Genomic DNA, 56,404 nt, shown 5'->3' with positions numbered 1-56,404 from the left:
AAAGCGGTTGTCCAACTTTCATCGGCTTCTGAAAATCGTTGAAGATGTACCAAAGCAAGTCCTTTGTACCATAAAAGAGCGGGCTCCCTCGGAAATTTAACCAAGGCCTTTTCCAAATGAGTCAGGGCATTCTCATAGCTAGGCAGCTGGCCGGTCTCAGCGGTTTCAATGAGAATGACTGCAACATTAAAATGGGCTTCATGATTTCTGGGATCCAATTCCACCACTTTTTCCCATGCCCTCTTTGCCTCCTCAACCCGGTTTAATGCCAGGTAGGAGCGCCCCGCCAAAATTTGTCCCTGGAGATCATTGGGGTTCTCTTTTAACCGCTCCTCTAAACGGGCAACCATTTCCAAAGGGTTGGGCATGCCTGGTATCGAAGCCTGGGCCATTGGTTGAGCCGCATTTCGGGTTTGCCCTTCCTTCCAATGTAAAAAAGAATAAATTCCCGCGGATCCCCCCATAACCAAAACACCTAAGGTAACCGCAAAGGCCCAACCCGTACCGGGTGCGGTATTGGGTGTTTTTGAACTTTTGGCAAATGGAGCCGTTTTAGAATGGGGTGTTAATTGATCCAGACGGTTGAGAACTTTTGCGAAGCGATATTCATCGATGGCTTTTAATTTTAAATAATCAGTTTCTGAAAATTTTCCCTGCACCCTCTCATCTTCTAATTCGGATAGGGAATGAAGAAGGGATTCTTTTTCGATTTCTAAATCAATTTTTTCTTGATCTTCAGAAAGATCATGAATAAAGTCCCCCTGCACCTCAATGGTCTTTAAAAAAGGGTAGGCTAAAAAAAGAACGGTACCGGCTAACAGAGAACCCACTACAATGACAAACATGAACCCTCCCCTCCTTATTCTCGGAATTTCCGTAGTTCCTGGTCGATCCGTTTGCGTGAGGATTCATCGATAGAGGGAACCCCTTCTGGCTTTTCTTTCTGGGTCTCCCTAACCCATTTCCCCAAGGTTCGGTAGAGAATCACCCCACCCACCAAAAGAAGGAGGAATGGACCACCCCATAATAGCCAATTGAGACCCTTTTTTTGAGGTTTCAAAAGGATGTAATCCCCATACCGGCTTAAAAAATAGGCACGAATGTCTTCGGTAGATTCCCCTTTCTCCAACCGCTCCCGAATAATCGCCCGCATCTGCTTGGCCAATTCTGCATTGGATTCCCAAATGGACTCATTCTGACAAACCGCGCAGCGAAGGGTTTTGGCTAAATCCCGGACTTGAAGATCAATTTTTCTTTCATCAATCACATTTCCCATCGATACGATCGGAAAGGTAAAAGAGGAAAAAATAATGAAAGGAAGGATCCAAATCATGAAACGGAAGGAGTTTCTTTTCTTAATAAGGGTTGAAGAACATTTTCAACAACGTGGGTATAGGTAGCACCCATAATGGGCCCCACAAACTTAAAACGAATGATTCCTTGTTGGTCAAACACAAACGTTTCGGGAACCCCATAAACCCCAAAATCGATGGAAATAGCCCCCTTCACATCCCGCACATGTCTGAAGTTGCTTCCGTGGATCCCAAGGTATTCCAGGGCATCTTTTTCTTTGTCCTGATAATTGATACCGAGCATGACAAAATCCGGGTTTCCTCCAAACCGGTCTTGAATAGCCAGAAGATTTTCATGCTCATAGCGACATTCTAAACACCAGGAGGCCCAAAAGTTGACCATGACAACTTTTCCCTGATAATCACTTAAAGAAATCGACGTTTCGGTTCCCACCTCCGGCCCTGAAAAATTTGGGGCTTGGGTCCCAACCAATATGGTTGGAATACTTCGAGGGTCCCCCCACAATCCTTTGTAAAAAAGGGTGATCAGACCAAAAAAACAAACCACCAAAACAATATGCCAAAAACGGATCACGTCGGCTCCCTTCTGGGCCGGAAAATATTCAATAAAACGCCTAAACCCATAATTCCCCCACCTATCCAAACCAAAAGAACCAGTGGGTTAACCAACGCCCTCACAATGACCCCTTCAGGAGATATTTCCGGCATGGTTAAAAAAAGGTGGCCCAGGCGTATGGTATAAATTGCAGATTCCGTAGTGGGAGTCTGGGAGTCCGGATAAATCCGCTTTTGAGGATGCAGGGTGGTAATAAAAGTCTCCCCCCGGTATACATCAAAAGCTCCCTCCTGGGCGGTCCAGTTTGGGCCTTGTACTTCCCGCAGATCCACCATGGTCAGGGTGTACTGCTTTAACTGAAGTTGATCACCTATTTTCATAGGAACCACTTTTTCGGTCTGATAGATAGTGGAGGCGATGATTCCCATAATTAAGACCAAGACGCCAAAGTGGGTCACTAAGCCTGCATACCGGCGCTGATTTTTAGAAAAAGCAGTGGTCAACCCCTTTAGAAAATGAACCTGATTACGCTTTGCCCAAAAGGAAGAGACTTTCCCAAAATCAATAAAAATAGTTGCCGCCACAAAGCTTACCACAGTGACCCCCGCTAATGCGTAGGCATTCCGTACCCCTACTCCCCAACCCACGATTAAACCCACCAAGGCCACAAGGGATGGAATCAAAAAGTTTTTCCGGATATTTTCCCCCGAAGCCTTTCGCCAAGAAATTGAAGGGGCAATCCCCATTAATAAAACCAATCCTAGTGCAATGGGCATAAAAACAGCATTATAGTAAGGAGGCCCCACCGAAACCTTGCTGGCCTGAAGGGTTTCAACCAAAAGCGGGTATAACGTTCCAAGAAAAACCGTAACCATGGCAATGAGAAAAAAAAGGTTATTAAAAAGAAACATCGATTCCCTGGAAACAACCGAATCTAACTCCACCTCGCTTTTTAATTTATGGGAACGCAGAATCAGTGTCCCAAAAGAAAAACCCAAAATCACCGTTAAAAAGGCAAGAATATAAAGACCCCGGCCTGGATCGGTGGCAAAGGTATGTACAGAAGAGAGAACCCCACTACGGACCAGGAAAGTTCCGATTAAGGAAAGAGAGAAGGTCACAATAATTAAAAAGATATTCCAAACTTTAAACATCTTTCGTTTTTCTTGAACCATGACCGAATGAAGAAAGGCCGTTCCCACCAGCCAGGGCATGAAGGATGCGTTCTCAACGGGATCCCAACCCCAATACCCCCCCCACCCCAACTCGTAATAGGCCCAATACCCCCCCATCATAATTCCGGCCGTTAACATAAACCAAGCAAAAAGAGTCCATCGTTGAGTTACCTTTAACCATTCTTCTCCTAAACGCCCTGAAAGAAGAGCCGCCATGGCAAAGGCAAAAGGAATGGAAAATCCAACGTATCCAAGATAAAGAAGTGGCGGATGAACCACCATGGCAGGATCCTGAAGGAGTGGATTTAAATCCTTTCCCTCTAGTGGAACCGGAAAGATTCGATCAAATGGGTTAGAAAGAAATACAATAAGCGAAAGGAACCCAAACATAACCAAAGACTGGATAGATAAAAGATAGGGTATGATCGCGGGTTGGGTTCTCCAGTGAAGCCATGCGGCCACCGTACAAAAAGTTGCCAAAATCCAAACCCAAAGTAATAAAGAGCCTTCATGCCCCCCCCAAAGTGCCGCAACGGTGTAAAACCAAGGAAGCCGGCTGTTGGAGGTGGCCATCACATATTTCACGGAAAAATCTCTTGTTACAAAGGCAAAAACAAGAGAAATCATTCCGATGGACAACAGAAAGAAAATGAGGGTAACCGCTTGTCGCCCGGCCTGGACCCAGGCAGGGTTTTTGGTTTTGAGGCCAATGATGGGTGTTACGATTCCCACCAAAGACAAAACCAGCGCTGTTACAACGGCAAAATTACCAATATCAACAAACATATATTTTTAAAAACCAACTCTCTTTATAAAGGCCAGACCCAAAGGGCAAATAAAACAACCCTTTTTTTTTTGAAAAAAAGCCCAAGGACTAAGGACTATTGAAGCGTTTTAATAAAATCCTTTTTGGGCAATTGAACCCCCGCTTGTTTTAATTCAATGGGCATATAGTCCTCGGAATGTTTGGCCATGATCATATGAGAGCGAAACGTTTTCTCCGTGTCCCAAAACCCTTCCACCACGGCCCCTTGGCCCTCCTTAAACAAATCAGGGGGAATTCCCTCAAAAGCCACCGGAATTTGATTTTCACCATCCGTTAATTCAAAAGTCATTTTGAGTGTATTGGGAACCACCTTTAGGCTGCCCTCCACTACCATTCCTCCGACTCTGACCTTTTTACCGTAATATTCTTTGGAGAGGGCAATCACTTCCGAGGGGGTAAAAAAGTAAACCAGGTTTTCTCCAAAATTCCCTAACGCCAAGTACCCTAATGCTACCCCAACGATCAACATGCTGATAATCAGGCCATATCGCTTATTCTTACTCAAATCACCTCTCCTCCGGTTTGTAGGCTTTGGCTTCTTTGATTTCAATATACAACAACCGGACCTTGCGTTCCATATGAAAGAGAAAAAGAATCATTGGAAAAAATGTAACTATATAAGCGGCTGAAATAAAACCATAATTTGGAACCAACCCTAAACTCTGTGATTTCAATTCCTGATCTGAAGGATTCCAACTTCCAATGACCACCAAGGTTTTTAGTTCCCTTAGACTATCGGAAGGCGGCCCTGAATAGCGAACGGGAAGCTCAACCCCCTCTCCCGAGAGCAAAAAGGTTGTTTCTTTGGGCGAAACATTCCGAAGAAGACTGCCCCCTTGGAGAGTCCCCATCACCCTCACGACCTTCCCGGATTCTTGCTGTAAAGCCTCTTTCGGAGTGATGGTGGTCACCTCATCAATATACCGCTGGACCCCAAAGCCAACAATGACAGCCCCAGCGAAAAAAATGATAAACCATCGCAGATAGAACAGGTTCACGCGCTTTTGATTACTTCCCCCCCTTTATTTAACAAACTTCCCTGTTTGGCCTCTAAAAGTTCTTCCAAATAAATCATTTGAGTCCGGACGCTTATTAAATAAATAAAGAGGAATAAAAAACCCACCGCCATGATCGTTAATGGAAAAAATATTTCCGCAGAAAGACTCAGTCCTCTCATTGAAACCGATGCGGGTTGATGAAGTGTTCTCCACCATTCCACTGAAAAATAGACGATGGGAAGGTCCACAAACCCCACGATGGCAAACACGGCAGCATACCGGGCTTCCTTTTCTTTATCATCCATAAACGCCCTTAACATCAAATAACCCATCAGAATGAGTAACAAAATCGAAAAAGAAATTAACCGGGCATCCCAGGTCCACCAGGTATTCCAGGTGGGTTTGGCCCAAATAGAGCCGGTAATGAGGGCTCCAGCGGTAAAAAGCACACCAATACCCGCAGCTGCCCGACACATATTATCAACCATTGGATCTCGTTTCCAAAGATACCAAAGGCTCCCAAAAAAAAGAGTAGTATAAGCCAATAATGAAGTTTTGGCCAAGGGAACATGAACATACATAATTCGAACCACCTCCCCTTGATAATAATCAGGGGGTGAACTGACCAATGCCAGATAAAGGCCGGTTAACACGCAGAGGGCTCCTGAGACCCCAAACCATCCCTCAAATCGACGAAAAAAACCAATGATCATGTTTCACCCCAAAATAAAACCGCTTTAGTAATCCATTATAAACTCAAAAACCCAAAAAGATACAATTGTAAAAACCACATCAAAAATAACCACCAATTCCATCCAATGCCTATAAAACGAAAAAGGGTCGGTACTGAGAACACCCCTTGTTGCCTCTACCGATCCAATAATTAAAGGAACCGCCAGGGGCAAAAGAAGAACGGGAAGTAAAACCTCCCTTGCCCGGATTTGAACCGTCATGGCGGAGAAAAGGGTTCCAAGAGCGGAAAGCCCAAAAGAACCCAGAACAAATATTATCATGAGAATCGGAATTTTATCAACCACATCCAAATTAAAAAAGATCACAAACAAAGGAAATAAAATGACCTCAACAATTAACATAAAAAAGAAATTGCTCACCAACTTTCCAACGTAGATTGCCGTTCTTGGGATAGGACTCATTTGAAGACATTCCAAACAATCATTTTCGGTCTCCGATAAAAAGGACTTTCCCAAACCGATAATGCCAGTGAAAACAAAGGCCACCCAAATGATCCCACCCATTAGGCTTTTTACCATTTGTTGGTCCATGGAAAAGCTAAAACTAAATATTAAAATAACAATTAGGGCAAAGAAAAACATGGATGAGATCATTTCTCGCCCCCGAATCTCACATATTAAATCCTTCCAGATGACCCATCGGACCACTCTAAAAAAGCTCATGGGCCTCCACCAGCTCCTGAACAGCAATTTCCTTCATTACCCCTTGCTGAAGACAGGCGGCCCGATGGGCTACCTCGGCTGTTTTCGTTCGATTATGGGTAGTCATTAAAATTGCAGTTCCCTGTTCTGTGATGTCCTTCATAAATTGATTCACAAGGCCCATCCCGGATTCATCCAAAGCAGAGTAAGGCTCATCCAACAGGAGAACCTTGGGGTGAACCAAAATGGTTTTGGCCATAGCCAACCGTTTTTTCATCCCCTCTGAAAATGCCCGCACTTTAAATCTGGCAAATGGACCGATATCCACCCGATCCAAAGCCTTTTTTACTTCTTGATCCGTTCGGGAAATCCCCCTGAGAGCCAAAGAAAAATTTATATTTTCAAGGGCATCCAATTCATTATAAAGGTAGGATCCATGCCCTACGAGTAAAAATAAATTTCGAACTTTATCCCGGTCTTTCACCCCATCCAACCCCATCATCTGAAAGGTCCCGGAGGTTGGACGTTGAAGCGTTGATAATATTTTTAAAAGGGTGGTTTTTCCGGCTCCGTTAGGGCCAAACAAAGCAAAACATTCCCCCTCTTCAACCTCAAAAGAAACCTCTCTCAGAACCTGAAAATGGTGGTAACCCTTTGAAATTTGAAACCCCTGAACCGCCTTCAAAAAAAACTCCTTTTTTAATTTCCTGGTTTATAGGGTATGGACCCTTAGCCCATCACCTGGTTCTTTTCTTCCTCTTGAACACTTCATGAACCACTTGGAACGCGGCTAAAATAGTTGGAAATCCGGTCAAACCCATGCCCTGAAGAATGGCCTGGTAGGTTTCAGCCGGGCTGGCACCAGCCTTCCTCGCTCTGGAGACATGGGCAACGAGCCCCCCTTCACGCCCCAAAGCCGCTGATATCCCCACCTTAATGAGTTCCACCGTCTTTTCATCCAAAGGTCCTGTGTCCGTGCAGGTATCCCGAAGATTGGCATAGGCTTTCCAGACCTCTGGAAACTGTTTCCTAAAACGTGTAAGTGTCTGAGGCATCATTTCCCCCTTCTTTAAAACCTTTTTTTTTAAAAAACATCAACCCCCATCCTTCACTGCAAAAAAAGCATCAACCTTTTTTGAAAGGTGAAGCCCGTTTAAAATGCAATCAGCAACTGAAACACCCTTCAGGAAATTTCCTCCAAGAAAAATTCCAGGAAAATCTTCTAAACGTTTTTCAATTTGAATTATTTTTTCAGTGTAACCCAACTGAAATTGTGGAATGGCATAAGGATACCGGATCACCTTCGAAAATTGAGGAGCTTTTTGAACTCCAATCAACTGGTTTAACTCCTTGATCACGATATCGATCAATTGTTCATCGGAAGCTTCCAAAATTTCGGGTTTTCTCGCACCCCCCAGAAAATTAGTGGTGGCAATGCAACCTTCGGGAGCACGGCCCGGGAATAAGGTCGAATTCCAAAGTGACCCCAAAAGGTCAAAGCCTTCCCGGGAGGGAATCAAACAACCAAACCCATCCAACGGATGTTGAATGGCAGTCCGATCAAACCCCAAGAAAACCATGGCTATGGGAGCATAGTGAATACCCTTCAGATGTTCTGAAAGTGAAACGCATAACGGATGGATCAAATGGGAGGTCCAATAAGCGGGGGTAGCCAAAACCACTGCATCCCCATCGCACGCCACCCCTCGATTTTGGGTTACCCCTTTCACCGTTATTTTGGGAGGATTATTTTGATAATCTAACTCCTTGACCTCCCAGCCCGATTGAACCGATTCTCCCAACCAATGAGATAAACCCTGGGTGAGTTCACCCATCCCGCTTTTAAAAGAAAAAAGACCTTTTTGGGTCTCTTTTCTTTTTTTCTTTCCCTTGAACAAAACCCCCTTCAGCAAGCTCCCATAATCCTGCTCCAAATTAAACAATCGAGGGAAAGTACTTCGAACAGACAACCGGCAAGGGTCTCCTGCATATATTCCTGAAACAAACGGATCGATACCATACTCAACCATTTCTCGGCCCAATCGTCTTTCAAAAAAGGATGCGACACTTTCGTCTTTTTCTTCCCCTTTTTTGACGAAGGGTTCTTTCAAAAGCCGGAGTTTTCCGCGCATACTCCAAAGGTCCGTCTTTAAAAAGGCCCCAAAACCCAAAGGAACAGCGATCAACTTTCCATTTTTGACCAGGTACCTTTTTTTGGAAACGGGGTTTCCCGGAATACGGCTTTCATCCAAACCTAAGTCTGAACATAGTGTTTGAACCTCTTCATGCTGATCGAGGGTACTGTTGGGGCCTGCTTCCACCAGGTACCCCTCATGAAAATAACTTTTCACAAACCCACCGGGCACTTTTTCTTTTTCCAAAAGACGAACAGAATGACCCAATTTTCTTAACCCATAAGCGATGGAAAGACCGGAAATCCCCCCTCCCACCACAATAACCGTTTTCTGGGAAACCTTCATAACCAACGGTTCGAGTGACAAGAATCGACCACAATGCCAGATAGCGCTTTTATAAATGCTGGAGAATCGTTAAGGGAAGGCATCCGATGAAACCCATGGATTCCCAGTTGGTGCGCCAAGTCCCGATACAAAATATCCATTTCATAGAGCGTTTCAGAATGGTCGGAGACAAAACTGATCGGAATCATCAGGAGGTTTTTAACCCCATGAGCCGCAAGGTCTTTCAGCATTTCATCCGTGGAAGGACCCGTCCATCTTAAAGGGCCCACGCGGCTTTGATAACACAGGTGGATCGGATAGGACCCGCCCAAAGATTGTCCAATCAACCTCACGTTTTCTTCAATCTGATTTTGATAGGGATCCCCTTTTTGGATTAAACGAAGCGGAACCCCGTGAGCGGAAAAAACAATATGAAGCGGTTGGTTTTCCAACACTGGAATATTTTGAAGGGCATTTTTAATTTGAAGCACCAATGAATCGATGACCAAAGGATGGTCGTACCAATGAGGAATTTTTAAAACCTCCCAATTCTCTCCCCCTTTTTCTTTCCGAACCCTCTCAAACTCTTTAAAACTAGACTCCGTGGTGGCCGTTGAAAATTGAGGATACAAGGGCAGCAAAACAACCCTTTTTAAATTCAACCTGCCCATTTGGTCAATTGCCTCTTCGGTGGTCGGGTGCCAATAACGCATGGCAATTAAAACTTTAAAATTACCCTGGGATTTTAACTCCTTCTCCAACCCTTCCGCTTGCTTTCGGGTCAAAGGGAAAATGGGAGAACCCCCTCCGATTTTTCGATAGTATTCTTTTACCTTTTCTGCCCGTCTTCGGGCAATGGTACGGGCTAAAAAGGACCGAGCAAAACGACCAAAAGGAAAGGGAAGGATATCCGGATCTAAAAAAAGGTTTACAAGAAAGGGTTCAACAGCATCCAGGGAATCAGGGCCCCCGAGGTTAAGCAACACCACACCAATCGGTTGCATATCAGTGTTGGACATGGGATTATGACACCTTAAACCGTGGGAAACACACTAATGAAAACACCGACTTTCTTCATGAACCGCTTCAACCAGAGCAATCGCATTTTCTACCGGAGTATCGGGAAGAATGCCATGACCTAAATTAAAAATATGGCCGTTTCCACGACCAAAACCTTCCAGAATTCTTTTCACTTCCCGCCGGATATTCGCAGGGTTACCGTATAAAAAACAGGGATCAAGGTTTCCCTGAAGACAAACTCGGCTGCCAATTCTTTCTTTGGCCTCCTTTATATCCACTCGCCAATCAATGCTCACCACATCCACCCCAGACCCGGCCATGAGTTCCAAAAGGCCCCCGCCACCATTGACATAAAGGATAATGGGAACGCCTTCGGGGCGAAGGCTCTCAACAATTTGTTGGGTATAGGGAAGGGCAAATTCCCGATAGGTCTCCGGAGAGAGGGTTCCCGCCCAGGTATCAAAAAGTTGTACAGCCTGAACACCGGCTCTAATTTGTAATTGGAGGTATCTCGTAACCGTTTCGGTCAGTTTTTTAAAAAGTGTATGAACAAGGTCTGGCCGGCTAAAAAGCAATTTTTTGATTTTGTAAAAGTTTGAGGACGTCCGACCCTCAACCATATAGGTTGCCAACGTATAAGGGGCTCCGGAAAACCCAAGAAGAGGAAGGCGACCTTCTAAGGTTTTTTGAATCAGGCGGATGGCATCGAAAACAAAAAACAGCTTCTCTTCCACCAAAGGAACGGTTAAAGATTCCACCTGCTCTTCATTTTGTATAGGATTCCCCAAAACAGGACCACTATCGGTGAAACTCAAATCCATCCCCATGGCCTCAACAGGAATTAAAATATCCGAAAAAAGGATAGCAGCATCAATTTTTAAAATCTCCACGGGTAACATGGAGGCTTCCAGGGCCAGCTCGGGGGTTTTGCAAAGGGTCAGGAAATCCACTTTTTTACGCAACTCTCTGTATTCCTTCATATACCGGCCCGCTTGCCGCATAATCCAAACAGGGGTTTGATCCACCCCCTCTCGGCGACAGGCTTTTAAAAACAGTTCATTTTTTAACATTCATTCCCCCCGATGACTCGGTTCATTAAACGTTAAACATCAAATCCTTCCCGAGCAAAAAAGTTTTCAACCGCCTTTTTCCCATTTCTTAAAACCGATTCTCCATCCCCCACCAACACCATTTCAAAATCAAACCTTAAAAAAACACGCAAACCGTCAATGGCCCTTTTCCGATCGGAGAACTTTTCAGCGGGAAGTAAATTCAATTCCCCTTTGGGTTTTCCAATAAGGGCATCGCCCAAGACCAAAACACCCCCACTCCCCGGAAACCATAAAGCGGACTCTCCGGGTGATTTTCCGTGATGAATAGAAATCACCTCAATTCCCCCTGGAAGACGGTCCCCATCTCGAAAGGTTTGGTCCACCTTGATATCTACAAAAGGGGCATCGGCCTCGGGCCCCATGACCGGAGCTTTAAAAAGGGTCCGGGAAAGTTCCGCCTCGCGGACATGGTCTCGATTCGTAATCAAAATTGCATGAAATTTCTTTTTTTGAAGGATTTCCTGCTCTTGGAGTGAAAAGGAAGGCGGATCGATTAAACACCCTTCTCCGTTTTCCATCAAAAGGTGACCATTAAAATCAATGGCTTTTTCTTGTGAAAACCAAGACCATTCCAATATTCCTTTGGAAATTTCTCTCACGAAACTGGCCTTTAAAAATTAAGAATTCGCATTCTAACCAATTTAGAAACAGACTGTCAAACCCCACCGGTTCTAAAACCTTTTGTTTGACCTGGGCTTTTTTCGCATGATATGATTTTTCTGTTTGAAAAACCTCTTTTTTGGGGGAGTCACTCCATGGAAATTGAACAGGCGAGTATTGAGGAAAAAGATACCCGTATTCGGGATCTCATTGAAAAGCTTCTTCTCATGGTTGGGGAAGACCCTTCCCGGAATGGATTATTAAAAACACCTGAACGGGTAGAAAAGGCCCTGAAGGCATTTACAAATGGGTACCATCAGAATGTGGATGAGATATTAAATGATGCCCTTTTTCCGATTGAATACGATGAAATGATTATTGTTAAAGATATCGATTTTTATAGCCTGTGTGAACACCATCTTCTTCCTTTCTTTGGGAAATGCCATGTCGCTTATACACCGAACCAAAAAGTGATCGGGCTGAGTAAACTTCCACGCCTGGTGGAAGTATTTAGTCGGAGATTGCAAGTTCAGGAACGACTCACTTGTCAAATTGCAGAAGTAATTAAAGAGAAAATCCTTCCCTCTGGGGTAGCGGTTGTCATGGAAGCCCAACACCTTTGCATGATGATGCGGGGAGTTGAAAAACAAAACACAAGGGCAGTCACCAGTTCCATGTTAGGAACCTTCAGAACGGATCACAAAGCGCGCCTGGAGTTCTTAGAGCTGATTAAAAGCAATAAATAAATTCCCCCAATATCAAAGAGGTGAGCGACTTTTTTACCACCATCCCTTTATTGACGCCACCCACCGTATCGGTTATATTTTAAACAATCTTTTTTATTTCCCTGAATGAGAAACTAAAACCCAAAATCACGAAGGCCTTCGGGGCTCCAGAGAGTTTTTTTAAACCAAAAATGTCCTAACAGGATGAAGGCAAACCTTTGAGAATCGTTTTAGAAGTTGAAAAATTTAACCCCGAAGCCGACACACATCCCTATTTTAAAGACTACAGAATCAATATTAACCGGGGAATGACGGTTCTGGACGCTCTGATCCGCCTTAAACAAGAGACCGATGGGACCCTGACTTTTCGTTGCTCCTGCCGGAGTGCCATTTGTGGGTCTTGCTCCATGGTGATCAATGGGCAAGAAAAATTGGCATGTAAAACACAAATTAATGAAGAATGGGAGCGGTACAATGCCTTGAAAGTTGGACCGATGAAAAACATGCCCGTACTGAAAGACCTGGCGGTGGATATGCAACCGTTTTGGGAAAAAGTCCGGGACATTACCCCCTGGTTAGAAAATCCCTCCACCTCCAGCACTGCCTATCCGGAAAAGGAACTGGCAATCCTCCCAAAAGAAATGAATCAATTCCACAATGTGGATTCTTGTATTCTGTGCGGGGCGTGTGTTTCCGCTTGTACATCTCTGGAGGTATCCGAAGGCTTTCTAGGCCCGGCCGCTTTGGCAAAGGCTTATCGTTTTATGGCTGATCCTCGCGAAGAGAAAAAGGAAGAGCGACTGGACCATTTAATGAACGACAATGGTATTTGGGACTGTGTCAGGTGCAACTTCTGTGTGGAAGTGTGCCCAAAGGATGTTCAGCCCATGGAGGCCATTATTCGAATGAGACGAATGGCCCTTTCCAAGGGAAAGAGTAATCATTTAGGCGCAAAACATATTACCGTTTTTTCAAACATCGTTCGACATGAGGGAAAATTAAATGAAACCCTCATGCCGCTTAAAATGCTATTCAACAAACCTGTACAATTGATCAAGGTGGTACCTTTGGCATTCAAAATGTTATTTAAGGGAAAATCCCCTTCTCCGTTTAAAAAACCGATCCGTGGCATTTTAAAAATTAAAGAAATTTTTAAAATGCGAGAGGAAAGACAGTGAAATTTGCTTATTATACCGGGTGTGCGGCAAAGGGAGCCTGCCCCGAACTCTACCAGGCTACGGCCGAAGTCGCTGAATGCTTAGGAATCGAACTAATCGAATTAACCGATGCAGCCTGCTGCGGTGCAGGGGTGATTAGTGAAGCAGACCCAGAGCTGGCCCAAACCATTAACGCCCGCACGTTTGCCCAGGCGGAACGACTAGGCCTGAACCTTTTAACGATTTGCAGTACGTGCCAAGGGGTCATGGCAAAAGCAAACAAGGAGCTTTGCCAAGATAAAGCTTTGATGACCCGGGTCAATTCTCGTTTAGGAAAAGAGGAAGGCTCCTACCAGGGGGATGTAAAAGTCAAACACCTTCTATGGGCTTTGATTGAGGAATTCGGCTTAGACAATTTGAAAAAGAAGGTAAAGACTCCTCTCACCCATATTCGAATCGCCCCCTTTTATGGTTGTTATTTACTTCGGCCATCTGGCACCCTGGGATATGATGACCCCACCAACCCGGTTTCTTTAGAGAAACTGATTATTGCGTTGGGGGGTGAACCCATTGAATATGATGGACGAACCCGTTGCTGTGGATTCCCTGTCATTCTTGAGCGGGAGGAAATCGCCACGGCCATGGCAGGAAAAAATCTTAAAGAAGCTAAAGAAAAAGGCGCACAATTATTGGTGACACCCTGCCCTTTGTGCCATATGAGCCTTGATATCTACCAGGACCGCGCTTCAAAATGCGTACAAACCCCCCTGGGGATTCCCATCCTACACCTTCCTCAACTTATTGGGTTAGCCCTGGGTATCCCTCCAAAAAAGCTGGGGCTCTCCCGGCACATGGTTCCTACCGATTCCGTTGTTGAACTAATCTATGTAAAATAATGGCGAGAAATAAAAAGGAAGGTTATTTTCCGCTTTTTCTTTTTAAAACCCGATCAATGGCCCGGTTGATATGGTTGGAGGTTAATCCATACCGTTCAAAGAGCTCATGAGGTTTTCCTGATTCCGCATAGGTTTCGTGAACGCCGATAAACTCCATGGGCACGGGATGGTTTCGAACCACGACTTCAGCCACTCGGCTTCCCAACCCACCCACCGTCAGGTGCTCTTCGGCGGTGACAATGGCCCCGGTCTCCCTGGCAGCGGCAATAATGGCCTCCTCATCAATGGGCTTCACCGTATGGACATCAATGACACGAATATGAATCCCCTTGGCCTCATAGATTTGGGCAACCTCCAAGGCCTCCCACACTAGCAATCCCGTACCGATGACGGTCACATCCCGTCCCTCCCGAAGAACCTTTGCTTGACCAATTATAAAGGATTCTCCACTGGAATAGATTAAAGGGGAACTGGACCGGCTGGTTCGAATATAAACCGGTCCATCATAGGTGGCCGCTTGATGGACCAACGCCTTTGCGGCCACTTCATCTGCCGGAACCAGTACCACGAATTTTGGAAGAGAACATATCAAGGAGATATCTTCTATGGCCATTTGAGAGGCACCATCCGGTCCCAAGCTAATTCCGCTATGAGATCCGCAAAGTTTAACATTTAAACAGGGGTTGGCAATCGACATTCGAAGCTGTTCAAAACTTTTATTCACCAAAAAAGCTGCAAAACTGGATGCAAAGGGGATCTTTCCGCAACTGGCCAACCCCGCAGCGGCAGAAACCATATTCGCCTCGGCAATTCCAAAATTAAAAAACCGTTTTGGAAACTCTTTTGCAAATGCCTTACTCTTGGTCGAACCTGAGACGTCCCCATCCAAAACTACAATGTTGGGGTTGTTCCTTCCAACCTCAACAAGGGCTTGACCATAAGCGTCACGGGTCGCAGCCCCCATTTTTTTTTCAACGCGAGAAGTCTTCATACCTGGGTTAACTCCAAAAGGGCCTTTTCCATCTGCTCTGGATTGAGAGGAACCCCATGGAAGCTCGTATTATTTTCAAGAAGAGAAACCCCCTTCCCTTTCACCGTTCTTGCAATTAAAATGGTGGGTTTTCCTTTTTTTCTTTTAGCCTCCCCTAAGGCATTCAAGACCTGTTGAATATCATGTCCGTCAATATCAAGAACATTCCATCCAAAGGCCTCCCATTTATCCACCAGGGGTTCCGTATTCATCACATCCTTGGACCAACCATCCTGTTGTTGCCCATTTCGATCCAGGATCCCGGTCAAATTATCTAACTGGTAATGAGAAGCAAACATGGCAGCCTCCCAAATTTGGCCCTCATCCATTTCCCCATCACCCATAACCACATAGGTATGGAAATCTTTCCCATCCAAACGGGCGGCTAGAGCCATTCCAATGCCGATGGAAAGACCTTGCCCCAATGAACCCGATGAAGCCTCAATTCCGGGCAAGCGTTGTCTCTCAGGATGCCCTTGGAGAGGGCTTTTAAATTGGCGAAGGGTCATTAATTGTTCCAGCGGGAAATACCCCGAACGCGCCATGGCAGAGTAAAGGGCTGGCGCCCCATGCCCTTTACTTAAAACGAAACGGTCCCGATCATCCCACAGGGGATTTTTGGGGTCGTGCCGCATCGTGTTAAAATATAGTGCCGTTAAAATTTCTACGACAGAGAGTGAAGTGCTGGGATGACCGGATCCAGCGGCAGTCGTCATTTTCACAATATCTTGCCTTAAGGTGAGTGCTATCTTTTTGAGTTCTCCAATCTCTGAAACTTGCATGGAAAAATCACCGTGAATTAAAAATTATTGTTTAAGGGGTGAACCTTCTATAAAAAAACGGTGAAAGAATAACAAAGAATCCCAACCCAGTCAATGAGAAAGCGAATAGTTGAAAATAAATCTTTTTTTTATAATTCATCAAATCAAAAAGGTTTTATCCACAAAAATAAATTCATTTCTTAATAAGAACAGAAAAACTCAAAAGTTTAACGGTTTAATAGGGAATTAAAAGGAGGGGAAATTTAAGCCATCCCACCCTTAGAACAAAGACTACAATTCATTCAAAGAGTTATAGCATTTTTGTTGGAAGGAACCCCTTGCCCTCATCTAGAATTATATGTTATAAATGAACGATATACAGGCCACCAGGGGTGAAGGAGAATTTCATTATGGCAAATTTAAAGATTGCAAAATTGGGCAACCCCATTCTTCGTAGGAAAGCGGACCCGGTCTCTCGAGAAGAACTGGAAAAGCCAGAAACACAAAAATTGATTGATGACATGATTGAAACCATGAAAATTGAGGATGGCGTGGGTCTGGCGGCCCCTCAGGTTTTCTGCTCCAAACAAATTGTAGTACTTGGTTTTGAGGAAAATAACCGCTATCCTGATGCGGATGTCATTCCGTTTATGGTCCTAGTTAATCCTGAATTTACCTATCTGTCGGAAGAAAAGGTAGAAGGATGGGAAGGCTGCCTAAGCCTGGATAACCTGCGGGGGATGGTCCCACGTTCTCAACACATCAAACTCAAGGCCCTAGACCGGATTGGAAAAGAGGTTCAATTGGAAGCCCATGATTTTCTAGCCCGGGTTCTTCAACATGAAATTGACCACCTTCATGCGACGGTTTTCATTGATCGAATGAGGGATTTTTCTACCTTAACACATCTTAATGAATTTGAGACCTTCTGGGTGAAGGAAGCCATTCCGGTTGCCTGAATGCTTCCGGTCTAGTTGTGTCAATCATTTAAATTTTCCCAAAAAATTAAAAAAATAATCGGGTCCCCAGTTTCAAAAAGGTGTGACCAAACGAAAGCGGTTCAAACCCTACAAAAGATAATGATTAGGATACCCTGTTGAAATCTCTTATCCGAGTCACACAATACCTCAAACCGTATAAGACATTGGCAGCTTTGATCCTCCTCTTTGCTGTGGGGGTTACCCTGGCGGACCTCCTTCCCCCGTGGCTTATAAAAATAACCATTGATGATGTCATCCAAGGGAAGAATCAATCACTTCTTCCGTGGATTTTGATGGCTCTCCTAGGAACGTTTTTAATTAAAAACCTATGTGCCATGATCCGGATCCGGCTCAATAATACACTGGAACAAAAAGTTATTTTTGATTTAAGGGACCATGTTTATCGGTGTCTACAAGGTCTTTCCCTTCGTTATTTTGAAAATCGGTCCACAGGAGAAATCATGTCTCGCGTCATCAACGATGTCAATAATGTGGAACGGGTTTTTATAGATGGCATTGAAAACTTGGTGATGGCCCTTCTCACACTGTGCGGGATTACCATCGCCCTATTTTTCATGAGCTGGAAATTGGCTTTAATTGCTTTAATGCCCATTCCCATTCTTGTTGTCTCAGCTTTCTTTTTTACAAAACGAATACACAAGCTCTACCAAATCATCCGGGAAAAATCCGCTCAACTCAATGCCCTCCTACAGGATAGCCTTTCTGGAATCCGTGAAACCATGAGTTTCCACCGAGGCCCTTATGAAATTCAGCGGTTCAATACTAAAAACCAATCCTATTGTCAGAGTAATTTAGAGGTGGCCAAATGGTGGTCCCTTTACTCCCCCGGAATGATTCTTTTAGGATCTTTAGGGACATTACTGGTTCTGTGGGTGGGGACCCACCAGGTCCTTGCTCAGGAATTAACAGTGGGGGGGTTGGTGGCTTTCCTTACCTATCTAACTCTTTTTTATACCCCAATAAACCAAATCCATACCATCAATCATATGCTACAACACGCGTTAGCAGCGGGAGAAAGAGTTTTTGAAATCATCGATTCACAACCGGAAATTAATGACCCACCCAACGCTATTTCTCCAAAAATGAAGGCCCAAGGACACATTCAATTCACCAGGGTTTCATTTCAATATCGCATAGATACCCCCACTATACAAAACATTGATTTTGAAGCTCAACCGGGGGAAAAACTCGCTTTTGTGGGGCCCAGTGGAGGAGGCAAAAGCACATTGATAAAATTGCTGATGCGTTTTTATGATATTGATCGCGGGCGGATCGCCATTGACGGGATGGATATTCGTCAATTCCGGTTAGGGTACCTCAGAGATCAAATGGCCCTGGTTTCCCAGGAACCCTTCCTTTTTAACGGAACCGTACTCGAAAATATCCTGTATGGTCATCTTTCTGCATCTGAAAAAGAGGTGCGTGAAGCGGCGGAAGCGGCACACGCCCACGATTTTATCCAAGAACTTCCGGAGGGCTATTCCACATGGATTGGTGAAAGAGGGGTAAAACTTTCAGTCGGCCAAAAACAACGGATTGCCATTGCCCGAGCGTTGCTTAAAGATCCACCCATTATCATTTTTGACGAAGCCACCTCAAATATTGACACTGAAACCGAGTCCAAAATTCAAGACGCCCTTTTTGCGCTGACCCAGAATCGGACCACCCTGATTATTGCACATCGATTGTCTACCCTAAAATATGTGGATAAAATTTTGGTGATCGATCAGGGAAAATTGGTTGAACAAGGAAATCACGAACAATTATTACTGGGAAACGGCCTTTATTCTCTCCTGTATGAAGCCCAATTCCAAATCTAAACCATGGCCCATTTAGACCATAAAGATAAAGCTCCCAAACAAATCAGTTGCGCTGTCATGACTGTCAGTGATACCCGGAACACGGAAACGGACGCCAGCGGGGCTTTAATTAAAAAATTGCTCAAGGAAAATGGGCACAAAGTCACCCAATATGCCATCGTTAAAGATCACCCCGTTTCAATCAAAGAAACCATTATCAAAATCCTGAAAGACCCCGAAACAGAAGGGGTTATTATCACAGGGGGAACGGGCATTTCCAAAAAAGATTCAACCTTTGAGGTGGTTCAGGAAATTTTAGAAAAAGAATTGGACGGTTTTGGGGAGCTTTTTCGTTTTCTAAGTTTTCAATCCATAGGATCCCCCGCCATGCTCAGCCGCGCCACAGCCGGGGTGTTCCAAGGGAAATTGATTTTCTCGCTTCCGGGATCGGAGAATGCGGTTCAATTAGCCATGGCTAGGTTGGTTCTTCCCGAGTTGCCCCATATGGTTTATTTGATCCGTTAGAGAGTCCATCCTAGAAAAAATGGGCCTTGGGCCGAAAATTTCTTGACATTTTTGAAAACAGGAATAAAATCAGGTGGATCGAGTCTACCTTTCAACCTCATCCCAGGAGTATGGAATGGTTCAAGACGATTTAGAGTGCCTGGAGGGAAGGGTTAAGAAAATTATTGAGGTCGTCAAACAATTAAAAGAGGAACGGGCTCAACTGCTGGGCCAGGTCAGAGAGTTGGATCATAAACTTTCTCGGCGTGAAAAAGAATTCCTAGAACTGGATGACGAAAGAAGAAAAGTCCGTTCAAAAGTGGAAAGATTGTTGGGAGAATTAAGCTTGATCAAATGAGGGATGCCATGAACGTTGGAAAAGAAAAAACCAATGGACAAATGGAAGTAAAAATCTATGGCCAGACCTATGCGATCAAGGGGGAGGCCGATGATCAGTATATGTCAGTCCTTGCGGACTTTGTAGATGAGAAGATGAAAATGGTCGCGGCCAACACCAAAGTTCCCACACCGTCCAAACTGGCCATTCTCGCCGCTATTAACATATCGCATGAACTCTTTCAAATGAAGGCGGAACAGCAGATGCGAGACATTAACCTCTGCAAGAAAACCAGGTCCATTATCGATAGTCTTGAAGAACAATTTGAGGACTTAAAATTAGAATAAATCCCTTGGAACCGTTATTCAAGAGAAATGGTTTAAGGACGGTCTCCTTCTTTTTTCCCAACGTGTAGATTAATTTTTTTTTCCACCCCCTCCCGCAACACTTTGATCTGAATTTCCTTCTGGGCCGGCGTATCCGCTACCAGGGGTGGCAGTTCATTCGCCTTGAAAATGGTTTTACCATCGAATTCCAGTATAATATCTCCGATTTGAATTCCCCCTCGGTCGGCTGGCCCCTCCTCCATGACATCCGTCACAAGGGCTCCCTTAGGGTCCCTGGCCCCCATGGACCGAAAATGATCCACCTCGACCTCATGGACGACAATTCCCAACCAACCCCTGGTGACCTTCCCGTTGGTTTGTAAATGAGAAAGGATTTTTGTCACCATGGTAATGGGGATGGCAAACCCGATTCCGTAACCGGAGGTATTAATGGCTGTGTTGATGCCAATGACTTCCCCCTGTTTATTAAAAAGGGGACCCCCACTATTTCCCGGATTTATGGAGGCGTCCGTTTGGATAAAATTATCATATGGGCCCGATCCCAAAACCCGGCCTTTTGCGCTCACAATCCCAACAGTCACCGTTTGGGCTAACCCAAAGGGATTGCCAATGGCGACGACCCATTCCCCTACCTCCAATTTATCGGAATCCCCCATACGTGCAGATGAAAGATCCATCCCATAATCAATTTTGATCAGGGCCACATCCGTGGTTTTATCCAGGCCCACCACACGGGCCTCGACCTCCTCCTCATTAAAAAGCCGGACCCAAATCTGATCGGCCCCTTCAATTACATGATAATTGGTTAAAATGAACCCTGATGGATCAATGATAAACCCGGAGCCCAGGCTTTGTTTTTCCTGTGGTAGAGGAATATTTTCTTTGAGATCTTGGAAAGGGGACTCCTGAAAGAAATCCCCATCGAGGGTCTCTCTGAGGGTATTAATATTGACCACGGAAGGACTTTCCTTTTTGACCAGCCCGACAAAGGAAAAAGAGGCAGGATCCGGTGATTTAATATTGGGAAATTTGGTGCTACACCCCGAAAAGAGAACCAGGAGCATCACCATAGCTGGAAACCAAATCGAGGTCATGGAAAAATTACGATGGATTGAAAAAAGTGAATTGGATTAAAGGGTTAAATCCCATCCAATGCCGTTTTTTTGTAAAAAAGCGGTAAAAAGAGCGAAGGAGTTGGTAAAAATCATTAACCCAATGACAATCAGAAAAACACCGCTTACAGCTGAAATGGTTCCCATATATTTGTTCAGTTGTTTGAAATAGTTGAGGAAGGAATGAATGCCGAAAGCAATGGCCAAAAGTGGAATACCCAAACCCAAAGAATAAGCCGCCAACAGTTGAACGCCAGTGCTGACTGATTCCGCATCACTCGCCATAAAGAGAATGGTCCCTAAAATCGGACCCACACAGGGGGTCCATCCAGCCGCAAAGGCGACCCCCACTAGAAGAGACCCAAAATACCCTGCAGGTTTTTCTTGAAAATGAAAGCGTTTTTCTTGCATTAAGAAACGAAACTTTAAAAAACCAATGGTATAAAGACCAAATAAAATGACAATGGCCCCCCCAACCTTTCTTAAAACGTCCTGATAGGTCAGGAACAGTTGGCCCACCACCGTGGCGGAGGCCCCAAAAAAAATAAAGACCATCGAAAATCCTAAAATAAACATGGTAGCGTTTTTCAAGGCTAACCACTTATGGTGATCCCTCTCTTCTCTTGAAACCAATTCTTCGATGGAAATCCCCGTTATATAGGAAATATAGGAAGGAACCAGGGGAAGGACGCATGGAGAAACAAAGGACAAAAACCCCGCCCAAAAGGCAACGAGATAAGATATGGATGGTGAATAATCCATTTTAACCCGATTGGATCAATTTGCGAATGATTTCTTTAGAGGCCTCATCATTCCATACCTTCGCCCCAAAATATCGATGAGTAATAACCCCTTCCTGATCAATAATATAAGTCGCGGGAATGGAACGGACCTGGTATAAATTACTCACCTCAAAATCATTATCAATCAGGGCCGGGAAGGTCAGTTGGTAGGACCTCATAAAAGGTTTGACCACCGCCGCTCCCTCAAAATCACTGGAGACACTCAGAATTTCAAATTCCTCCCGGCTAAACTGCCGGTAAAGGGTTTCCATGGAGGGCATCTCCACACGACAGGGTGTACACCAGGTGGCCCAAAAATTGACCAAAAGAACCCTTCCCCTATTGTCGGATAATGAGACTGATTTCCCATCCACATCCAACAAGGTAAAATCTGGAGCCGGGTACCCAATGGTGGCTTTGGCCACACTTGTTTGCACGCCTTCCCCATTTTCTTGGGCTTCATCAACCTGGCTGCACCCTAATAAAACAAGGATGGCAAAAGAACCAATGAGGAGACCCGTAGAGGGAAAAGCCGTTTTTAGATTCACCACAAACCGAAGAGGTTGAAACATTTCTCAAACATGTTCAGAGGGCCTTATATAGTAACTGGATTTCTCTTTAAAATTAAAAAGTTACGGCTTATTTTTTTAGAAATTAAGAGTACAGTCAAATATATCTCACCCGTCCCCACACTGTCAAGAAAACCAGTCCAGGGAGAAAAAGGCAAAATCCACTACCTGGAGGAACTCCTCGGAGCACGCGCTGTAGACTTCCAACCCGAAGCCATTTTTTTTCTAAAAGAATAACTTCCCCTTTTCCATTTGACCTAAAAATCAGCCTTTGAAAATTTGAATAAAATAAAAAGCCTCCCGTCTAATAGGGTTGGAAATCTTATCACGTTCCCAAAAAAAAATTAACATTCAGATAAGGAGGTTCTCGATGAAGCACCTTTTATCAAGCGGTTTGATAGTCGCCCTAACCCTTACCTTCGGGTTGAGTATTTCCACTGCAGAAGAATTTGACCTTTCCAAAACAAGAGTGCCAGTCGATCAACTGGTAGCGGCAAAAGCATTAAAAAACCCTTTCCAACCCACACCAGAAAATATTGCAAAGGGAAAGGAAATTTATCTTGGAAAAGGAACCTGTTTTACATGCCACGGAAATGAAGGAAAAGGAGATGGCCCCGCAGGGGCTGCTTTAAGTCCCTCCCCGCGAAATTTTACCAACCCTGAATTTCACACCATTCGGACCGAGGGAGAAATGTTTTGGGTGGTCAAAAATGGAAGCCCGGGTACCGGAATGATTTCCTACACCCCTGCCATTATTTCAGAGGATGAGGCATGGCTGGCCATCCTTTTTGAAGGAAGCCTCGGCGTTTCAAAATAAAACCTTAAAGAGGTCTCTTTGAGAATTTTAAAATAAAAGATCTTTGCCTTCTTTCCAGGCAAGTGAAAAAGAAAAAAGACCTTTTAAAAAGAGGTGAAAGCGACTTCCGGAGTTTGGATTCCCAACATCACAAAAACCATGGGTAAAGGGTTTACGGGGAATGATTTTTCGAAAAACCCCGGGGGCCGCTTCCCATTCCATTCAGTTTTGGTTGGGGTTTGAGAAGGGGTTTTTTTACAGGGAACGAAAGCCCGGGAAGAGTCAATTTTGGGTTGACAGGCATCCCACAGATCCGCTATCGTTTATTGCACTTCGTTGATAAACCATAGAATTTGGAAGAGGAAAGAGAAAGATGCCGAAACCTAAATATCATGTGATCGTTTGCACTAACTCCCGTCCTTCAGGTCATCCTCGCGGGTCCTGTGGAGAAAAAGGAGGTTCTGATGTCATGATGCAGTTTTACGAGGAAATGCAGAACCTTGAACTTTTTGATCAGGTTCTTATTACCGGATCAACCTGTACCGGCCCCTGTCAGCTAGGCCCCATAGTCATCGTCTATCCCGATGGGACTTGGTATCAAAAAGTAACCCAAGCTGATGTTAAAGAAATTATGGAAGAACACATTGGAAAAGGAAAACCGGTTGACCGGTTAAAAGTTCCTGACAATCTTTGGGGTTAGTGTCCTCTTCACTCCCATCTTTGGCACCCGATCAACCCATTTCTATCTGCGTAACATACTGTTTTTAAAATAGAACCCGTTTTTCTCCCCCACAATTGATTTTCCCCCAAATTCAAATTTCCTAACCATCTAAAGAAATAGACAATTTGAGAAAATTTGATACTTTTAAGTAAAAGAAAGAGCAACTAAAAACCATAGAGAATTCCTATGAGTATTCATCCCTCAAAAAACCCCACCCACTTTGTGAACCAAAGCCAAAAACCCAAAATTCCCCCTTACCATTCTGAAATACCCAGGATAAAAGAAATATTGCTGGAAAATCAGGCCCTCGCTCTATTGATGGTCGATGCAAGCCATCTGAATCGAATCGAAAAAGCGTTCGGAAAGAAAATTTATCAAGATATTATTGATCTTTTGAATCAAAAACTAATCGATTTACAGGGCAATGGTATCCGAAAAGATGACATTTTGACAGTCAACCACCCTGGTGGCGATCAATTCTTCATTTTTCTATCTAAAAAAAGGAATGAAAAGAAATTTTTTTCAACGGATTTAGAAGGATTAAGTGAGCGGGTAACGAAGGACCTCAACGAAAAGATTTTTAAAGATGTCTTCCAGTATTTAAAAGGACGACCCAATATCACGGTGGGTCACGCGATTGTCATCTATAACCCTTTGATTCAAGAAGAGCGGTTAATCGAACGGCTCATTGAAGATTCAAAAACAATGGCCAAATTTCAAAAATTTAAGGGGGAAATCCGAAACAAAGAGAAACTCCAGGAACTCATCATTAAAGAAGAAATCAAAATTGTTTTTCAACCGATTGTCGAATTAAATACCAACAAGGTCATGGGATACGAGGCATTAAGCCGAGGTCCTGAAGGAACAGAATATGAAAATCCCTATTTTCTATTCGATATCGCGAGGGAGGTTGGGCTTATTTTTGAACTCGATCGCATCTGCCGAAGAAAGGGGCTCATTCATGCGGCTCGACTGGATCAAAAGGCCAAGGTATTTATCAATTGTTTGCCGACAACCATTCATGACCCTGAATTTAAAGGGGCCTATTTGCGGGATTTCCTGGAAGACATCAAAAGGATACCCAACAACGTGGTCATGGAAATTTCCGAACGGGAAGCCATCAATAATTATCCCGTCTTCCGTGAAGCCATGGCCTATTATTCAGACCTTGGTTTTTCAATTGCGGTGGATGATACGGGGGCAGGGTATTCCAGTTTGGAGGCCATTGTAGAACTTCAACCTGACTTTTTGAAATTGGATATCTCAATGGTCCGTGGAATTGACCGTAACCTCCTAAAGCAGGAAATGACCAAAGCAATGATCTCTTTCGCGGGAAGCATGAACGCCATAATTATAGCCGAAGGAATTGAAACCAAAGAAGAGTTAGAAACTGTAAAAAAACTGGGGATTCCCCTGGGGCAGGGGTTTTTATTGGGCAGACCCAGTAGCCCCCCAGAGTGAAAGAAAGACCATTTCATTGACCTTTTTTTAAAATTTTCCAAAAGAGAAAAATCCTAAGGGTGTGAAACATCACTCCAAATTTGATGAGAGATAAAAATTAATTTGAATTTTGATTTAACAGGAAAGCCGTTTTTTTTAGGGGTTGTTTTTTGGAGTCCTTCGGAATAATGGGACCGATTCAAAAATTGGAAGGAATTCTAAATTTAAATTTCCAAGGATTCCCCAACACATTTTTCCTCGTTTTTATCTTGATTTTTTTCATTACTTTATTCATTGGGTTTTGGGCGGGATCCCGAAAAGGAAAAATCATATTAAATGAAAAAGAACGGGTAGATTCACGTCTGAGTGAAGAAAAAAATGCCCGCCGGTCCTTACAGGGGCAAATTGAACAACTCAGCGAGCAAAATAGACGTTATCTTCAACTCTTCATTACGCTTCCAGAAGCCGTAAAACGCCTCTCTTCCAATCTTACCGTGGGGGAGGTCACTTCCTCAATCGTCCGTTTGGCCCATGACCTCATTAACGCGGGGCAAATTTGCCTTTTTCTCTACAACCCTGATGAAAAACGCCTAACGCTCTCCTTGGCCTATGGGTTAAAAAAAGGGAAATTTAGCCATCTCTCTTTTGCCTTGGGGGAGGGACGAATAGGGGTAACCGGAGAGGTCAATATAGTATTGACCGAACAAGACTTTAAATTTAATCCTCAATTCATGGGAAAAATCGGTTCAAAGATTGAACCCCTAGCCATTGACCTTTGTGCGCCTATTCGATTCAAAGACCAGCTTCACGGGGTTTTAAGCGTTGGAAGAATTAAACAACCCGACCAAAACCACCGCACCTTTTTGGCCACCGTAGCCGATTTGGCGGCCATATCTCTTGAAAATGCCCAGCGCCTCGATAATGCGCAACTCACTGCCCGTATCGACCCCTTAACCAAATTATATAACCGGAGGTATTTTCAGGAACGGGTCATGGATGAATCCTTGAAATGTATCAATTACAATTTTGAATGCTCCATATTCTTATTCGACATCGATCATTTTAAAAAATACAATGACCAAAATGGTCACCAGGCAGGGGATGAATTGCTTAAAAAAATGGCATCATTGATTCAGGTGAATACACGCGGGACATCGATTGTTGCCCGATACGGTGGAGAAGAATTTATTGTTTTGCTCCCCAACACCCATAAGGATCAAGCTTTGAGTTATGCAGAAAATATTCGAAGAATCGTTTCAACCGAAGATTTTCTATATAAAGAAAAACAGCCCTTGGGATGCATTTCCATCAGTGGGGGTGTTGCTTCATTCCCTTCAGACGCCAGATCCATGGACGAGATCATCCATATGGCAGATAAAGCCCTGTATGAAGCAAAGGATTCAGGAAGGAATAGGGTTATTCCTTTCACCCCAAAGGGATAAAACCTCCGTCTTTTCCTCGCCCATTTCTTTCATTTCTTTCCTTTACTTAGTTTCTTGAATACCCTATAATATCTTTCTCTCCTTGGAAGGATTATTTCATCATTTTTTTTTATTGGGTTTTCGATGCCAGGTCTATACATCGGGTCAACGGTCCCATATTCTGGAAAAACAATTTTATGTTTAGGTTTAGGCAACCACTTCCGCGAAGAGGGCGTCCGGATTGGATATTTTAAACCGGTGGGTCGAACCCCCACTTTGGTAAAAGGCATTCTTACGGATGGAGATGCCCTTTATTTAAAGGAAGCTTTAGGTCTGGAGGAACCCCTGGACTCTATTTGCCCTGTGGTCCTCACCCCGGATTTGATTTCTCAAGGTTTAAAGGGAAAAGAGCTGGGTTTATTGAAAAAAATTCAGGAAGCTTATACACGGGTAGGAGAAGAGAAAGATTTAGTACTCGTGGGCGGGAATGGGCGTTTTCACTTCGGGGCCTTTCTGGGAATATCTGGAATTCAAATCATTCAGCAGTTGGACTTAAAAGTCATTTTGGTCAATCCCTATAAGGAGGAGGAAACCTTTGATGACATCCTCTCGATGAAGGAAATTCTTAAAGATCGATTAGTGGGTGTGGTTTTAAATCGTGTCTCCTCCCACAGGATCGAGGAGGTACTGGAAACCGCCACCACCTTTTTAAAAAGGCATCAAATTCATCTTTTAGGAATTTGTCCTTTTGATCGGCTCCTCAGTTCAATGACCATTAAACAACTTCATGAAATCCTAGGAGGCTCGGTGCTTTGTTGTGAAGAAAAGATGGAAGATACCATCGAAACCTTTACTATCGGGGCAATGAGTGTAGAAAATGCTTTAAATTACTTTCGAAAAATTCATCATAAAGCAGTCATTACAGGTGGATCCAGGGCAGACATTCAACTGGCCGCTCTGGACACGTCCACACGTTGCTTGGTTTTAACCGGAGACCAAATGCCTCCCGATATGATTTTAGACAAGGCCCGAAGCGTTGGGGTTCCAATTCTGTTAGTCAAGGAAGATACATTAACCGTTGTTGAGAAATTTGAAAATATGTTGGGAAAAGTTCGGATTCGGACAACCAGTAAGGTGGAACGGGCAAAAAGGCTCGTTCGGGAAAGAGTGGATTTTGCTCATCTAAAAACCGAACTGGGAATCCGTTCCTAGGACGGAGTCCATGATCCATAGGAAAAACCACCCCAAACACTTTTATACCCTTGGATAATGGAAAAAGGGAACAGAACAATCCTTGACAAGGGAATTCAAGGCCCTTTAGTATAATCCGAGTGAAATCTACTAGGTAAGGATGACAAATGACACAAGGTGTTTTACCAAGACGGGATCTAAATACGGAATACACCCATCTTCCCCCGGAAGAAATGGCCCAGCGCCTTTCACAGGCCAAACACCGCTTGGGAAATCAAGTTCTTATTTTGGGACATCATTACCAACGCGATGAGGTTATTCGATACTCAGATGTGAGAGGGGATTCATTAAAACTTGCTCGCATCGGGGCAGAGCAAAAAGAAACAGAGTATATTGTTTTCTGCGGGGTTCATTTTATGGCTGAAACTGCAGATATCTTAAGTCAATCTCATCAAAAGGTGATTCTTCCCGACCTTTCCGCAGGCTGTTCCATGGCAGATATGGCCGATGTGATGAGAGTTCAGGTGGCATGGGAGGACCTATCGGATCTATTAGGCCCCTCCCCAGTTACGCCAATCACCTATATTAATTCTTCAGCGGACTTAAAAGCGTTTTGTGGCCAAGAAGGGGGGATTGTCTGTACTTCGTCGAATTCGGAAAAAGTGTTGCAATGGGGTTTAAACCAAAGAGGGAAGGTTCTATTTTTTCCGGATCAACACTTAGGCCGAAATACAGCCAAAAAAATTGGTTTTAAAGATGAGGAAATCATACTTTGGAATCCGGATGAGGATCTGGGAGGAAACTCAGAGGATGCTATTTTAAAGGCAAAGATTATTCTTTGGTACGGATTCTGCAGCGTTCATCAGGTCTTTCTTCCCCAACATGTCCTTCAATTCCGTGAGAAATATCCCAACATCAAAATCATTTCCCATCCCGAATGCCGCCAGGAGGTAGTTGACCTATCGGACCTGTCCGGTTCCACCGAAGTAATCATCCAAACCGTTCAAAAAGCCCCATCCGGTTCAAAATGGGCCATTGGAACAGAGCTTAACCTGGTCAACCGTTTGAAAGAAGAATGCCCTGACAAGGAAATTTTCTTCCTTTCTCCAACGGTGTGCATGTGTTCCACCATGTACCGCATTGACCCTCCTCACCTTTTGTGGGCGTTGGAGAATTTATTGGAAGGTCAAGTGGTGAACCAAATTCGGGTTCCTGAACCCACCAAAAGTTTTGCAAAAAAAGCCCTAGACCGGATGCTCCTCAACTCTTAATCCCTTAATGGGTATGTCCATGGCCCTTTCCTTCCTGGAAATGACTGTTTGGGGACATAAAGACAATTAAAACCAACCTACTTTTTCCCTCGTTTCGGACTCCGTGCTCAATTCCGGAAGGGGCTAATGTGACCATGTTTTGAGAAAGGTTTTTTACCTCACCTCCGATTCGGAATGTTCCTTCTCCTTCAAGAACGCAATAGACTTTATCTTCCCCATCATGGACATGTGGCTTTTGTTCCTGGCCAGGTTCAAAACAATAAAGATCGCAAAAAAACCGGGGAGTGCTAAAAAGCCCAACCTTTTTCATTTTTTCTTTTGAAAAAGCCATCATTTCAATGATATTCCGAATTTCCATGTTTTCTCCTTTTATAAAAAAAAATTATCACCTCAATTGAAAAAGACCGGTATCTCATCCAACTAATTTGGTGCTAATATACTTCCTGACATTTTTTTTACGCTTTATTTTTTTAAGTTTTTTCCCAGCGTTTTTTCAACACTCTCCATTTTGGAAATGAGACGCCCCTTCGCTCCTTTACGATAATCCACCTTGATCACGGTAGAAATCCGGTCACAGTCTTGACTCATCCGTTCAAAACACGCTTGAACCACCGCAAACACCTCCTCCCATTCCCCTTCAATGACTGTACCCATGGGATTTAACCGGTAATCCAAACCGCTTTGATCTATGATTTCCAACGACCGAGAAACATAGGAACTGACACTTTCCCCCTTTGTTAACGGGGACATACTAAACTCTAAAAGTACCACAAAACACCTCCCCTCAATGATTGGGCCCCTTCAATAAATTGGGCAGGACCTTTTTTTCCCACCCTTTGGGATACTGAATTTTCCCTGATACTTTAAAACCCTGAATAAGCTCCTGAATACCGGGATACCGGTTTCTCTTAAAAGAATGGTTCTTAATAATCTTCAATCTACTGCTAGCAACCCATTGGAAAAATTGGTCAAACTCATGATCAAACATCTTTTCCAAATCCTCCTTTAAGCGCTTCGAAAGTGACGGACTCATGCCGCTGGATGAAATCCCAATTTGAAGGCTCCCTCTTTGTATAAGAGCAGGCATGATAAAGGTTGAGAATTGGGGTTGGTCATGGGAATTCAGTAAAAAACCCCTCCTCAATGCCAAATTGAAAAGGGCTCGGGAAAATTTGGGTTTTGAATTGAAGGTATTCATCACCAAAATCATTCCCCGGGTATCCCCCGATCTAAAAGAGCGGGGATAAAACCGGATTAACCCATTTTGAATGGGAACCTTCAAGGCCGCGGGCCTCCGTGGATGGACTAAAGAGATTCTTGCTCCTGCGGTTAGGAGCTGGCGGGCCCGGCGAACCGCGATTGCCCCTCCTCCAATAATCAGGCATTGCCGATTCTGGAGATTGATATGAATTGGAAATGTGGTCAACATGATTTTCTAACGAAATTTTCCATCATGCTAGCATATTTTTAGGGGAATGGGGAAGGGTTGCCTGGGCAAACAAGACTATTGTATAGTGTTTTTTCTGAGCCCCCTTTCCGCGAGTTAAAGTATCCATGGCCAAAATCTTGAAAGCCACTTTTGATCATATTTCAGAATTGACCCCCTCCGTAAGAAATTTTTTCCTTAAAATTTCAGAAGAAAAAAACTTTACCTTTCAGGCAGGGCAGTTTATGAATCTTTACATTCCCAATGGAGATGGGGAAATTCGGGTACCCCTTTCGATCGCATCCTCTCCTGTCAATACCGGTTATGTGGAGTTCTGCATGAAACGGACCCATGGGGGAAGGGTTTCAGAATTTTTTCATGAGATTTCGGGAGGGGAAACAATAAAATTAGAAGGGCCGTATGGCCGTTTTACATTAAAAAACCCTGGATCATCTGACCTCCTTTTTGCTGCAACCGGAACAGGAATTGCCCCGATTCGAAGTATGATTTTCTCTCTTTTTCAAAAAAGCTTTAAAAAGGAGGTATGGCTATTTTTTGGTGTCAGGCATGAAAATGAAATCCTCTATCATCATGAGTTTGAAGAACTTCAAAAACATCATCCCAATTTTCATTTCATCCCAGTGGTGAGCAAGCCCAAAAATTGGCAAGGAGAGGTAGGGTATGTTCAGGAAAAACTAATGGAGTGTATCAAGCTTCCAGAAGACAAAGAAGCCTATATTTGCGGCCTACCCAAAATGGTAAAAGAGGTGAGAACCATACTAACCGATTTGGGCCTCTCGGTAGACCATATTCATTTTGAACAATCAGTTTAAAATAATTTCTAAAATTTATTTCTAAAGCCCAAAAACCTCCACAAAACTCATAGGGGTATAGAAAAAAGGCTTTCACTACCCAACAATATTGGGAAAAAGTGGGGTACTTCCTGAAGGCGAGATTTCTGAGTCTAGCCTTTCAATAAAACATATTTTCTGGTAACCGATTACCTTTTAACAAACATAAACCTAATCTTTTCATCCAATGGATTGACTCTTTCTGGGATCTACACTTAGTATTTTCGGGGCCCTATTGGATAACAGGGTTTATCAAACCAGAAATGTCACCAATAGGAGATATCAGTAAAAACGGTGTCACCGCAGACTTCTTGACAAAATTGTAGCAATGGAGATATTTTAACCGCTTCTCATTGGGAGTTTTTTTTAGAAAAATTAAACTCGAACCCTGTTTATCGGTTCTATTCGGGTTTTTCAAACTAAAAACTTAGAGATTACTTTCAAATAGGAGGATGGTCATGAAACGGTATACAATTTCCCTTTGTTTCGCAGTATCAGCCTTAAGTATTGCTCTTTTGTCATTCGCAGGAACGAAGAACGAAAACCGCATCAAGAGCATGTCCAAGGAAGAACTGATAAAGCTTGCCCTGAGTGCTGCCCCTGTCCAGATTTCAAAGGATGCAACCATTATGGTCTCCGGAGAAGATGGGAAACTCATGGAAGTCAAGAAGGGGACCAACGGATTTACGTGCCTACCGGACCTTTCTGGCCTGCCAGAGCCTGACCCGATCTGTGCCGACCCGGCATCTTGGCAGTGGGTCAGTGATTTGTCCAGCGGTGCTCCGAAACCGACCAACTCGATCCCGGGAATTTCTTATATGGCTAAGGGAGGGTGGCATTTTGAAAAAGATGGAAAGATTCTTAATAAGAAGGAACCAGGAGCGAAAGCAGTGGAGGAGCCACCCCATTGGATGGTTTTTTGGCCCTTTGACAAAAAAACAGTTAAGCTTCCAACGCTTCCAAACAATGGGGGTACCTATATCATGTGGGAAGATACTCCGTATGCACATCTTATGATTTATCAAGATCCCAATAAGATGTTCTGAAACCTAGGGAAGCACCGATTTTAAATCCTATGACATAAGGTTTTTTTTTGGAGCACAGGGGCGAGACTGAAGGGATTGGGTTGCAGGGTAGATCACCCTCGATAATCTTTTATTTAGAGCTTTGCCTCCCTGGGTTTTTCTAGGTGGAGTCTTCAACTCTCCCTTCCTGAAAGCTGCATTTATCGGGTAAGTGAAAAAAGTGCATATTTCAAATGTAAATACGCACCTCGTAACATGATTACGAAATGGATTCCACCTCCAAGTAAAAGGCTTCAGACCATGAATTATTGGAAAATACCTTGACAGACCACTTGGTAAGATGACATAATTCTCCCGCTTTGTTAGGGAAAATCTGTAAGGAATGAGTGAGAGTCATGCCGCAGTTGCTTTGGAGAAACAAGGCCCTGCGGTTTTTTTATGCCTTAAATAGTTCCACAGTCCAACAGGAGATGAAAGGAGGTGAACAACTAGATGGCAAAAGGTAATGTCAAGTGGTTTAACGCTAGTAAGGGATATGGTTTTATTTCCCAGGAGAGTGGTAATGACGTATTTGTGCACTTTTCAGAAATCCAGGGTGATGGCTTCAAGTCTCTCGATGAGGGACAGGGAGTCGAATTTGAGGTCACAGATGGTCCGAAAGGTCCACAGGCGGTAAAGGTTTCTAAATTATAATTAAAGTTTTATAATTTAGTAAGATTGAGCCTCAATCTGGATATCCAAATTGGGGCTTTTTTTCTTCCTGTGGTTCTCATTTGACAATCTATACGAAAATGCATAGATTCCTATTGTAAATTAAAAATGCTGGGTTTTCTGGATACCCGTACAATAATGGTGTTATCCAGAAACCGTATAATAAATGATTTAAGCGAGCCTGAATTAAGCGAAAATTTTAGTACGAAGTTAGTGAGCCCGCAGTAAATAAGCTTTTCAGGGCTTGTGATCGACTTTTTGTCCCTCAAACTTCTAACCTCAAAATATTTCATAAAAGATTGCATCCTGTACTATATATTATTCCCTCAAATATTCACCAAAGGATTCAGCTTTGTCGATGTTCGAAATTGCTCTCCATGAGCCATGTATTGCTCCTAATACCGGAAATATAATTCGATTGACCGCTAATATCGGTTGCCGTTTACACTTGATAGAGCCCCTAGGCTTTGATCTGGAGGATAAACAGCTTCATCGGGCAGGCTTAGATTACCACGATTTAACGAATGTTGTCAGGCATGCCGATTACGAGCAATTTGTACAGAGTATACCTGGGTGTAGGATTCTTGCGTGTACTACAAAAGGAAACCGTCACTTTAATCAAGTAGAGTATAAGCACGGTGATGTGTTGCTCTTTGGTTCTGAAACCTCGGGATTGCCACCCCCTGTGCTTCAGAGCCTAGATCCAAGTAATTGCATAAGAATTCCGATGCAGCCTGCTAGTCGCACCTTAAATCTATCCAATGCGGTTGCTATTATAAGCTATGAAGCATGGCGTCAGCATGGATTTACAGGAGGGCAGTAAGAGAGTAGATTTATAGATTTTTCCACTAATTGGTGGCGGACCCGCTAGTTTCTTTCCGTAATAATCAATTCTGATGTCATATTTTTTTCAGGACTCGTAGGTGAAAGTTGAAAAAAAAATATACCGGCTTTTATCTTCCATAGTCAGTCAACCGAAGTCCTGCCAAAAAAGAAACCCATGGGCACCCAAGTACACCCCTTTAGAAGGGTCTCAAACCTTGTTTTTAGCCCTTTATATGGTATACTCAAGATTGCCAAAAAAGCCATAAATGACTGAAACAATTCTTTATTTCTAAACCTGTAAATCGCCATTAATTTTCTACCCGAGTCCTTTCAGGTTTTTTTTAAAACCTCTTGATTCCCGCTTGCGCGGGAATGACGGTCTTAGGTTTTTCAAGGTTTTTCCGGGAAAAACGCTGAGTCCTTCCAAGGCTAATTTTATAAAGAGTCAAATTTCGAGCTAAAAATGCAAAAACCTTTCAATGAATTCCAAACACCCACCTATAGGATGGCTGTTGCCCAATTTGAAGAGGCAGCTGAACACTTAAAACTAGACCCCAATCTCAGAGAACGTTTTAAAACCCCCCAACGCTCCTTAGTGGTCAGTGTCCCGGTCAGAATGGACCACGGAGGCGTTCATGTTTTTCAGGGTTACCGAGTTCAACATGACAGCTCCTTAGGTCCTTCGAAGGGAGGAATCCGTTTTCATCCGGAGGTTAACTTAGGTGAAATCGCTGCCTTGGCCATGTGGATGACTTGGAAATGTGCCCTTGTGGGCCTTCCCTATGGAGGGGCAAAAGGGGGAGTGAATTGTAATCCAAAGGAATTATCCCAAAACGAACTTCAACGTTTAACACGGCGTTATACTTCTGAAATCGTTTTATGGATAGGACCGGACCGTGATATTCCTGCCCCCGACGTAGGAACCAATGAACAAATCATGGGTTGGATGATGGATACCTACAGCCAGCAAAAGGGATTTGCTGTTCCGGGCGTAGTGACCGGGAAACCCATTGTCATTGGGGGATCTAAGGGAAGGGAAGAAGCCACCGGACGGGGCGTTGTTTACACGGTTTTAGAAGCTTTAGAGCATCTCAACATTTCTCCCGCTCAATCCACTGCGGTGATTCAGGGCTTTGGAAATGTAGGGACCAATGCCGCCCGGCTCCTTCAAAAACGGGAAGTAAAAGTCATTTCGGTGAGTGATTCTAAAGGAGGAATTTATAACCCTAAGGGTTTGAACATTGAACAAGTAATACAATACAAGGCCTTGCACCAAACGCTTGAAGGATTTCCTAATTCCGAGAGAATCAAAAACGAAGAATTGCTAACCTTAGATTGCACTGTTCTGATCCCCTCTGCCCTTTCCGAGCAAATCACCGGCCTTAATGCAAAAAATATCCGCTGCAAGGTTCTCGCAGAAGGTGCAAACGGCCCCACCACTTTAGAAGCGGATCATATTCTAACGGACAAAGGAGTCTTTATTATTCCGGATATTCTGGCCAATGCCGGAGGCGTCACGGTTTCTTATTTTGAATGGATACAAGATTTGCAAAATTATTTCTGGAATGAAAAAGAGATTAACAAAAAACTCCACGAAATAATTTCAACAGCCTTTCACCAGGTTCTTGCCTGTGCAACGGCCAATAAAGTGAGTATACGAATGGGAGCTTTGATGCAAGGTATTGATAAAATTGCTAAGGCTCACATCGCCAGGGGGCTTTATCCCTAAACACCATGATATGGTAATGGACACCTTTCATCCCCATCAACACCACTGCGATGCTGATTTAGGGCATCCCCACGAACATGACACCTTTCCCTTAACCTACCTTCATCCCTCCAGACAGGGAGAACAAAAGAGATTACTCCTGGCCTGTATCTTAACCGGCGTCACCATGGTCGTTGAGTTTGTAGGAGGTTTTCTGACCAACAGTCTGGCCCTTTTGAGTGATGCGGGCCATATGTTGACCCACTTTTTGGCGTTGGGAGTGAGCCTGATGGCATTGGTGTATACCAATCGTCCTCCTACGGAACAAAAAACCTTCGGTTTTTATCGTCTTGAAATTCTAGCGGCCCTTTTCAATGGGATAACCCTTTTTCTAATCACCGGCTGGATTTCCTATCATGCTTACTATCGGTTTCTCAACCCCCAAACCATCGAAAGCCTCCCCATGTTTTTCATTGCTCTTTTGGGCCTGATGGTTAATATTTTGACCGCAGTAATTCTAAGTGGTTCATTTAATGGAAGTCTCAATGTCCGATCGGCCTTTCTACATATTATTGGTGATACCTTTTCTTCTGTCGCCGTGGTGATAGGCGCCATCATTATATATTACAAAGGGTGGGTTCAGGTAGACCCCCTATTGAGTATTATGATCTGTGTGATCATTTTGGTTTGGTCCATTCGGCTAATGAATGATTCTGTTCACATTCTTTTAGAAGCCACCCCAAAAGAACTGAACATTAAAGGGTTAATTGACAGCGTGCAAGAAATAGAGGGTGTTTATGATGTCCATGACGTTCATGTGTGGACCCTTACCTCGGGTATGTATGCTCTAAGCGCTCATGTGGCCACACAGGATGTTCATCTCAGTGAGACGAGGAATCTACTAAAAAAAATCAATCTTCTCCTCTGTCAGGAATTTAAAATTGGCCATACCGCCATTCAGTTTGAAATCAATGAACCCCAAACCCAGTAAGAAAATTTTGCATAAGCGACTTGAATCCCCATCGGGTCCTACCGCAAAATTAAAGGCTTCTCCTGGACAATTTTGGGAGAAGGTGTAATGTTAAAAACAGGGACCCAAAACTCATATCTTTCTGTGGGTCTGGCCCTCGGCGGGGGAGCCGCTCGGTGCCTGGCTCAAATCGGCGTGCTGGAAGTTCTGGAACAAGAAGGGATTAGAGTAGGAGCCATTGCAGGAACCAGCGCCGGAAGTATTATTGCCGCCCTTTTTGCCTCTGGCGTAGTGGATTTGCAGGAAATGAAAAAGATGGCCACGACCATGAAATGGAGGGATATGGTCAAAGCCACTATCCCACGGCGTGGGTTAATTTCAAGTGAAAAAATATACCGGTTTGTTCGCAATATGATTAACGACATGGTTTTTGAACAATCCAAAATCCCCTTGGCCGTGGTAGCCAGCAATTTAAGAAATGGTGAGAAAGTGGTTTTAACCAAAGGATCGGTCGCCAAGGCCGTTCAAGCCAGTTGTAGTCTTCCTGTCATCTTTACTCCAACAGAAATCAATGGACACCTTCTGGTGGATGGAGGAGCAACCAGCCAATTACCCGTTCTCACCGTAAAGGAAACTCTGAAGGCTCCTTTCGTGGTTGCGGTGGACGTCAATTGTAATGCAATGGAAACCGCCCGTTTGGACAATATGCTTCAAATTGCCATTCATTTTGTCGCACTCATGGCAAGGAGAAATGCTTTAATGGAAAAACAGTTCGCAAATGTGGTCATTGAGGTGGACGCAAAAGGAATTTCGCTAATCGATTTACACAAAGGCCGTTTGCTAATTGACCGGGGACGGAAGGCGGCGGAACAAAAAATAGACGAAATTAAGGAAAAAATAAAATCATCTCAATAAAAACAGGAATGAAGGGAATGGGTTCTTCAAAAAAAGACACTGTGTTCAGGAAAACGTCAAGGGTAATGCTGCATGGATCAAAGGGAAAAATTTTGGGCAGGCCTTAACCGCCAAGAAAAAAAAGGCAACCCCCATATCCATATTCTTGGAATTCCATATGACCATTCTGTCTGCTATCGGAAAGGGGCCTCCCTGGGCCCCGATCGGATTCGGGAAATCTCTCAATATATTCCGCCTACCCTGGAAACAGGTGAGAACCTAAAAAGCCTAATCATTCACGATTTAGGAAACGTAACGGTCTCACTTGATCCGGAAACCACCTTTTCCAATGCTGAAAAAGTCCTTTCAGACTTATTTTCTCAATCCTTTGTTTTGACACTTGGGGGAGACCACTCTATTTCCATTCCTATTTTTAAAACCCTTGACCGTTTATCCCAAGGCCGGATCGGAATCCTCTTTTTTGATGCCCATACCGACCTTTCGGATGTTTTTGAAGGATCCCGCTATTCCCATGCCTGTCCTCTTCGTAGAGCCCTCGAACTACCCAAAGTGGATCCCAAAGATGTGGTCCTGGTTGGAACACGCTGCTTTGAACCCGAGGGATTACGGTTTATCGATACGCATCAATTGAAATATTTTTCAACCGAAGAAATCTTGGAAAGAGGAAGCCGCGAAATTGGCAAAGAAATAATGGAACATCTCCATGGGGTTGACCATTTGTACCTATCTATTGATATCGATGTTTTAGACCCGGCCTTTGCCCCAGGGACCGGGATTCCCGAGGCCGGGGGCTTATCCACTCGGGATGTCATTCGCCTCATTCGACAACTGGACGCCCTGCCCATCGTGGGGGCTGATCTGGTGGAGGTTTCCCCCCCTTTAGATAACAGCGATATTACCAGTTTTGCCGCATTAAAAATCATTATGGAAATTTTTGGGGTGGTTTATAAAAAAATTCAACGCCAGGAAAGAATCTTCCTGGAGGGAAAATAGTAGCAGGACTTTTTTATTGTTATGAGAGACTCTACCAACCTATTGAGGAAGGAGTCCCATGAGTCCACGGAAAAAAAATAAAACAGGGCAGTCCCCACCGGGTCCAAAGGCCCGGCATTGGATAAAGCGAGATGAAAAAAGCGTCTCCCCCTCTTATACCCGCTCTTATCCATTGGTGGTAAAAGAAGCCACGGGGATGACGTTGACCGATATAGATGGAAACCGCTATTTGGATTTCACAGCAGGAATTGCAGTTAACGCCACCGGACATTGTCACCCAAAAATTGTAGAAGCCATCATCCAACAGGCTAAACAATTAATACACATGTCGGGCACTGATTTTTATTACCCCTCCCAAATTAAACTGGCTGAAAAACTCAAAGAAATTACACCAGGAAATCAGGACAAAAGAGTTTTTTTTACAAACTCAGGAACGGAGGCCAACGAAGCGGCTATGAAATTGGCCCGGTATCATACCCAACGTCCGCTTTTTTTATCCTTTATCGGAGGTTTTCATGGGAGGACCTTTGGCTCTCTTTCCATTTCGGGAAGCAAACAAATACACCGAAAGGGGTTCTCCCCCCTTTTGCCTGGGGTGACCCAAGTTCCCTACGCCTACTGTTATCGATGCGTTTATGGACTGACGCCGGACAGTTGCAATTTCTATTGTGTCCAATGGATAGAGGAAGAACTCTTTCCAAAAGCCGTTCCCCCCGAGGAAGTGGCCGCCATTTTTGTGGAACCCATCCAAGGCGAAGGGGGATACATTGTTCCCCCCCCGGGATATTTGAAACGGCTTCAGGAATTAGCCCATCGTTACGGGATTTTGTTAGTCGTCGATGAAATTCAGACCGGAATGGGGCGGACCGGGCGAATGTTTGCCACGGATTATGAAAAAGGAGTGATTCCCGATATCATCACCCTGGCAAAGGGCATTGCCTCGGGCCTCCCCTTAGGCGCCATGATCGCCAAAGCGAAAATTAGTAATTGGGTTTCCGGATCTCACGCCAACACCTTCGGGGGAAATCCCATCTCCTGTGAGGCTTCTCTAGCCACCATCCAATTGCTTGAGGAAGAGTTGGTTCAAAATGCGGAACGGGTGGGAAGCATTCTTTTAGAGGATTTAAAGAAATTAATGGAAAATCATCCCCTCATCGGAGATGTGCGAGGCAGAGGGTTAATGATCGGGGTTGAATTGGTTAAAGATCGGCAAACCAAAGAACCCGCCGTCGCAGAAAGAAACCAAGTGGTCCAAACTTGCTTTGAGAAGGGTTTATTGACTTTGGGATGTGGATCCAACACCTTGAGACTCTCCCCCTCTCTCATTGTGAAAGAACAAGATTGCCATTCCGTCCTTACGATCCTTGATGAAACCATCAGGGAAATAGAAGGGTAACCCCTTCCATCTCCCCCCCAAAATTCCTTACCTGACGATTCTTAAGAAATTGTCTTGGAAACCTTTTCCGTTTCATTTATAATGAAAAATCTAGTGGGATCCGAAACGCCGCTGGTGTTTTTTCGTATGACCACGGTCCTTCCTATCAAAATGGCGGTCATGCCCCCCGGGGTGTTGCTGCCAATGGGCTCTGCGGTGATGGCCTCCATTGTGAAGCTGAGGACGTTGATGGCGCCCGTGGTGTCCTCTGTGAAGATGTTGCCGTGAATAATCTCCGTATTGAAATTGAATACCAAGGCCTGGTAAAACATAGAAAGGGTAAACCCCATAGACCTGCCCAGAGGCGTAGAATGGGGATTCACTTCCAATAATAATGGACCCGTGAACCTGGCCCCTCGGTCGGTCCTCATCATAAGCGGAGCCTGTGGCCGGCAAACCAACAAGAAAAAGAAATCCTAATACAGCTAACAGAGAAATCGGTTTCATGAGTTGCCTCCTTTCAAAAATACCTTTTTGTGAGTCTCGCCCAATTGGACGAACTTTTCATCCATTTATTCAGTTTCTTTTAAAGAAAAATCTACTCGGTCGGGTCCAAATACAAATTTTACTTTTAATTACAATAGTTTTTATCCCCCCAGGGGTTGAAATTTCCCTTGGGGCCCCTACCGCCCGGTTCCAGGTCTCCGATACCATAATTCCCGCCAACCAAAATACCAGAATTCAGGTACACCTCTTTGGAGAGAAAATCCCCTTTATTACAAGGCCCGTCAGTGGTGAAAGGATCCGCTTTTTGTTAAATGGAGAAGCCCTAGGGTTAACATTGACCGGCGGGAATGGATTAGCCAATTTAACCATTAAACCCCTTTCCCGGGGCCTCCATACCATTCAGGTACAGTTGGTGGATTCCAGATACCGGGCCCTTCCAGCGGAATTTTTGGTAGAGGCTTTCAATCTTACCGACCCCATTGTTTTGGTTTTGACATCCTCCCTCATGTTGGAGCAACCCACTTCTCCGATCCCCATTCCCGGATTGGGGAACACCCTTTTACCGCCGGCAAGACCCCACGCGGCCGAAGTTCTAACTGAACTCGAAAAAAAGATTTCTTTTGTATATTTCACCCAAGGAGTGCCTTTGGTTTTTGAACAACAGAAAAAATGGTTTGAGACCTTTGCATTTCCGGATGCGCCTTTAATTCATGTAAAGGGGGGAACCACAGGGGTCCTTCAAAAGGTAAAAAAATGGAAACAGGAAGGTTGGAAAAGGCTTGATGTGTTGGTTACGGATTCATGGGAAGAGGCGCAAAAACTTTCTGATGAAGGAATCTCTTCCATTCATATCGGAAAGAGAGAAGAAAATGAAAGAGATTCCAAAATAAAAACCACCGGACCGATCTCTGCTTCGGATTGGAAAGAGGTGGGTCAAATCCTCCAAAAGAAAAAAACACGTTAAACACCTCTTTTTCTTTTTTTAAAAAATAAAAAACATTATCCGTCTCCTACCGGATCAATCTGAGCCCGTTGGAGTTTTCCACTAAAATCCCTATAAATGACTTTCCATTTGGTAAAATGATCAAGGGCCCCGCCACGTCCTCCGGCCTCTCGAGGCCCAATTCCCGTTCTTTTTGTTCCCCCAAACGGAAGTTGAATTTCGGCCCCAATGGTCGACGCGTTAATATAAATTAAGCCGGTATCCAAATCCCTTTCGGCTACCGCTGTCCGGTTCACATTCTGGGAAAAGATGGCGGATGAAAGACCATATTCGACCTGGTTCGCAATTCTAATGCCATCTACCAGATTTCGGGCTTTTAACACCGAAACCACTGGACCGAAAATCTCTTCTTGGGCTATCCTCATTTTTGGATGGACATCGCCGAAAATCGTCGGTTCAATAAAAAACCCACGGGCTAAAGCGCCTCTTGCCTTGAATGGTTTTCCTCCTAAGACCACCTGAGCCCCTTCTTTTTTCCCTATCTCGATATAAGAAAGGACCTTTTCAAACTGGGCTTCATTGACCACCGGACCCACATGGGTTGATTTTTGAAGCCCGTCGCCCAATTTAAGACCCTTGGCAGCTTCCTTAAATTTTTTTAAAAACCTGGAATAAACGGGGGCATGAACCACCACACGACTGGCCGCCGTGCACCGCTGACCGGTGGTTCCAAACCCTCCCCATATGGCCCCTTCAACAGCGAGGTCCAGATCGGCATCATCCATCACAATAATGACATTCTTCCCCCCGGTTTCGGTTGAAAGGGGCTTATGCTGGTTGGCACAAAGCACCTCTATGCTCTCCCCCGTATTAGAAGACCCCGTAAAAGAGATCCCATCCACTTTGGGATGTTTTACTAAATTTTCACCAACCTGCCGTCCGGTCCCCTGAACCAAATTCAAAACCCCCTTGGGTAAACCGGCTTCATTGAGGATTTCAACAAATCGGGCGGCACAAACAGGGGTTTCACTGGAGGGTTTAAAAACCACGGTATTTCCGCATACCAGGGCAGGACATATTTTCCAAGAAGGGATGGCAATGGGAAAATTCCAGGGGGTAATCAGCCCGAAAACCCCAATTGAAACCCGAACGGACTTTGCATCTTTGTTGTGATTCTCCGAAGGAACCGTTTCCCCGGAAAGCCGGCGTCCCTCACCCGCCATAAAATAGGTCATATCAATGGCTTCCTGAACATCCCCCATGGCCTCCATCAATACTTTTCCCATTTCACGGGTCATGAGCTTCGCTAACTCTTCTTTGTGACGGATCAAAAGCTCACCTGCCCGATAGAGGATTTCTCCTCTTTTCGGAGCTGGAAAAAGATGCCACTTTTGAAAAGCTTCTCTTGCGGCGGAAACCGCTTGATCCACATCGGCTGGACCCGATCGAGGCACAACCCCCACCACTTCACGCGTGGCTGGGTTAACACTTTCAAAAACTTCACCCGATGATGCCTGCACCCATTTCCCATTGATAAAATTTTTAAATTTGAGACCCATTGCCTTCCTCCTTTTACCCCGTAACAACCCTATTCATTATAGCCTATTGAATCAAAATCACAAGGACCCCTCTCCCTTTTTGCCCCCCGATTCATCTTTATGTTATGATCTCTCTTATTCCTAGAGAGAAACCACCAAAGATGCCCATTCAAAAAAACTCCTCTCCTGAAGAACGGATCGCCGATTATCTCAAGCGTATTGCCACAGGGCCCGAACTCAGCAAAGATTTGACCCTGGAGGAAGCCCTAGATGGCATGACGTTAATATTGGAAGGGCTTGTTTCTAACGTACAAGCAGCGGTTTTTCTCATCGCTTTGAGGATGAAGAGAGAAACGGATGAGGAAAATCGAGGGATTTTAAAAGCTTTACGGCAGGCCACTCGGGCCTCCACTGCACCCATTCCGGAACTGGTTGAGCTAGCCGATCCCTATGACGGTTTTAACCGCCATATGCCCGCTTCCCCGTTCCTTCCGCCCATCCTTGCGGCTTGCGGAGTTCCTACCGTCTCCCACGGGTGTCATCAGATGGGACCTAAATTTGGAATCACCCATCACCAAATTTTATCTGCGGCGGGGGCAAAAATTGATCTCACATCGCGCCAAGCGGCCTCCCGCATTGCCGACCCTCAAATTGGATGGGCTTATATCGATCAAAAAATGTTTTGTCCCCCCCTGCACCGTCTGGTCGAACTTCGCCGATTAATTGTTAAGCGTCCTTGTCTATCTACTTTAGAAAAGCTATGCGGCCCGATCCGGGCACAACAAACCAACCACCTGGTGATTGGATACGTCCACCAGGACTACAAACGCCTCTTACCCCTAATGGCCCGCTTTGCAGGATACGATTCCGCCCTGGTGATCCGGGGAGTGGAGGGAGGAATTGTTCCACCATTAAATTCTCCGGCAGTGGGAACATTTTACAACAAGGAAGAAGAGACGCAGGAATTCAAATGGGATCCCAAGGAAGTTGAGATTGATTCGAATATTCGATCTGTTCCCTTTTCCCAACACCAAGGTTCTGTTTCTGAGAATGAAGATGAGAGGACGACCCGTTCAGAGAACTGGAGTGAAGCCTGCGCCATACAGGGGTTAGAAGCATTGGACGGAAAAGCGGGCCCCACCCGGGACAGTTGGGTATATACCGGAGCCATTTTGCTTCACAGCCTACAGCGGGTAAATAACTTAAAAGAAGCAGGGAATGCCGTCCGAAAAGCCATTGATTCCATGGAAGCCAAAAAACGATTTGAAAAAGGGTGTACTTAACCCAAATGGTTTATTGGATAATTGAAACCCCTTCCCAACCCTCCTCAGAGTGATTACTTCTTTTGGGCAATAAACCCACCTGAAAAGAAATAGATTGAAAATTTCCCCCCAAGGCTGATCGGGCAGGGGGCGGATTTAAGATAAGAGAATCAACTTTATTACTTCTAAATACTAAAGGTCACTGTTTCCACAGATTTTTCAATCTTAGAAGGGATCAAACCCTGATTTCGCACCCTAGGCACCCTCCGGTAAATCTCGCTACATTTTTTCTCCCATCAATCCGGTAAAAACTAAAACCAGTTTTTCATCTTAAAGAACAAAAATTGACCCAAAATAATGATGAATACGCCCAGTAAGACAATGCTAAAACCCAAGGGATTATCTGCCCATGGAATGCCTCCCACATTGATTCCGAGCAGCCCGGTTAAAAAACCCAAAGGTAGAAATAAACCGCCCACAACCGAAAGAATATACATCCTATTGTTTAAAATCTCCGAGAGACGGCTGGCCAATTCTTCATGTGCGACAGAAGCTCGGTCCTTGATCGAATCCAAATCTTCAACATACCGGGTTACTTTATCCGTAATTTCTCTTAATTGAATTTTGTCTAAATCAGTTAGCCAATCCACACGTTCTATTTGTAAACGGGCCATGGCCTCCCTTTGGGGGGCCAAATACCGTCATAACAGTATGGTTTCCCGCCGAATGTCAGCAAGCTGGGAGCGTAATTTGTGACTCTCAGAAATCAAAATCGTTTCCTCCAATTGATCCACCCTCTCCTCGATTTCTTCCACCACCTGGTGCATTCGATCCACCAAGCGGTCGGATATGAAAAACAGAAACTCACCCGGGGTACGGGGTCCGTCCCCTCGATCCAGGCTTTCTGACAAATCCTGAATGGAAAGTAAGCGCCTTTTTCGGGAAGTAATAATCCGAATAGGATCAATCCAAATTCGGATAGACACCATATCTTCTGGCTCCGCCCCTGGGTTATTATTAACCCCTCTCAAGCAAATTAAAAGACCATTTTGAAAAGCCACTGTTCTGGGTCTTGTCTCCTCTGCCAACAAAGTTTCCATCACCAATTCGGAAACCCCGCTGTGCGGAGTCCCCCATTGTCGGGAATCCTCTTGTGAATAATCCAAATGAACCCAAAGAATCCCATCAGCGGATTTCCACTGGTTAATCTCCTCCCATCCAATTTTTCTCCCCCCCCCTTTCCCATCTAAAACATAGGCTAAGATAAGACCGGTTTTTAGCATCATGACCCCCGCTGTCTGAATGGAAAGACCCCCATCCAGAAAGTTAATTATTCCAAAAGGTGGGAAACCATTCCATCCGCCAGTTTAGGCTCAAACCAAGTTGATTTGGGAGGCATGACCTCCCCCGCATCCGCCACGGCCATGAGATCTGACAGGGTAGTAGGAAACAGTGAAAACGCCACAGCCATTTCACCGCTGTCTACACGGCGCTGCAATTCTTGAAGGCCTCTAATTCCTCCCACAAAATCAATCCGTTTATCCCTTCGGGGATCCGATACCCTTAAAATGGGAGAAATTAAATGGTCGGCCAGCACACTCACATCCAACCGTTTGACAGGATCACCCATTTTAATTTTTCCGGGTTTAATCACCAAGCGATACCATTGCCCAGGAAGATACATCCCAAATTCCTTGGACTGTGCGGGTTTAACCGGAACGGTTTCCGGTTGAATAGAAAAACCCTCTCTTATTTTTTTTAAAAAAACATTTGGGGTCAAACCATATAAATCTTTCACCACCCGATTATAATCCAGAATCTTCATTTGATTGTCCGGAAAAATAACGGAAAGAAAAAAATTATAGGCCTCCTCACCTGTGTGATTTGGATTTCTTTTTCGCCGCAGGGAGGCCACCCGGCCCGCCGCTGCGGAACGGTGATGCCCATCGGCTATATACAAAAAGGCCACATGATCGAAAGCCCGATTCAAATTCTCAATGGTAGACCGATCCTTCACGATCCACAAGAGATGGCGAACCCCATTCTCCCCCGTAACATCCACCATGGGGATTCCCTGGGTCTCCATCTCGATTAAACCATCAATGGCATGGGAATGTTTATAGGTTAAAAACACCGGGCCTGTCTGTGCATTGAGGCTATCGATCTGTCGAACGCGGTCATCTTCCTTATCGGGACGGGTAAATTCATGTTTACGAATCAAGTTTTTTTCATAGGCTGCAACCGAGGAAACCGCAACCAGTCCGGTTTGAGAATGGGATCCCATGATCAGCCGATAAAGGTAATAATAGGCCCCTGCATCTTTTTGAAGTATCCCCTGATCTATTTGCCTTTGAAAATTTTCTTTGGCTTTCGCATATACCTCAGGAGAATAAGGATCCGTTGTTGGGGGAAGATCGATTTCCGGCCGTGAAATATGAAGAAAACTCCACGGCTTACTGGAAGCAAGAAAACGGGCTTCTTTGGAGGTCACCACATCATAGGGAGGTGCAATCACTTGGCTTGTATACTCTGGTTTAGGTCGTAAACCCGGGAAGGGTCGAATGACAGGCATTTAAAAATTCCTCCTATAGATTCAAAAAAAAATCTTCTTCAAAAAATGAAAAATGGATCAAACCCATTCCGTCGAACAACGGATGAATTTCTATAATCGGGGTTAAAGTATAGCGTTGAATTTTAAAATATGTCAAATTTTTGGAATTTAGAGTTGAATTTCAGGAACGGGAGGCTCACACCCCTTTTTGAAACAAGGCAACTGATTTTCTGGGAAATTCCACGTTCCATCCAAACCGATGGGCAATCCAAACCATTGTTTCTCGACTCCAAAAGCAAATGTGGGTGGGGTCCAAGCGGTACCACCATGAATGAAAAGGTTGATCGGGGGTTAAAAATTCGGTCATTATTCCCAGCCAACCCCCTTTTCGCAGAAGCTGGTTCAAACGGCCCAATTCATCTCCAGGCCGGAAGAAATGCTCCACTGTCTCCGTGCAGGTAATAAAATTATAGATCCCAGTCAATACATCGGTCTGGGGGAAAAAATAGGGGTCATAAATTTTCATTTGGAATCCCTTTTCTTCCAACATAACCGAAAGGGTAGGCCCTGGCCCACAACCATAATCAAGCCCTACCCACCCGGGTAACAGCTTGGGAATCAAGAAATCAGTCATTCGACTGAGAAACTCCCGGTATCGAGAATCGAAAGGACTGTTTTGATGGGTTTCATAACGGGATCTCTGTGCTTCCGGGGTCAGATAAAACTCTGGAGATAAAAAGGTAAGTCCACAGACCTCACATCGAAAGTAGATTTTTAAATCAATGGGGGAAAGGGGAAAGATCTGCTCACAAAAACAGAGGGGACAAAACGGCCTAACCGGTTCAATCATTTCTAAACGATCACTTCTATAAAATTTTTATTTTTTGGGATGGTCCCAAATAAGTGGAGTTACTTTTGAAGGAGCTTTTTTTTGACCAGGTCCGCACCTTTTCGGCCGGAAAGAAGCATGGATCCGAATGCAGGACCCATCCGGGGGGTTCCATAAACGGCAGCCACCGCAAGGCCTATCACAAAAAGATTGGGGAATACTTCACCGGTTTTTTGCATCACCTGTTCTTCTGATTCCGCCACCCACATGGCTCCGTTTCCAGGGACCTCTTGAAACAGTCCACGCTTTGATAAATACTGAAGGGCAACGGCATCATGACCGGTGGCATCAACCACTATCTTTGTCTCTAAAGCAATCGGATCCACATGAACCGTATCATGCCCAGCCGCTTCCACCGGCCACCAATTGACCACCGCCCCCTGAACCGATGGGGTTTTTCCCCGAACCACTAAATCAACCACCTTGGTAAGGTTCATCACCCGAACCCCGGCATCATAAGCCGCCCCGATTAATTTTGCACAGGCATGGGGTGCCTCTACAATATACAGGTCTTTCGCCTTTTCCTGACAATCCACCCCTAACTTTAAAAGGATTTCTTGTGCGGGGGCGGCAATGGCTGCTTTGGTCATTAGATACCCTCCGGACCAAAAGCCACCGCCCAGGTGAGCCATTTGTTCAATCAGAACCACATGGAATCCGGAAAGGGCCAGATCCCGGGCACAAATCAACCCTGAGGGACCCCCTCCAATAACAATCACATCACTCTCGATCAAACGGTCGAACTGTTCAAAATAGCTTTTGGCGATTTGACGTGTGACATCAGTTTCCCGCAAACCCGCTATCTCTCTTCTTTTATTTTTTTCAGCCATGTTGCTACCCGATCGTTTATTGATATATTTGCAGACCGACCTTTTTAAACTCTTCGGCTTTTTCCTTCATCCCTTCTTGGATGGCCGCTTTATCATCTAGGTTCTTTTTTTCAGCATATTCCCGAACATCCTCAGTGATCTTCATCGAACAGAAATGGGGCCCGCACATGGAACAGAAATGGGCCACCTTCGCACCTTGCGCGGGAAGGGTCTCATCGTGGAAAGACTTGGCCCGCTCAGGATCCAATGAAAGATTAAATTGGTCCTCCCATCGGAATTCAAATCGTGCTTTAGAAAGGGCATTATCCCGGGCTTGGGCGCCGGGATGGCCTTTTGCCAAATCCGCAGCATGAGCTGCAATTTTATAAGTAATGGCCCCTTCTCGTACATCTTCTCGCGTGGGCAACCCCAAATGTTCTTTTGGGGTCACATAACACAACATGGCACACCCGAACCAACCAATCATGGCCGCGCCGATTCCCGATGTAATGTGGTCATAGCCAGGAGCAATATCCGTGGTTAATGGTCCCAACGTATAAAAAGGGGCCTCATGGCATTCCTTAAGCTGCTTTTCCATATTGACTTGAACCAGATGCATCGGAACATGCCCGGGCCCTTCAATCATCGTTTGAACCTCATGCTTCCAAGCTACCTGGGTCAATTCACCCAGGGTTTCCAGTTCTCCAAACTGCGCCTCGTCATTTGCATCTGCAATGGATCCAGGCCGGAGCCCGTCACCAAGGCTAAATGAAACATCATAAGCCTTCATAATTTCACAAATCTCATCAAAATGGGTATACAAAAAATTTTCCTGGTGGTGGACCAGGCACCACTTAGCTAAAATGGATCCACCCCTGGACACAATCCCTGTTAGCCGTTTGGCCGTGAGGGGAATATATCGAAGCAAGACCCCAGCGTGGATGGTAAAATAATCCACTCCCTGTTCTGCTTGTTCAATCAGTGTGTCCCTAAAAATCTCCCAAGACAGCGCCTCTACATCTCCATTCACTTTTTCAAGGGCCTGGTAGATGGGTACCGTTCCAATCGGAACAGGAGAATTGCGTAAAATCCATTCCCGGGTTTCATGGATATTTTTACCGGTGGATAAATCCATCACCGTATCCGAACCCCAACGGGTAGCCCAAATCATCTTTTCCACTTCTTCCTCAATGGAAGAGGTCACGGCAGAATTCCCTATATTGGCATTAATTTTCACCAAAAAATTACGCCCAATGATCATGGGCTCACTTTCCGGATGATTGATATTTACGGGAATAATGGCTCTGCCTCGAGCAACCTCATCCCTAACAAATTCTGGGGTGATGACCGAAGGAATTTGAGCCCCCCAAGATTTCCCAGGATGTTGGGCAACCCCTTTTCCATTACTTCGGTAGGCATCCCGGATCATCTCACGGGTTTGATTCTCCCGAATGGCAACAAACTCCATTTCCGGGGTGATCATTCTCTTTCGGGCGTAATGCATCTGGGTTACGTTTCCCCCCTTTTTTGCGCGAAGGGGCTTACGGATTTTTTGGAAACGAATGCTATCCAAAGAGGGATCTTTTGCCCGTTGGCGCCCAAATTCTGACGAAATGTCTGAAAGCACCTCAACATCACCCTTCCCTTGGATCCACTCCATCCGAATGGGTTCTAAACCTTTCCGAATATCGATGTTGGCCTGAGGGTCGGTATATGGACCCGAGGTATCATAGGTTAAAACAGGAGGATTTTCTTCTAAAGCCCCTCCTTGTGAGGAACGGGTTGGAGTCAGTTGGATTTCTCTCATGGGGACTCGAACATTGGGTTTTTGGCCCTGAATATAGACTTTTTTTGACGCTGGAAAAGGGGTAATGGTTAATTCCGATTTTGGCAATCCGTTTTCTCCATTGCCTTTTTTGGTTAAATGAATTTCAACCTTTTTATCTGGAAAGGTTTTCATAGCGGGCCTCCTTTCTTGTCTATGCTTGAGAATATCTCATTCGGGTTGACCCCAAGGGATAAAACCTTCTATTGCATCTTTCTTCAAAAAAAAACCGCACCCTCCTGGTGGTGCGGTTTTTTTGGGACTCCTTTATTCATTCATCCCTCCGCTGGCATTATCCAGGTCAGGTTCGATGGGTTGCCCCTTTGTCTCTTAGGGCTCTCAGCCGGTTGGCACCCCTGTAAACGTAAGACTCAGTATAGTAAAGCTATTTCCCTCTTGTCAATAGGGATTTACCCTCTCAAAATTTATATTTTAACCCTCAAGCTTATTCACATTATACTTCTCAAGCAATCCATCAATGCTGTCACGGTTCCCTTTTTTTAGCACTTCGGAATCAACAAAAATGGGTGAATGGGTTCGCAAGGCAAGGGCAATGGCATCACTGGGCCTCGAATCAATGACTAATTCTCCTCCTACTTTATTGGTCAAGTAAATACGAGCAAAGTAAGTGGCATTCTTCATATCGTGGATAACCACCTTTGAGACCTTAATTGAAAACTGATCTAATAAATTGCCAAGCAGGTCATGACTCATCGGACGGGAAGGGTTTACACGGTCCAACACAAAGCGGATGGCATCTCCTTCCGCGGGCCCCACCCAAAAGGTAAACGTTTCCTGATTTTTCTCATCCTTTAAAACAACAATTTGCTCTTCAGCTTTGTCAGAAAGGACCCCTGAAACCTTAAATTTAATTTCCATTATTTCCTCTCTCATTCTCAAAAATTTCTTTCTGAATAAGTATCACGATTTAATCCAAAACAAGTCTACCGCTATTTCAATTTGAAAGAAAACGTAAAAATTCAAAAACACTCAGGAAGGATGGGCAAACACAAACCCTCTCTCCCTCTGAAATCAAATGGCAAAGGGACAGACGATTTCTCCCATTCTAGGTCTTTGGACTTGCTTATCCCCATTGAGAAAATAATAGGCGGCGATTTTAAAATGAAATTGGTCAATGGACCCTGAAATGGTTTTATCTGCATTATAAGACCATTCTTGGGTCCTTTTATTCTCATTCACCGCTATAACCACTTGAAGTTCATGAGCCTCCATATAGTGAATATCATCTTTACTTAACGAAACATGGGCCTTAATATCCCGATACATCGTATGGGAATGAAAGTCTCCGATAACATCCAGCTTGGGAAAGTTTTTTAAAATTTCTTGAATAATTTTCCATTTATCGCTTCTTAGTTCAGTCCAATTATGGCCCCGCCGAACGCTCTGGTATGGAATGGCGTGTTCGACAATAAATTTTTCAGGGGTCCGGTATCCCAGCAAAAGGCCAAAGCATTCCTTCTTATAGACCTCCACTGAGGACAGAACCAACCCAACAAAAACATTTTCATTTAAATATACTTGCATCTCCAGGCTTCAGGGTTTGGATGGTGTTTTCATCAATTAAAATACTACCCTAAGCATCGTATTTTCCAAAATCCTCAGGCCGGAGGTTGTCAAGCCAACGGTCAAGGTCTTCGGAACTGTGTTTCTTAATCACCTCCTCCGTGGCAAATATGGGGACATCCGCCCTTAAAGCAAGCGCAATTGCGTCACTAGGCCTTGAATCTATTGAAAATTCTGAATCATTAAACATGAGGTGAATTTTGGCAAAATAGGTGCTTTCCTTTAGATCCGTCACAACAATACTGATCACCTTGGCATTCAAGGAATCTAGGATATTTTTGATGAGATCATGGGTCATAGGGCGGGGTGAAAAAACACCTTCAAGGGCCAAACTAATGGCATTTGCCTCTGATTTTCCTACCCAAATGGGCAAAACCTCTACATTTTCCTCATCCCTTAAAATGACAATATAAGCATTGTTGTAGGGATCAAACATCAAACCTCGGACTTTCATTTGGGTGAACATACGCTATCCTCTTGAGGCCTTATGGGTTCTATCTCAAATTAAGGAGCCAATGATTAAAAAAAAAGACCAAAATTCTAATATAGTTATGGATATTCGAACTGATTCGTTTTGTCAACCTGATGAGGGAAACACGACGGGAAAACTGAGTTTAATTTAGCACCAACCCGAACCCTTTGTCAACGGGGTATTAAACCCCACTTCTCTCCCCTTTTCAATCACTTACTCCCTCTGGGATTTTAACTTTTCATTGAATTCAATCCATAAATGGTGTCTAATGTTTTCCTAAAATATATCTTACCTTGGGAAACCCCTATTGGTTAGAAGAAATCATAATCCATTGCAAGAGAACAATTCAAGCCAACTTTTCGGGGTCTGGAACCGGAATGAGTAAAGGACATCATGCACTGGCTTGAGCTCCTTGGAGCCCAAACCTCTTTTTTCTTTGAAGAAATCGGTCGAATCTCAAGACTTTTTTGGGATTCCCTCCGCCTAAGCTTTATCCCTCCTTTAAATTTACGTTTGATCATCAAGCAGATGGAGAATATCGGGGTAAATTCCATCCCGGTGGTTTTAATTACGGCCATCTCCACCGGAATGGTCTTGGCCCTTCAAAGTTACAATGGATTTAGGCGGTTTAACGCCGAGAGTTTGGTGGGAACTGTGGTGGCCCTCTCCATGACACGGGAACTGGGACCTGTTTTAACGGGCCTAATTGTTGCCGGACGGGCCGGGGCATCCATGGCCGCGGAATTAGGAACCATGAAAGTCACCGAACAGGTAGATGCCCTTACCACCATGGCCGTGAATCCAATCAAATACCTAATTGTTCCCAGAGTTATTTCTGCCATAATCATGCTTCCCGTTTTAACGATTTTTTCAGACCTTATCGGGATCACGGGAGGGTATTTTGTCTCCGTTCAGGTCTTGGATGTCAATCCCACCATCTACCTTCGGCGCACCACTGACTTCCTGGAATTGGGGGATATCTATGGAGGGATCCTCAAGGCCCTGGTGTTTGGGCTGATTATTTCTACCATTAGCTGTTACAAAGGGTTTAACACCGAAGGAGGGGCTGAGGGGGTGGGCCGAGCCACCACTGGCGCAGTCGTCATTTCCTCCATGCTGATATTAATCTCTGACTATTTCCTGACTGCCATTCTTTTTTAGGGGGTAAACCACCGTTGCAGATGATCCAAGTTCAGGAGGTTTATAAATCCTTTAACCATAAACCTGTCCTTCAGGGTGCCAACCTGGACATCCGCGAAGGGGAAACCATGGTCATCATCGGGGGAAGTGGTTCGGGTAAAAGTGTACTTTTAAAACACATCATCGGCCTCCTCACCCCGGACAAAGGAAAAATAATAGTTGAAGGGGAAGATGTCTCCCGGTTGGACGATAAACGCCTTAACACCCTCCGAAGAAAATTTGGAATGCTTTTTCAATATGCCGCATTATTCGATTCCCTGATGGTTTGGGAAAACGTAGGATTTAGTCTCAAGCAGCACGGGACTCTGAACGATACCGAGATCAAAACCATTGCCAAGGAGAAACTCGCCATGGTGGGTTTAAAGGACGTTGAGAACTTAATGCCTTCAGAACTCTCGGGGGGAATGAAAAAACGGGTCGGTCTTGCCCGGGCCATTGCGGCAGAACCCCGAATTTTACTATATGACGAACCCACCACCGGGTTGGACCCAATCATGGCCGATGTCATCAATGAACTCATTATTAAACTCAAAGAGCAACTGAAAATCACCTCCATTGCCATTACCCATGATATGGTCAGTGCCTATAAAATTGCAGATCGGATCGCCATGCTCTATTTGGGAAAGATCGAGGAAACTGGAACTCCAGAGGAAATAAGGGAGAGCAAAAACCCAATTGTTCATCAATTTGTCACCGGAAGCGCAATTGGACCGATTACAGCAAACTAAAACCTTTCTAGGGGGTTAGTGCCCGAGTGGGAAAATTCACCACGGAAGCAAAAGTTGGACTAGCGGTCATATTAGGCATCATCTTCCTCACCTACATGACCTTCACCATTGGTAATTTTAAATGGGGAAAACCCGAGGGGTATGAAATCAAGGCCTTATTGGATTCCGCCGCAGGATTGGATATTAAATCCCCCGTTAGGATTGCGGGTGTAGAAGTCGGAAAGGTAGAACAAATCAATCTTTCCGATGGAAAGGCCCGAGTCCTTATAAGAATAAAACCCGAAATACAAATCCGGCGCGGGGCAAAAGCGGTTCTCCGGGCTGAGGGGCTGTTAGGGGAGAAATATTTGGAGATTATCCCAGGGGAAGAAGCAGAATTCCTCCAAGACCAGGATCAAATGGAGCAGAGTGCAAAAGCAGCCGATTTAGACAAACTGATCGAACAATTCAGTGCTATTGCTGAGGATATCAAAATGGTAACCTCCACCTTCCGGGAAGTGCTCGGAAACAAACCGGGTAAAGAGTCACTCAAGGACATTGTGGCCAACATACGGGAATTAAGCAAAACCCTAAACCTCACACTCAAAGAAAACAAAGAGGCATTTTCAAAAACAATGGATAATTTTGAGGAGTTCTCCTCCTTTGTTAAGGAAGAAACCCCAAAACTGGTTGAAAGTCTCAACAAAGTGGTCGCGCGATTGGAGAAGGGAGAGGGAACCCTCGGGAAACTCCTTACGGAAGAAGGGGTATATGACAATCTTGAAAAAAGTTTAGAAAACCTTAAAAAAATCACCAAGCGAGTTGAGGAGGGGGAAGGCACCATTGGCAAACTATTTTCCGACGATAAGGCCTACGAAAACCTGAACACCACATTGGAAGGACTCGGAAATGCCGTCCAACGTTTCGAACGATTCAAAACCGTCATTGGATTCCGCCATGAATACCAGTTTTCAGAAAAAAAGAACAAAGGATATTTCTCACTTAAACTTCAACCCAGCGAGGATAAATTCTATCTTTTAGAAGTTACAGATGATCCCCGGGGAAGATTCAGGGAAACCACCAACGTGACCACTGTAGGTGGTGTGACAACCACAATCACCAATTTAGAAGTATCCAACAAAATTAAATTCAATCTTCTTTTCGGTAAAAGGTTTTATGGAGTAGACCTCAGGTTAGGGTTGATGGAAAATACATTTGGTGGGGGTGCGGATTATCAACTCTTTGATAAGCGATTACGGGTAAGTCTCGATCTTTGGGATGTAGACAGCGAGGATCCCCAAATGCCCAATCCCAGATTGAAAACAACCTTGAGCTATAGTTTTTTTAAATATGTGTTCATTCAAGGCGGGTGGGACAATCTGATGAACCCGGAATTAAGCACTCCTTTTGGGGGGTTAGGGATTACCTTTGATGATGAAGATTTGAAATATCTAATTTCCGGGGTAGGGGTAGGTTCCCTTGCAAAATAGGAAACGCAAATTGAACATATGTTATTCTTTTTAAAGGCAATCCTTCAGAAAAAGCTTGACACCAAAAATAGGTCAGTGTTAGCATCCATAGCGCGGGGTGGAGCAGTCTGGTAGCTCGTCGGGCTCATAACCCGAAGGTCGGTGGTTCAAATCCATCCCCCGCAACCAACGGTATTTTTCCATATCCTGTTTCTTCTAAAAAAACTCCGCTAACAGCCATGAATGGGTTAGCGGAGTTTTTTTATCTTCCTACATTCCCCCCTTCCCTCCTCTTGCCTATTTGGTTTGTCTTGTTTGTCTGGTTCAACTTGTTTTTCTGGTTTGTTTCGTTTTTCTAATTGATCTTTTTTTGTAATGCCGTCATTCCCGTGTGATTTTATCGGGCCCGCCTGTCCGGCAGGCAGGAATCCAGGATTTAATTTCTGGCTCATCGTGGAAGTGAGTGGGTAAATTTCGTCATTACCCGTCTGTCCGGCGGGCACTTGCAGGCAGGGGAAAGCGGAAATCCAGGCCCC

At 44.5% G+C, this 56,404-nt stretch carries 61 protein-coding genes, 1 tRNA gene, 1 pseudogene and 1 riboswitch; of the genes and pseudogenes, 30 read left to right on the top strand and 33 right to left on the bottom strand.

Annotation, left to right across the window (positions count from 1 at the left end; all coding sequences use genetic code 11):
* The 14 genes from VGB26_09975 to VGB26_09910 form a co-directional block, all read right to left on the bottom strand.
* Positions 1 to 845: tetratricopeptide repeat protein (locus VGB26_09975; protein HEX9758114.1), on the bottom strand; the 845-nt coding region annotated here is incomplete at its 3' end.
* 14 nt (positions 846 to 859) lie between these two features.
* The gene (locus tag VGB26_09970; GenBank protein HEX9758113.1) at positions 860 to 1,333 is read right to left on the bottom strand and encodes a cytochrome c-type biogenesis protein; all 474 of its coding nucleotides are present in this window, start codon (positions 1,331 to 1,333) and stop codon (positions 860 to 862) included.
* Positions 1,330 to 1,887, bottom strand: coding sequence for a redoxin domain-containing protein (locus VGB26_09965; protein ID HEX9758112.1), 558 nt, complete (start codon positions 1,885 to 1,887; stop codon positions 1,330 to 1,332). Before VGB26_09965 ends, VGB26_09970 begins: the two co-directional genes overlap by 4 nt.
* On the bottom strand, positions 1,884 to 3,830 hold the full coding sequence (locus VGB26_09960) for a heme lyase CcmF/NrfE family subunit (protein HEX9758111.1): 1,947 nt from the start codon (positions 3,828 to 3,830) through the stop codon (positions 1,884 to 1,886). Before VGB26_09960 ends, VGB26_09965 begins: the two co-directional genes overlap by 4 nt.
* Positions 3,831 to 3,925: 95 nt before the next feature.
* Positions 3,926 to 4,375, bottom strand: a complete 450-nt coding sequence (ccmE, locus tag VGB26_09955; protein HEX9758110.1) for a cytochrome c maturation protein CcmE — start codon at positions 4,373 to 4,375, stop codon at positions 3,926 to 3,928.
* A 1-nt stretch (position 4,376) separates the two neighbouring features.
* The gene (locus tag VGB26_09950; protein ID HEX9758109.1) at positions 4,377 to 4,868 is read right to left on the bottom strand and encodes a cytochrome c maturation protein CcmE; all 492 of its coding nucleotides are present in this window, start codon (positions 4,866 to 4,868) and stop codon (positions 4,377 to 4,379) included.
* A complete protein-coding gene (ccmC, locus tag VGB26_09945) occupies positions 4,865 to 5,581 on the bottom strand; it encodes a heme ABC transporter permease CcmC (protein ID HEX9758108.1) in 717 nt (238 codons plus the stop codon). Before ccmC ends, VGB26_09950 begins: the two co-directional genes overlap by 4 nt.
* A 24-nt stretch (positions 5,582 to 5,605) precedes the next feature.
* Positions 5,606 to 6,283 (bottom strand): heme exporter protein CcmB, encoded by a 678-nt coding sequence (locus tag VGB26_09940; protein HEX9758107.1) that lies wholly within the window; start codon positions 6,281 to 6,283, stop codon positions 5,606 to 5,608.
* Positions 6,270 to 6,947 carry a heme ABC exporter ATP-binding protein CcmA gene (ccmA, locus tag VGB26_09935; GenBank protein HEX9758106.1) on the bottom strand — a complete coding sequence of 226 codons (678 nt, stop codon included), beginning with the start codon at positions 6,945 to 6,947 and terminating at the stop codon, positions 6,270 to 6,272. Before ccmA ends, VGB26_09940 begins: the two co-directional genes overlap by 14 nt.
* A 52-nt stretch (positions 6,948 to 6,999) precedes the next feature.
* Positions 7,000 to 7,320 carry a carboxymuconolactone decarboxylase family protein gene (locus VGB26_09930; GenBank protein ID HEX9758105.1) on the bottom strand — a complete coding sequence of 107 codons (321 nt, stop codon included), beginning with the start codon at positions 7,318 to 7,320 and terminating at the stop codon, positions 7,000 to 7,002.
* A 36-nt stretch (positions 7,321 to 7,356) separates the two neighbouring features.
* On the bottom strand, positions 7,357 to 8,763 hold the full coding sequence (gene hemG / locus VGB26_09925; protein ID HEX9758104.1) for a protoporphyrinogen oxidase: 1,407 nt from the start codon (positions 8,761 to 8,763) through the stop codon (positions 7,357 to 7,359).
* Positions 8,739 to 9,740 (bottom strand): ferrochelatase, encoded by a 1,002-nt coding sequence (gene hemH / locus VGB26_09920; GenBank protein HEX9758103.1) that lies wholly within the window; start codon positions 9,738 to 9,740, stop codon positions 8,739 to 8,741. The genes hemG and hemH overlap by 25 nt, the downstream gene beginning before the upstream one ends.
* A gap of 33 nt (positions 9,741 to 9,773) precedes the next feature.
* Positions 9,774 to 10,811 carry a uroporphyrinogen decarboxylase gene (hemE, locus tag VGB26_09915; GenBank protein ID HEX9758102.1) on the bottom strand — a complete coding sequence of 346 codons (1,038 nt, stop codon included), beginning with the start codon at positions 10,809 to 10,811 and terminating at the stop codon, positions 9,774 to 9,776.
* 32 nt (positions 10,812 to 10,843) lie between these two features.
* Complete coding sequence (locus VGB26_09910) at positions 10,844 to 11,452, bottom strand: hypothetical protein (protein ID HEX9758101.1); 609 nt, start codon at positions 11,450 to 11,452, stop codon at positions 10,844 to 10,846.
* A 156-nt stretch (positions 11,453 to 11,608) separates the two neighbouring features.
* Here VGB26_09910 and folE point away from each other — a divergent pair, with 156 nt between their 5' ends.
* The 3 genes from folE to VGB26_09895 all read left to right on the top strand — a co-directional run bounded on the left by folE (position 11,609) and on the right by VGB26_09895 (position 14,231).
* On the top strand, positions 11,609 to 12,199 hold the full coding sequence (gene folE / locus VGB26_09905; protein ID HEX9758100.1) for a GTP cyclohydrolase I FolE: 591 nt from the start codon (positions 11,609 to 11,611) through the stop codon (positions 12,197 to 12,199).
* A 197-nt stretch (positions 12,200 to 12,396) separates the two neighbouring features.
* On the top strand, positions 12,397 to 13,356 hold the full coding sequence (locus VGB26_09900) for a succinate dehydrogenase/fumarate reductase iron-sulfur subunit (GenBank protein HEX9758099.1): 960 nt from the start codon (positions 12,397 to 12,399) through the stop codon (positions 13,354 to 13,356).
* A complete protein-coding gene (locus tag VGB26_09895; protein HEX9758098.1) occupies positions 13,353 to 14,231 on the top strand; it encodes a CoB--CoM heterodisulfide reductase iron-sulfur subunit B family protein in 879 nt (292 codons plus the stop codon). The genes VGB26_09900 and VGB26_09895 overlap by 4 nt, the downstream gene beginning before the upstream one ends.
* Positions 14,232 to 14,253: 22 nt before the next feature.
* On the opposite strand, the gene VGB26_09890 is transcribed toward VGB26_09895, so the two are convergent.
* Both VGB26_09890 and VGB26_09885 read right to left on the bottom strand, forming a co-directional pair.
* Complete coding sequence (locus tag VGB26_09890; GenBank protein ID HEX9758097.1) at positions 14,254 to 15,222, bottom strand: transketolase family protein; 969 nt, start codon at positions 15,220 to 15,222, stop codon at positions 14,254 to 14,256.
* Positions 15,219 to 16,043, bottom strand: a complete 825-nt coding sequence (locus tag VGB26_09885) for a transketolase (GenBank protein HEX9758096.1) — start codon at positions 16,041 to 16,043, stop codon at positions 15,219 to 15,221. Before VGB26_09885 ends, VGB26_09890 begins: the two co-directional genes overlap by 4 nt.
* Before the next feature lie 389 nt (positions 16,044 to 16,432).
* Here VGB26_09885 and def point away from each other — a divergent pair, with 389 nt between their 5' ends.
* The 5 genes from def (at position 16,433) to VGB26_09860 (ending at position 20,010) form a co-directional block, all read left to right on the top strand.
* Positions 16,433 to 16,981, top strand: coding sequence for a peptide deformylase (def, locus tag VGB26_09880; GenBank protein ID HEX9758095.1), 549 nt, complete (start codon positions 16,433 to 16,435; stop codon positions 16,979 to 16,981).
* Positions 16,982 to 17,118: 137 nt separating this feature from the next.
* Complete coding sequence (locus VGB26_09875) at positions 17,119 to 18,843, top strand: ABC transporter ATP-binding protein (protein ID HEX9758094.1); 1,725 nt, start codon at positions 17,119 to 17,121, stop codon at positions 18,841 to 18,843.
* A 3-nt stretch (positions 18,844 to 18,846) separates the two neighbouring features.
* Positions 18,847 to 19,347, top strand: a complete 501-nt coding sequence (locus VGB26_09870; protein ID HEX9758093.1) for a MogA/MoaB family molybdenum cofactor biosynthesis protein — start codon at positions 18,847 to 18,849, stop codon at positions 19,345 to 19,347.
* Between the two features lie 73 nt (positions 19,348 to 19,420).
* Positions 19,421 to 19,684 carry a cell division protein ZapB gene (zapB, locus tag VGB26_09865; protein ID HEX9758092.1) on the top strand — a complete coding sequence of 88 codons (264 nt, stop codon included), beginning with the start codon at positions 19,421 to 19,423 and terminating at the stop codon, positions 19,682 to 19,684.
* 8 nt (positions 19,685 to 19,692) lie between these two features.
* Positions 19,693 to 20,010 (top strand): cell division protein ZapA, encoded by a 318-nt coding sequence (locus VGB26_09860; GenBank protein ID HEX9758091.1) that lies wholly within the window; start codon positions 19,693 to 19,695, stop codon positions 20,008 to 20,010.
* A 32-nt stretch (positions 20,011 to 20,042) separates the two neighbouring features.
* Here VGB26_09860 and VGB26_09855 read toward each other — a convergent pair whose 3' ends face one another.
* The 3 genes from VGB26_09855 to VGB26_09845 are packed head-to-tail and all read right to left on the bottom strand — an operon-like array spanning position 20,043 to position 22,476.
* Entirely contained in the window at positions 20,043 to 21,104 is a 1,062-nt protein-coding gene (locus VGB26_09855; GenBank protein HEX9758090.1) for a trypsin-like peptidase domain-containing protein, read from the bottom strand.
* 36 nt (positions 21,105 to 21,140) lie between these two features.
* On the bottom strand, positions 21,141 to 21,884 hold the full coding sequence (locus VGB26_09850) for a cytochrome c biogenesis protein CcdA (GenBank protein HEX9758089.1): 744 nt from the start codon (positions 21,882 to 21,884) through the stop codon (positions 21,141 to 21,143).
* 1 nt (position 21,885) lies between these two features.
* Positions 21,886 to 22,476: a TlpA disulfide reductase family protein gene (locus VGB26_09845; GenBank protein HEX9758088.1), complete on the bottom strand. Its 591-nt coding sequence runs from the start codon at positions 22,474 to 22,476 to the stop codon at positions 21,886 to 21,888.
* Between the two features lie 367 nt (positions 22,477 to 22,843).
* Between VGB26_09845 and VGB26_09840 the strand changes: the two genes are divergently transcribed.
* The 7 genes from VGB26_09840 (at position 22,844) to nadA (ending at position 29,313) form a co-directional block, all read left to right on the top strand.
* Positions 22,844 to 23,290, top strand: a complete 447-nt coding sequence (locus VGB26_09840; GenBank protein ID HEX9758087.1) for a c-type cytochrome — start codon at positions 22,844 to 22,846, stop codon at positions 23,288 to 23,290.
* A 160-nt stretch (positions 23,291 to 23,450) separates the two neighbouring features.
* Positions 23,451 to 23,609 carry a hypothetical protein gene (locus tag VGB26_09835; GenBank protein ID HEX9758086.1) on the top strand — a complete coding sequence of 53 codons (159 nt, stop codon included), beginning with the start codon at positions 23,451 to 23,453 and terminating at the stop codon, positions 23,607 to 23,609.
* Between the two features lie 33 nt (positions 23,610 to 23,642).
* A complete protein-coding gene (locus tag VGB26_09830) occupies positions 23,643 to 23,969 on the top strand; it encodes a (2Fe-2S) ferredoxin domain-containing protein (protein HEX9758085.1) in 327 nt (108 codons plus the stop codon).
* 207 nt (positions 23,970 to 24,176) lie between these two features.
* Positions 24,177 to 25,451, top strand: a complete 1,275-nt coding sequence (locus VGB26_09825) for an EAL domain-containing protein (protein HEX9758084.1) — start codon at positions 24,177 to 24,179, stop codon at positions 25,449 to 25,451.
* A gap of 167 nt (positions 25,452 to 25,618) precedes the next feature.
* A complete protein-coding gene (locus tag VGB26_09820; GenBank protein ID HEX9758083.1) occupies positions 25,619 to 26,872 on the top strand; it encodes a sensor domain-containing diguanylate cyclase in 1,254 nt (417 codons plus the stop codon).
* Positions 26,873 to 26,995: 123 nt separating this feature from the next.
* Positions 26,996 to 28,063 carry a phosphotransacetylase family protein gene (locus tag VGB26_09815; protein ID HEX9758082.1) on the top strand — a complete coding sequence of 356 codons (1,068 nt, stop codon included), beginning with the start codon at positions 26,996 to 26,998 and terminating at the stop codon, positions 28,061 to 28,063.
* Positions 28,064 to 28,209: 146 nt separating this feature from the next.
* On the top strand, positions 28,210 to 29,313 hold the full coding sequence (gene nadA / locus VGB26_09810) for a quinolinate synthase NadA (protein HEX9758081.1): 1,104 nt from the start codon (positions 28,210 to 28,212) through the stop codon (positions 29,311 to 29,313).
* Between the two features lie 4 nt (positions 29,314 to 29,317).
* On the opposite strand, the gene VGB26_09805 is transcribed toward nadA, so the two are convergent.
* The 3 genes from VGB26_09805 to VGB26_09795 form a co-directional block, all read right to left on the bottom strand.
* The gene (locus tag VGB26_09805; protein ID HEX9758080.1) at positions 29,318 to 29,671 is read right to left on the bottom strand and encodes a cupin domain-containing protein; all 354 of its coding nucleotides are present in this window, start codon (positions 29,669 to 29,671) and stop codon (positions 29,318 to 29,320) included.
* Between the two features lie 104 nt (positions 29,672 to 29,775).
* Positions 29,776 to 30,084 (bottom strand): MTH1187 family thiamine-binding protein, encoded by a 309-nt coding sequence (locus VGB26_09800; GenBank protein HEX9758079.1) that lies wholly within the window; start codon positions 30,082 to 30,084, stop codon positions 29,776 to 29,778.
* A 13-nt stretch (positions 30,085 to 30,097) separates the two neighbouring features.
* Positions 30,098 to 30,742 carry an NAD(P)-dependent oxidoreductase gene (locus VGB26_09795; protein ID HEX9758078.1) on the bottom strand — a complete coding sequence of 215 codons (645 nt, stop codon included), beginning with the start codon at positions 30,740 to 30,742 and terminating at the stop codon, positions 30,098 to 30,100.
* 125 nt (positions 30,743 to 30,867) lie between these two features.
* Here VGB26_09795 and VGB26_09790 point away from each other — a divergent pair, with 125 nt between their 5' ends.
* The 9 genes from VGB26_09790 to VGB26_09750 all read left to right on the top strand — a co-directional run bounded on the left by VGB26_09790 (position 30,868) and on the right by VGB26_09750 (position 40,133).
* A complete protein-coding gene (locus VGB26_09790) occupies positions 30,868 to 31,572 on the top strand; it encodes an FAD-binding oxidoreductase (protein HEX9758077.1) in 705 nt (234 codons plus the stop codon).
* A 476-nt stretch (positions 31,573 to 32,048) separates the two neighbouring features.
* A complete protein-coding gene (locus VGB26_09785) occupies positions 32,049 to 32,636 on the top strand; it encodes a hypothetical protein (GenBank protein HEX9758076.1) in 588 nt (195 codons plus the stop codon).
* A gap of 471 nt (positions 32,637 to 33,107) precedes the next feature.
* Complete coding sequence (locus tag VGB26_09780; protein HEX9758075.1) at positions 33,108 to 33,308, top strand: cold-shock protein; 201 nt, start codon at positions 33,108 to 33,110, stop codon at positions 33,306 to 33,308.
* A 376-nt stretch (positions 33,309 to 33,684) separates the two neighbouring features.
* Complete coding sequence (locus VGB26_09775) at positions 33,685 to 34,149, top strand: tRNA (cytidine(34)-2'-O)-methyltransferase (GenBank protein HEX9758074.1); 465 nt, start codon at positions 33,685 to 33,687, stop codon at positions 34,147 to 34,149.
* Positions 34,150 to 34,614: 465 nt separating this feature from the next.
* Positions 34,615 to 35,880, top strand: coding sequence for a Glu/Leu/Phe/Val dehydrogenase (locus VGB26_09770; protein HEX9758073.1), 1,266 nt, complete (start codon positions 34,615 to 34,617; stop codon positions 35,878 to 35,880).
* 16 nt (positions 35,881 to 35,896) lie between these two features.
* Positions 35,897 to 36,850 (top strand): cation diffusion facilitator family transporter, encoded by a 954-nt coding sequence (locus tag VGB26_09765; GenBank protein HEX9758072.1) that lies wholly within the window; start codon positions 35,897 to 35,899, stop codon positions 36,848 to 36,850.
* An 87-nt stretch (positions 36,851 to 36,937) separates the two neighbouring features.
* A complete protein-coding gene (locus tag VGB26_09760; protein HEX9758071.1) occupies positions 36,938 to 37,744 on the top strand; it encodes a patatin-like phospholipase family protein in 807 nt (268 codons plus the stop codon).
* A 72-nt stretch (positions 37,745 to 37,816) separates the two neighbouring features.
* Complete coding sequence (gene speB / locus VGB26_09755; GenBank protein HEX9758070.1) at positions 37,817 to 38,737, top strand: agmatinase; 921 nt, start codon at positions 37,817 to 37,819, stop codon at positions 38,735 to 38,737.
* A 58-nt stretch (positions 38,738 to 38,795) separates the two neighbouring features.
* Positions 38,796 to 40,133 carry an acetyl ornithine aminotransferase family protein gene (locus VGB26_09750; protein ID HEX9758069.1) on the top strand — a complete coding sequence of 446 codons (1,338 nt, stop codon included), beginning with the start codon at positions 38,796 to 38,798 and terminating at the stop codon, positions 40,131 to 40,133.
* Positions 40,134 to 40,223: 90 nt separating this feature from the next.
* Here VGB26_09750 and VGB26_09745 read toward each other — a convergent pair whose 3' ends face one another.
* Positions 40,224 to 40,619 (bottom strand): hypothetical protein, encoded by a 396-nt coding sequence (locus VGB26_09745; protein HEX9758068.1) that lies wholly within the window; start codon positions 40,617 to 40,619, stop codon positions 40,224 to 40,226.
* Between VGB26_09745 and VGB26_09740 the strand changes: the two genes are divergently transcribed.
* On the top strand, positions 40,618 to 41,583 hold the full coding sequence (locus VGB26_09740) for an Ig-like domain-containing protein (protein ID HEX9758067.1): 966 nt from the start codon (positions 40,618 to 40,620) through the stop codon (positions 41,581 to 41,583). The genes VGB26_09745 and VGB26_09740 overlap by 2 nt on opposite strands.
* Before the next feature lie 35 nt (positions 41,584 to 41,618).
* Here the strand turns inward: VGB26_09740 and VGB26_09735 are convergent, their stop codons facing one another.
* Positions 41,619 to 43,121, bottom strand: a complete 1,503-nt coding sequence (locus VGB26_09735) for an aldehyde dehydrogenase family protein (GenBank protein ID HEX9758066.1) — start codon at positions 43,119 to 43,121, stop codon at positions 41,619 to 41,621.
* 140 nt (positions 43,122 to 43,261) lie between these two features.
* Here VGB26_09735 and VGB26_09730 point away from each other — a divergent pair, with 140 nt between their 5' ends.
* Entirely contained in the window at positions 43,262 to 44,383 is a 1,122-nt protein-coding gene (locus VGB26_09730) for an anthranilate phosphoribosyltransferase (GenBank protein HEX9758065.1), read from the top strand.
* A gap of 290 nt (positions 44,384 to 44,673) precedes the next feature.
* Here the strand turns inward: VGB26_09730 and VGB26_09725 are convergent.
* The 8 genes and pseudogenes from VGB26_09725 to VGB26_09690 form a co-directional block, all read right to left on the bottom strand.
* A pseudogene (locus VGB26_09725) lies at positions 44,674 to 45,645 on the bottom strand (zinc transporter ZntB).
* A 47-nt stretch (positions 45,646 to 45,692) separates the two neighbouring features.
* The gene (locus tag VGB26_09720; protein HEX9758064.1) at positions 45,693 to 46,934 is read right to left on the bottom strand and encodes a DUF1015 family protein; all 1,242 of its coding nucleotides are present in this window, start codon (positions 46,932 to 46,934) and stop codon (positions 45,693 to 45,695) included.
* 175 nt (positions 46,935 to 47,109) lie between these two features.
* Entirely contained in the window at positions 47,110 to 47,763 is a 654-nt protein-coding gene (locus VGB26_09715; protein ID HEX9758063.1) for a class I SAM-dependent methyltransferase, read from the bottom strand.
* 59 nt (positions 47,764 to 47,822) lie between these two features.
* Positions 47,823 to 48,632 (bottom strand): sulfide-dependent adenosine diphosphate thiazole synthase, encoded by an 810-nt coding sequence (locus VGB26_09710; GenBank protein HEX9758062.1) that lies wholly within the window; start codon positions 48,630 to 48,632, stop codon positions 47,823 to 47,825.
* A gap of 16 nt (positions 48,633 to 48,648) precedes the next feature.
* On the bottom strand, positions 48,649 to 50,571 hold the full coding sequence (gene thiC / locus VGB26_09705; protein HEX9758061.1) for a phosphomethylpyrimidine synthase ThiC: 1,923 nt from the start codon (positions 50,569 to 50,571) through the stop codon (positions 48,649 to 48,651).
* Positions 50,572 to 50,697: 126 nt separating this feature from the next.
* A riboswitch (TPP riboswitch) is annotated at positions 50,698 to 50,804 on the bottom strand.
* Positions 50,805 to 50,868: 64 nt separating this feature from the next.
* A complete protein-coding gene (locus VGB26_09700; protein HEX9758060.1) occupies positions 50,869 to 51,315 on the bottom strand; it encodes a bifunctional nuclease family protein in 447 nt (148 codons plus the stop codon).
* A 153-nt stretch (positions 51,316 to 51,468) separates the two neighbouring features.
* Positions 51,469 to 51,981: a hypothetical protein gene (locus tag VGB26_09695; GenBank protein ID HEX9758059.1), complete on the bottom strand. Its 513-nt coding sequence runs from the start codon at positions 51,979 to 51,981 to the stop codon at positions 51,469 to 51,471.
* 49 nt (positions 51,982 to 52,030) lie between these two features.
* Complete coding sequence (locus tag VGB26_09690; protein ID HEX9758058.1) at positions 52,031 to 52,486, bottom strand: bifunctional nuclease family protein; 456 nt, start codon at positions 52,484 to 52,486, stop codon at positions 52,031 to 52,033.
* Between the two features lie 399 nt (positions 52,487 to 52,885).
* Here VGB26_09690 and VGB26_09685 point away from each other — a divergent pair, with 399 nt between their 5' ends.
* The 4 genes from VGB26_09685 to VGB26_09670 all read left to right on the top strand — a co-directional run bounded on the left by VGB26_09685 (position 52,886) and on the right by VGB26_09670 (position 56,057).
* Positions 52,886 to 53,653: an ABC transporter permease gene (locus tag VGB26_09685; GenBank protein ID HEX9758057.1), complete on the top strand. Its 768-nt coding sequence runs from the start codon at positions 52,886 to 52,888 to the stop codon at positions 53,651 to 53,653.
* 20 nt (positions 53,654 to 53,673) lie between these two features.
* Positions 53,674 to 54,420, top strand: coding sequence for an ABC transporter ATP-binding protein (locus VGB26_09680; protein HEX9758056.1), 747 nt, complete (start codon positions 53,674 to 53,676; stop codon positions 54,418 to 54,420).
* Positions 54,421 to 54,446: 26 nt separating this feature from the next.
* Positions 54,447 to 55,889: an MlaD family protein gene (locus VGB26_09675; protein HEX9758055.1), complete on the top strand. Its 1,443-nt coding sequence runs from the start codon at positions 54,447 to 54,449 to the stop codon at positions 55,887 to 55,889.
* 91 nt (positions 55,890 to 55,980) lie between these two features.
* Positions 55,981 to 56,057 (top strand) — tRNA-Met (locus VGB26_09670).
* A gap of 59 nt (positions 56,058 to 56,116) precedes the next feature.
* Here the strand turns inward: VGB26_09670 and VGB26_09665 are convergent.
* Positions 56,117 to 56,404: hypothetical protein (locus VGB26_09665; GenBank protein HEX9758054.1), on the bottom strand; the 288-nt coding region annotated here is incomplete at its 5' end.

It is taken from the genome of Nitrospiria bacterium, from assembly GCA_036397255.1.
Taxonomy (GTDB): Bacteria; Nitrospirota; Nitrospiria; order DASWJH01; family DASWJH01; genus DASWJH01.
This window is presented reverse-complemented; position numbering and strand designations above follow the sequence as displayed.

Bases quoted from the DNA above. Each gene is read 5' to 3' on its own strand.
- VGB26_09690 (HEX9758058.1), bottom strand. From the start codon at position 52,486: ATGTTCACCCAAATGAAAGTCCGAGGTTTGATGTTTGATCCCTACAAC.
- VGB26_09940 (HEX9758107.1), bottom strand. From the start codon at position 6,283: ATGAGCTTTTTTAGAGTGGTCCGATGGGTCATCTGGAAGGATTTAATA.
- VGB26_09735 (HEX9758066.1), bottom strand. From the start codon at position 43,121: ATGGGTCTCAAATTTAAAAATTTTATCAATGGGAAATGGGTGCAGGCA.
- VGB26_09790 (HEX9758077.1), top strand. From the start codon at position 30,868: ATGGCCAAAATCTTGAAAGCCACTTTTGATCATATTTCAGAATTGACC.
- VGB26_09860 (HEX9758091.1), top strand. From the start codon at position 19,693: ATGAACGTTGGAAAAGAAAAAACCAATGGACAAATGGAAGTAAAAATC.
- VGB26_09835 (HEX9758086.1), top strand. From the start codon at position 23,451: ATGATTTTTCGAAAAACCCCGGGGGCCGCTTCCCATTCCATTCAGTTT.
- VGB26_09930 (HEX9758105.1), bottom strand. From the start codon at position 7,320: ATGATGCCTCAGACACTTACACGTTTTAGGAAACAGTTTCCAGAGGTC.
- VGB26_09795 (HEX9758078.1), bottom strand. From the start codon at position 30,742: ATGTTGACCACATTTCCAATTCATATCAATCTCCAGAATCGGCAATGC.
- VGB26_09830 (HEX9758085.1), top strand. From the start codon at position 23,643: ATGCCGAAACCTAAATATCATGTGATCGTTTGCACTAACTCCCGTCCT.
- thiC (HEX9758061.1), bottom strand. From the start codon at position 50,571: ATGAAAACCTTTCCAGATAAAAAGGTTGAAATTCATTTAACCAAAAAA.
- VGB26_09770 (HEX9758073.1), top strand. From the start codon at position 34,615: ATGCAAAAACCTTTCAATGAATTCCAAACACCCACCTATAGGATGGCT.
- VGB26_09970 (HEX9758113.1), bottom strand. From the start codon at position 1,333: ATGATTTGGATCCTTCCTTTCATTATTTTTTCCTCTTTTACCTTTCCG.
- VGB26_09855 (HEX9758090.1), bottom strand. From the start codon at position 21,104: ATGACCTCGATTTGGTTTCCAGCTATGGTGATGCTCCTGGTTCTCTTT.
- VGB26_09780 (HEX9758075.1), top strand. From the start codon at position 33,108: ATGGCAAAAGGTAATGTCAAGTGGTTTAACGCTAGTAAGGGATATGGT.
- hemH (HEX9758103.1), bottom strand. From the start codon at position 9,740: ATGTCCAACACTGATATGCAACCGATTGGTGTGGTGTTGCTTAACCTC.
- VGB26_09845 (HEX9758088.1), bottom strand. From the start codon at position 22,476: ATGTTTCAACCTCTTCGGTTTGTGGTGAATCTAAAAACGGCTTTTCCC.
- VGB26_09760 (HEX9758071.1), top strand. From the start codon at position 36,938: ATGTTAAAAACAGGGACCCAAAACTCATATCTTTCTGTGGGTCTGGCC.
- nadA (HEX9758081.1), top strand. From the start codon at position 28,210: ATGACACAAGGTGTTTTACCAAGACGGGATCTAAATACGGAATACACC.
- VGB26_09775 (HEX9758074.1), top strand. From the start codon at position 33,685: ATGTTCGAAATTGCTCTCCATGAGCCATGTATTGCTCCTAATACCGGA.
- VGB26_09710 (HEX9758062.1), bottom strand. From the start codon at position 48,632: ATGGCTGAAAAAAATAAAAGAAGAGAGATAGCGGGTTTGCGGGAAACT.
- VGB26_09685 (HEX9758057.1), top strand. From the start codon at position 52,886: ATGCACTGGCTTGAGCTCCTTGGAGCCCAAACCTCTTTTTTCTTTGAA.
- VGB26_09825 (HEX9758084.1), top strand. From the start codon at position 24,177: ATGAGTATTCATCCCTCAAAAAACCCCACCCACTTTGTGAACCAAAGC.
- VGB26_09745 (HEX9758068.1), bottom strand. From the start codon at position 40,619: ATGAAACCGATTTCTCTGTTAGCTGTATTAGGATTTCTTTTTCTTGTT.
- VGB26_09815 (HEX9758082.1), top strand. From the start codon at position 26,996: ATGCCAGGTCTATACATCGGGTCAACGGTCCCATATTCTGGAAAAACA.
- VGB26_09740 (HEX9758067.1), top strand. From the start codon at position 40,618: ATGAGTTGCCTCCTTTCAAAAATACCTTTTTGTGAGTCTCGCCCAATT.
- VGB26_09960 (HEX9758111.1), bottom strand. From the start codon at position 3,830: ATGTTTGTTGATATTGGTAATTTTGCCGTTGTAACAGCGCTGGTTTTG.
- def (HEX9758095.1), top strand. From the start codon at position 16,433: ATGGCAAATTTAAAGATTGCAAAATTGGGCAACCCCATTCTTCGTAGG.
- VGB26_09700 (HEX9758060.1), bottom strand. From the start codon at position 51,315: ATGGAAATTAAATTTAAGGTTTCAGGGGTCCTTTCTGACAAAGCTGAA.
- folE (HEX9758100.1), top strand. From the start codon at position 11,609: ATGGAAATTGAACAGGCGAGTATTGAGGAAAAAGATACCCGTATTCGG.
- VGB26_09680 (HEX9758056.1), top strand. From the start codon at position 53,674: ATGATCCAAGTTCAGGAGGTTTATAAATCCTTTAACCATAAACCTGTC.
- VGB26_09890 (HEX9758097.1), bottom strand. From the start codon at position 15,222: ATGAAGACTTCTCGCGTTGAAAAAAAAATGGGGGCTGCGACCCGTGAC.
- hemE (HEX9758102.1), bottom strand. From the start codon at position 10,811: ATGTTAAAAAATGAACTGTTTTTAAAAGCCTGTCGCCGAGAGGGGGTG.
- VGB26_09820 (HEX9758083.1), top strand. From the start codon at position 25,619: ATGGGACCGATTCAAAAATTGGAAGGAATTCTAAATTTAAATTTCCAA.
- VGB26_09785 (HEX9758076.1), top strand. From the start codon at position 32,049: ATGAAACGGTATACAATTTCCCTTTGTTTCGCAGTATCAGCCTTAAGT.
- speB (HEX9758070.1), top strand. From the start codon at position 37,817: ATGGATCAAAGGGAAAAATTTTGGGCAGGCCTTAACCGCCAAGAAAAA.
- VGB26_09730 (HEX9758065.1), top strand. From the start codon at position 43,262: ATGCCCATTCAAAAAAACTCCTCTCCTGAAGAACGGATCGCCGATTAT.
- VGB26_09805 (HEX9758080.1), bottom strand. From the start codon at position 29,671: ATGGAAATTCGGAATATCATTGAAATGATGGCTTTTTCAAAAGAAAAA.
- VGB26_09850 (HEX9758089.1), bottom strand. From the start codon at position 21,884: ATGGATTATTCACCATCCATATCTTATCTCGTTGCCTTTTGGGCGGGG.
- VGB26_09720 (HEX9758064.1), bottom strand. From the start codon at position 46,934: ATGCCTGTCATTCGACCCTTCCCGGGTTTACGACCTAAACCAGAGTAT.
- VGB26_09870 (HEX9758093.1), top strand. From the start codon at position 18,847: ATGGCCCATTTAGACCATAAAGATAAAGCTCCCAAACAAATCAGTTGC.
- VGB26_09885 (HEX9758096.1), bottom strand. From the start codon at position 16,043: ATGCAAGTTTCAGAGATTGGAGAACTCAAAAAGATAGCACTCACCTTA.
- VGB26_09715 (HEX9758063.1), bottom strand. From the start codon at position 47,763: ATGATTGAACCGGTTAGGCCGTTTTGTCCCCTCTGTTTTTGTGAGCAG.
- ccmC (HEX9758108.1), bottom strand. From the start codon at position 5,581: ATGATCATTGGTTTTTTTCGTCGATTTGAGGGATGGTTTGGGGTCTCA.
- VGB26_09840 (HEX9758087.1), top strand. From the start codon at position 22,844: ATGAAGCACCTTTTATCAAGCGGTTTGATAGTCGCCCTAACCCTTACC.
- VGB26_09695 (HEX9758059.1), bottom strand. From the start codon at position 51,981: ATGCAAGTATATTTAAATGAAAATGTTTTTGTTGGGTTGGTTCTGTCC.
- VGB26_09750 (HEX9758069.1), top strand. From the start codon at position 38,796: ATGAGTCCACGGAAAAAAAATAAAACAGGGCAGTCCCCACCGGGTCCA.
- VGB26_09765 (HEX9758072.1), top strand. From the start codon at position 35,897: ATGGACACCTTTCATCCCCATCAACACCACTGCGATGCTGATTTAGGG.